37 protein-coding genes and 3 pseudogenes are annotated in these 56,763 nt (G+C 68.0%); 13 read left to right on the top strand and 27 right to left on the bottom strand.

Translation table 11 applies throughout. From position 1 onward, the window contains the following. Positions 1 to 1,702, top strand: a 1,702-nt coding sequence (locus C1I99_RS04240; protein WP_111132826.1) for a beta-galactosidase, incomplete at its 5' end; no start/stop codon positions are given. A 103-nt stretch (positions 1,703 to 1,805) separates the two neighbouring features. Here C1I99_RS04240 and C1I99_RS04235 read toward each other — a convergent pair. The 3 genes from C1I99_RS04235 to C1I99_RS04230 form a co-directional block, all read right to left on the bottom strand. Continuing rightward, positions 1,806 to 4,136, bottom strand: a complete 2,331-nt coding sequence (locus C1I99_RS04235; protein ID WP_199561939.1) for a family 43 glycosylhydrolase — start codon at positions 4,134 to 4,136, stop codon at positions 1,806 to 1,808. Between the two features lie 235 nt (positions 4,137 to 4,371). After that, entirely contained in the window at positions 4,372 to 4,605 is a 234-nt protein-coding gene (locus C1I99_RS32215; protein WP_146603885.1) for a hypothetical protein, read from the bottom strand. A gap of 444 nt (positions 4,606 to 5,049) precedes the next feature. Further along, the gene (locus C1I99_RS04230; protein ID WP_111132820.1) at positions 5,050 to 6,630 is read right to left on the bottom strand and encodes a glycosyl hydrolase 53 family protein; all 1,581 of its coding nucleotides are present in this window, start codon (positions 6,628 to 6,630) and stop codon (positions 5,050 to 5,052) included. A gap of 344 nt (positions 6,631 to 6,974) precedes the next feature. Here C1I99_RS04230 and C1I99_RS04225 point away from each other — a divergent pair, with 344 nt between their 5' ends. Then, complete coding sequence (locus tag C1I99_RS04225) at positions 6,975 to 7,952, top strand: LacI family DNA-binding transcriptional regulator (protein ID WP_233512318.1); 978 nt, start codon at positions 6,975 to 6,977, stop codon at positions 7,950 to 7,952. 448 nt (positions 7,953 to 8,400) lie between these two features. Beyond that, positions 8,401 to 9,798, top strand: coding sequence for a ricin-type beta-trefoil lectin domain protein (locus tag C1I99_RS04220; protein WP_233512317.1), 1,398 nt, complete (start codon positions 8,401 to 8,403; stop codon positions 9,796 to 9,798). A 37-nt stretch (positions 9,799 to 9,835) separates the two neighbouring features. On the opposite strand, the gene C1I99_RS04215 is transcribed toward C1I99_RS04220, so the two are convergent. The 8 genes from C1I99_RS04215 to C1I99_RS04180 all read right to left on the bottom strand — a co-directional run bounded on the left by C1I99_RS04215 (position 9,836) and on the right by C1I99_RS04180 (position 18,408). Beyond that, positions 9,836 to 10,591: a cupin domain-containing protein gene (locus tag C1I99_RS04215; RefSeq protein ID WP_111132817.1), complete on the bottom strand. Its 756-nt coding sequence runs from the start codon at positions 10,589 to 10,591 to the stop codon at positions 9,836 to 9,838. Next, positions 10,588 to 11,532 (bottom strand): DUF6807 domain-containing protein, encoded by a 945-nt coding sequence (locus C1I99_RS04210; RefSeq protein WP_199561938.1) that lies wholly within the window; start codon positions 11,530 to 11,532, stop codon positions 10,588 to 10,590. The genes C1I99_RS04215 and C1I99_RS04210 overlap by 4 nt, the downstream gene beginning before the upstream one ends. Continuing rightward, on the bottom strand, positions 11,529 to 12,629 hold the full coding sequence (locus C1I99_RS04205; protein ID WP_111132816.1) for a Gfo/Idh/MocA family protein: 1,101 nt from the start codon (positions 12,627 to 12,629) through the stop codon (positions 11,529 to 11,531). The genes C1I99_RS04210 and C1I99_RS04205 overlap by 4 nt, the downstream gene beginning before the upstream one ends. Positions 12,630 to 12,689: 60 nt before the next feature. Further along, positions 12,690 to 14,000: an ABC transporter substrate-binding protein gene (locus C1I99_RS04200; protein WP_111132815.1), complete on the bottom strand. Its 1,311-nt coding sequence runs from the start codon at positions 13,998 to 14,000 to the stop codon at positions 12,690 to 12,692. A 34-nt stretch (positions 14,001 to 14,034) separates the two neighbouring features. Further along, positions 14,035 to 14,961, bottom strand: coding sequence for a carbohydrate ABC transporter permease (locus C1I99_RS04195; protein WP_111132814.1), 927 nt, complete (start codon positions 14,959 to 14,961; stop codon positions 14,035 to 14,037). Continuing rightward, entirely contained in the window at positions 14,954 to 15,880 is a 927-nt protein-coding gene (locus C1I99_RS04190) for a carbohydrate ABC transporter permease (RefSeq protein WP_111132813.1), read from the bottom strand. Before C1I99_RS04190 ends, C1I99_RS04195 begins: the two co-directional genes overlap by 8 nt. A 362-nt stretch (positions 15,881 to 16,242) precedes the next feature. After that, the gene (locus C1I99_RS04185; protein ID WP_111132812.1) at positions 16,243 to 17,325 is read right to left on the bottom strand and encodes a LacI family DNA-binding transcriptional regulator; all 1,083 of its coding nucleotides are present in this window, start codon (positions 17,323 to 17,325) and stop codon (positions 16,243 to 16,245) included. Positions 17,326 to 17,358: 33 nt separating this feature from the next. Then, positions 17,359 to 18,408, bottom strand: a complete 1,050-nt coding sequence (locus tag C1I99_RS04180) for a LacI family DNA-binding transcriptional regulator (RefSeq protein ID WP_199561937.1) — start codon at positions 18,406 to 18,408, stop codon at positions 17,359 to 17,361. A 268-nt stretch (positions 18,409 to 18,676) separates the two neighbouring features. On the opposite strand from C1I99_RS04180, the gene C1I99_RS04175 reads away from it, so the two are divergent. The 3 genes from C1I99_RS04175 to C1I99_RS04160 all read left to right on the top strand — a co-directional run bounded on the left by C1I99_RS04175 (position 18,677) and on the right by C1I99_RS04160 (position 23,599). Further along, positions 18,677 to 19,948, top strand: a complete 1,272-nt coding sequence (locus C1I99_RS04175; RefSeq protein WP_158553960.1) for a family 16 glycosylhydrolase — start codon at positions 18,677 to 18,679, stop codon at positions 19,946 to 19,948. A 343-nt stretch (positions 19,949 to 20,291) separates the two neighbouring features. Further along, entirely contained in the window at positions 20,292 to 21,620 is a 1,329-nt protein-coding gene (locus C1I99_RS04170) for a helix-turn-helix domain-containing protein (protein ID WP_111132810.1), read from the top strand. A 578-nt stretch (positions 21,621 to 22,198) separates the two neighbouring features. Next, positions 22,199 to 23,599 (top strand): RICIN domain-containing protein, encoded by a 1,401-nt coding sequence (locus C1I99_RS04160; protein WP_233512315.1) that lies wholly within the window; start codon positions 22,199 to 22,201, stop codon positions 23,597 to 23,599. A gap of 246 nt (positions 23,600 to 23,845) precedes the next feature. Here the strand turns inward: C1I99_RS04160 and C1I99_RS32210 are convergent, their stop codons facing one another. Continuing rightward, positions 23,846 to 24,520: a helix-turn-helix domain-containing protein gene (locus C1I99_RS32210; protein ID WP_146603884.1), complete on the bottom strand. Its 675-nt coding sequence runs from the start codon at positions 24,518 to 24,520 to the stop codon at positions 23,846 to 23,848. Between the two features lie 17 nt (positions 24,521 to 24,537). After that, positions 24,538 to 25,008 (bottom strand): UPF0158 family protein, encoded by a 471-nt coding sequence (locus C1I99_RS04155; protein ID WP_111132808.1) that lies wholly within the window; start codon positions 25,006 to 25,008, stop codon positions 24,538 to 24,540. 143 nt (positions 25,009 to 25,151) lie between these two features. Here C1I99_RS04155 and C1I99_RS04150 point away from each other — a divergent pair, with 143 nt between their 5' ends. Then, entirely contained in the window at positions 25,152 to 25,892 is a 741-nt protein-coding gene (locus C1I99_RS04150) for a hypothetical protein (protein ID WP_111132807.1), read from the top strand. A gap of 78 nt (positions 25,893 to 25,970) precedes the next feature. Here the strand turns inward: C1I99_RS04150 and C1I99_RS04145 are convergent, their stop codons facing one another. Together C1I99_RS04145 and C1I99_RS04135 are read right to left on the bottom strand one after the other, a co-directional pair. Beyond that, a complete protein-coding gene (locus tag C1I99_RS04145) occupies positions 25,971 to 29,246 on the bottom strand; it encodes a hypothetical protein (protein ID WP_111132806.1) in 3,276 nt (1,091 codons plus the stop codon). Positions 29,247 to 30,211: 965 nt separating this feature from the next. Continuing rightward, positions 30,212 to 30,619 carry an ester cyclase gene (locus C1I99_RS04135; RefSeq protein ID WP_233512314.1) on the bottom strand — a complete coding sequence of 136 codons (408 nt, stop codon included), beginning with the start codon at positions 30,617 to 30,619 and terminating at the stop codon, positions 30,212 to 30,214. Between the two features lie 708 nt (positions 30,620 to 31,327). On the opposite strand from C1I99_RS04135, the gene C1I99_RS04120 reads away from it, so the two are divergent. Together C1I99_RS04120 and C1I99_RS35145 are read left to right on the top strand one after the other, a co-directional pair. Then, positions 31,328 to 31,924, top strand: coding sequence for a tetratricopeptide repeat protein (locus C1I99_RS04120; protein ID WP_158553957.1), 597 nt, complete (start codon positions 31,328 to 31,330; stop codon positions 31,922 to 31,924). Continuing rightward, positions 31,885 to 32,259: pseudogene (locus C1I99_RS35145) on the top strand (transposase); the annotation flags it as partial. The gene C1I99_RS04120 and the pseudogene C1I99_RS35145, both read left to right, overlap by 40 nt. Before the next feature lie 372 nt (positions 32,260 to 32,631). On the opposite strand, the gene C1I99_RS04110 reads toward C1I99_RS35145, so the two are convergent. The 6 genes from C1I99_RS04110 to C1I99_RS33135 are packed head-to-tail and all read right to left on the bottom strand — an operon-like array spanning position 32,632 to position 42,266. Next, positions 32,632 to 37,017, bottom strand: coding sequence for a glycoside hydrolase family 38 N-terminal domain-containing protein (locus C1I99_RS04110; RefSeq protein ID WP_111132803.1), 4,386 nt, complete (start codon positions 37,015 to 37,017; stop codon positions 32,632 to 32,634). 30 nt (positions 37,018 to 37,047) lie between these two features. Beyond that, positions 37,048 to 38,187 (bottom strand): Gfo/Idh/MocA family protein, encoded by a 1,140-nt coding sequence (locus tag C1I99_RS04105; protein WP_111132802.1) that lies wholly within the window; start codon positions 38,185 to 38,187, stop codon positions 37,048 to 37,050. Positions 38,188 to 38,211: 24 nt separating this feature from the next. Beyond that, complete coding sequence (locus C1I99_RS04100) at positions 38,212 to 40,104, bottom strand: phosphatase PAP2 family protein (protein ID WP_111132801.1); 1,893 nt, start codon at positions 40,102 to 40,104, stop codon at positions 38,212 to 38,214. Next, positions 40,104 to 40,892 carry a Gfo/Idh/MocA family protein gene (locus tag C1I99_RS04095; RefSeq protein ID WP_111132800.1) on the bottom strand — a complete coding sequence of 263 codons (789 nt, stop codon included), beginning with the start codon at positions 40,890 to 40,892 and terminating at the stop codon, positions 40,104 to 40,106. Before C1I99_RS04095 ends, C1I99_RS04100 begins: the two co-directional genes overlap by 1 nt. 46 nt (positions 40,893 to 40,938) lie before the next feature. Then, a complete protein-coding gene (locus C1I99_RS04090; RefSeq protein WP_111132799.1) occupies positions 40,939 to 41,838 on the bottom strand; it encodes a TIM barrel protein in 900 nt (299 codons plus the stop codon). Beyond that, positions 41,835 to 42,266, bottom strand: coding sequence for a Cgl0159 family (beta/alpha)8-fold protein (locus C1I99_RS33135; protein WP_199561936.1), 432 nt, complete (start codon positions 42,264 to 42,266; stop codon positions 41,835 to 41,837). Before C1I99_RS33135 ends, C1I99_RS04090 begins: the two co-directional genes overlap by 4 nt. A gap of 197 nt (positions 42,267 to 42,463) precedes the next feature. Here C1I99_RS33135 and C1I99_RS04080 point away from each other — a divergent pair, with 197 nt between their 5' ends. Further along, positions 42,464 to 43,201: a GntR family transcriptional regulator gene (locus tag C1I99_RS04080; protein WP_111132821.1), complete on the top strand. Its 738-nt coding sequence runs from the start codon at positions 42,464 to 42,466 to the stop codon at positions 43,199 to 43,201. 44 nt (positions 43,202 to 43,245) lie between these two features. Here C1I99_RS04080 and C1I99_RS04075 read toward each other — a convergent pair whose 3' ends face one another. The 5 genes from C1I99_RS04075 to C1I99_RS04055 all read right to left on the bottom strand — a co-directional run bounded on the left by C1I99_RS04075 (position 43,246) and on the right by C1I99_RS04055 (position 49,925). After that, entirely contained in the window at positions 43,246 to 44,121 is an 876-nt protein-coding gene (locus C1I99_RS04075; RefSeq protein WP_111132798.1) for a carbohydrate ABC transporter permease, read from the bottom strand. A gap of 1 nt (position 44,122) precedes the next feature. After that, positions 44,123 to 45,088, bottom strand: coding sequence for a carbohydrate ABC transporter permease (locus tag C1I99_RS04070; RefSeq protein ID WP_111132797.1), 966 nt, complete (start codon positions 45,086 to 45,088; stop codon positions 44,123 to 44,125). Positions 45,089 to 45,190: 102 nt separating this feature from the next. Continuing rightward, positions 45,191 to 46,420 carry an ABC transporter substrate-binding protein gene (locus C1I99_RS04065; RefSeq protein ID WP_199561935.1) on the bottom strand — a complete coding sequence of 410 codons (1,230 nt, stop codon included), beginning with the start codon at positions 46,418 to 46,420 and terminating at the stop codon, positions 45,191 to 45,193. A gap of 247 nt (positions 46,421 to 46,667) precedes the next feature. Beyond that, complete coding sequence (arfA, locus tag C1I99_RS04060; protein ID WP_111132795.1) at positions 46,668 to 48,173, bottom strand: arabinosylfuranosidase ArfA; 1,506 nt, start codon at positions 48,171 to 48,173, stop codon at positions 46,668 to 46,670. Between the two features lie 72 nt (positions 48,174 to 48,245). After that, entirely contained in the window at positions 48,246 to 49,925 is a 1,680-nt protein-coding gene (locus C1I99_RS04055; protein ID WP_111132794.1) for a hypothetical protein, read from the bottom strand. A gap of 158 nt (positions 49,926 to 50,083) precedes the next feature. Between C1I99_RS04055 and C1I99_RS04050 the strand changes: the two genes are divergently transcribed. Continuing rightward, positions 50,084 to 53,032 (top strand): glycoside hydrolase family 2 TIM barrel-domain containing protein, encoded by a 2,949-nt coding sequence (locus tag C1I99_RS04050; protein WP_111132793.1) that lies wholly within the window; start codon positions 50,084 to 50,086, stop codon positions 53,030 to 53,032. A gap of 202 nt (positions 53,033 to 53,234) precedes the next feature. On the opposite strand, the pseudogene C1I99_RS04045 reads toward C1I99_RS04050, so the two are convergent. After that, a pseudogene (locus tag C1I99_RS04045) lies at positions 53,235 to 54,026 on the bottom strand (IS5 family transposase). 681 nt (positions 54,027 to 54,707) lie between these two features. Here C1I99_RS04045 and C1I99_RS34495 point away from each other — a divergent pair. Both C1I99_RS34495 and C1I99_RS04035 read left to right on the top strand, forming a co-directional pair. Next, a pseudogene (locus tag C1I99_RS34495) lies at positions 54,708 to 54,800 on the top strand (hypothetical protein); the annotation flags it as partial. Between the two features lie 44 nt (positions 54,801 to 54,844). Further along, positions 54,845 to 56,488 (top strand): glycoside hydrolase family 27 protein, encoded by a 1,644-nt coding sequence (locus C1I99_RS04035; RefSeq protein ID WP_111132792.1) that lies wholly within the window; start codon positions 54,845 to 54,847, stop codon positions 56,486 to 56,488. Positions 56,489 to 56,763: the final 275 nt, after the last annotated feature.

Below are 56,763 nucleotides of genomic sequence, written 5' to 3'. Positions count from 1 at the left end.
GCACCCAGAAGCCCGCCCGCTCACCCGTGAGGGGAATGTGCTCGGCGGCGGCGCGCGGCACGCGTTCTGCCCCAGCTCGCCGGCGTACCGGGAGGCCGCTACCGGCATAGCTACCCAATTGGCTCGCCGCTACGCCGACCACCCGGCCCTTGCTCTGTGGCACGTGCACAACGAATACGGCTGGAGCAACCACGCCTGCTACTGCGACGCCTCGGCAGAGGCGTTTCGTCGCTGGCTGCAGCAGCGGTATGCCACGCTGTCCGCGCTCAACGAGGCATGGGGCACCACTTTCTGGGGCCAGCGGTACGGCGACTGGGCTGAGATCGACCCGCCCCGGCTCGCACCACCCGGCGTAAACCCCGCCTTGCAGCTGGACTATCTACGTTTCTCCTCCGACGAGTACCTGGACTGCTTCCGAATCGAGCGGGACATCCTGCACCGGCTCGCCCCCGGCGTGCCCGTGACGACGAACTTCATGGTGCCCAACTGCAAGTGGGTGGACTACTGGAAGTGGGCCGCCGAAGTCGATGTGGTCTCCAACGACCATTACCTGCAGGCTGAGCGGCCGGACAACCACATCGAACTGGCCATGGCGGCCGACCTCACCCGGTCAGTCGCGCGTGGCCGGCCCTGGCTACTTATGGAGCACTCCACCGGCGCGGTCAACTGGCAGCCTCGCAACATCGCCAAAGTTCCCGGCGAGATGCGCCGCAACAGCTTCGCACACATCGCCCGCGGCGCCGACTCCGCGATGTTCTTCCAGTGGCGCGCCTCCCGCTTCGGGTCGGAGAAGTTCCACTCCGCGATGGTGCCGCACGGCGGCACCAGCACCCAGATCTGGCGTGACGTCGTCCGGCTCGGCGCCGATCTGTCCAACCTGGACGAGCTAGTCGGCACCCGGGTGGTGTCGGACATCGGCATCGTGTGGGACTGGGAAACATGGTGGGCCCTCGAACTGGAGTGGCGCCCGTCCGTCGACCTGAGTTACCTCGACCGGCTATCGGCGTACTACGAACGCGCCTGGCGGGCGAACCGCACCGTCGACTTCGTCCAACCCGAGGGCGACCTGTCCGGGTACCCGATGGTGCTCATCCCGAGCCTGTACCTGATGTCCTCCTCCTGCGCCGCGAATCTCGCGGCATACGTCCGGGGCGGCGGGACGCTGGTGGTTTCCTACTTCTCCGGCATCGTGGACGAGATCGACACCGTGCACCCCGGCGGACACCCGGGTGCGCTGCGCGACCTGCTCGGCCTGTCGGTGGAGGAGTTCCTGCCGCTGCGTGCCGGAGACCGTGTCCGCCTGGAGCGGAGTCTGACCGCCGATGTCTGGGCCGAGCGCCTGGTCCTGGCCGGGGCCGAGCCGGTGCTGCGGTATCTGGACGGGCCGGCCGCCGGCGAACCCGCCGTCACCCGCCACCGCGTCGGCCAGGGCACCGTCTGGTACGTCTCCACCCGTCTCAACGGCCGTGACCTCGATTTAGTGCTGCGGGAGGCTGGCCTTACCGCCCGCGACGGTCTCCCGGACGGCGTGGAGCTGGTCAGGCGGGTCGGCGACTCAGCCAGCTATCTGATCGCGATCAACCACACCGACCGGGACGTTGAGGTGGCCGCTTCTGGCAAGGAACTGCTCACCGGCGCGCCCTGCCACGGCGTTCTACCGCTGCCAGCCGGCGACGTGCGGGTGCTGCGAGCCGCTTCCTGAGCACCTGGCCGCCCGCTGGACAGGGAAGTCACGGCGTAGCTTCAACACGGTCAGGAGGGTATCCGAGAACCGAAAACTCTCCTGACCGCCGCGGTGACAGTCGTTAAGTCACGGCGCCAACATCAAGACAGTCCACATTGGGTAGCCCTGCTGCCGTGGTCGGATCCAACCGGATGGTGTTGCTGCCCGCGTTCAGTGAGACCGTGAGGGTTTTGGTGGCCCACGTTGACCACGCGCCGGTGGACTCGAGCGAAACCGTTGCCACCGTGGAGCCATTGACCATCAGGTTCGCCGGCCGTGCGCTGCTGGCGCCGTTGGCGAACCGGACCGCGAGCGTCGCCGTACCTGCCGCCGACATATTCACTGCAAACTGGGCGTAGGCGCCGGTTGCGTTGTCACCGTTGCAGAAACCGCTGCCAGAATAGCCGGCATGATTGGAATCGATCGTCCCCTGACAAACCGCCGGCCCGGTCTCCGCCTCGTAACGTGTCGGTTGCGTGTCGACGGACGTCTTAACGAGTCCGAGGTCATCGACGAAGAGATATCCGTTGCCACTCGCCGCTCGGATGGTGACGATGGCGGTACCGGCGGATAGCGGGATGCCAGCGAGTTCTCGCCGGGACCAGCCGCTTGACGCCGGGACGTTGTACGTGCGCGAGTTACCGCTGGCGTCGGCGACCGTTACCTGGGCGGCGCTGAGCGAACCACTGGTCCTGGCGAACAGCGATAGCGCGTAGGTGCCGGCCGGCACGGTGATCTGTTGCCATACGCCACCCGCGTAAGACTGTGTGGCGCCGATCTGAAGCCCGAAGCGAGAGCCGTTCGCGCCGCCGTTGACGTTGGTCACGATGGAGCTAGGCCCCGACTCGCGAAAGTTGGCCCACCCCTGCACCTGGGGGACGATGATGCGGTCGGCCTGGAAGTTCGGGTTGAGAACATAGTTGTTCTGTGGCCCGACCCGCCACTCTCCGGTCGTGGCATTGAACTGCCACTGGCTCACCGAATGGAACTGCGGCCGCGCACCGGACTTGGTCACCGGCATCCACTGGTTGTACCCGATGCCGTTCCACGCGAAGTCGGCCCACCGGTCACCGGCGTAGATCACCGCATTCTGCACGGTTCCCTTGACCGTCACGAAGAATCCGGTCTGGGTCACGTGACTGTAGTCCATCTCGGTGCCCTGGAGCGTGTACTCGCTCGTGTAAGCGCCTTGGATGTTGCTGCTGGTCGATTCGATGACGTGCGTGACCGAGGTGTTCCAGCCGTGCAGGTCCGACGCCGCGTGGTAGTACTTGCCGTCGAGCTTGAACATGGCGTTGCCTTCACGGCCGGAAGCGTTGTAGCCGATCTGCACCCCAGGCTCCACCCGCAGCGAGTCAGACTCCCTGAGCTTGCCGACGAATGCGCGAGCACGCCCGGACCGGTTCGAGAAGATGAGGTAGTCCTTCCCGTCGTCGTCGGTAAAGACGGTCTGGTCCCCCGTGCCAGTCGTCGGCGAGTTGACGATCTGGGTCTGGAAGTAGCCGTAGCCGAAGTTGTCGGTAGGCGAGTCGCCCTGCAGGAACAGCACGCCGTCACCGCCCCTCGAGGGCAGGTAAGCCTGCACGACAAGCACGTACTTTCCGGTGTTCTCGTTGTACGAGACGCCAAGGCGTCCCACCCAGGCCGCCGAGCCGAGGGTGGTTCCGCTGCCCAGGCTCGTGGACCGGGTAGCGACGCGGTTCTCGAATTTCCAGTTCACCAGATCCTTTGACGAGTACACGGGGATCGAGACGAACGACACGTCCCCGTCGTACTTCCTCGTTGGATTGGCCCGGTAGAGCTCGGCGCCGGTGTAGTGCACGCCGTACCAGTAGTAGGTGTCGCCGAACCGGAAGACTCCACCACCCTGCGAATAGATGGGGTTGCCACTTGTGTCATTCCAGAACACGTCGTTCGTGATGGTCTGGAAGGTACCCGCATCGGCAGCGACCAGGTTGTCGGCGGCGGTCACCAGCGCCGTCTTCGCGGCGGCGACTTCCGGTGCTGTTGCCGACGCATCGGCAGCGACACTTGCCGCGCTGTCCAACGCCTTGGCGAAGGGCGCCCAGGAGTCGCCGGAGTACCCGCTCGCAGAGCGAGTCCGGTAGTCCGCGACCAGGCTCTTCAGGCCACGAACCATCACCAGCCCATCAGTGGCGCTCTGAAGTTTCGCGCGCGCCGTACGGCGCCCAGTGGGATCCTCCTTCCCCTGTTGGATCAGCGTCGCCGCCGCATTCCTGGCCGACGAGAAGGACTTCCAGGAGTTGGCGGTATAGTCCGCGGGCTCGTACTTCGCGACGTTGTCGTAGAGACCCACAAGTGTGTCGGCCGAGGCGGCCTCGCTGGTCGTGGTCGCCGCGGAGATGGGACCGGCTGTCGCCATCACCATGAACAGCAATGTCGCGGCGACCAACCCTCCTCGCTTCAGGTTCTTGCGTGACCTATGTTTCATGCTGCTGCCTTTCGCTCATATCGAACTGCGCGCTCTGTCCACCTTTCATTCCGAGGGGTCACGACGGTCCACATTGGGCTACCGTGCCGCTGCGGTCGGATCCGACTGCATGTTGCTGCCGGCGTTCGGCGAGGCGGACAGGACCTGTTGTCCAGTACGACTCGTCGCCCAGGGCTGCTCCGCTCTGCTGAGGGAATCAGGCCGCGATGAACCCGGAACGGCATGACTGCTCAAACTGACGCCATACCGCTGAGCCGGAACGACCTTCGGGTGTCCCTGCCATCCAGTCCTTCACGATCTCGGCTTCATCCGCTGTCGTGATCCGGTCTTCCCTGCGCCACTTGGGCGCACTCCGGCCGATCAAGCTGACGCTCTGGCGCTCATGCTTTCCAGTGCGGGCTTTCGCCGATCTTCGGAGCACCTGCTTCACCTGCGGAAGCAGGTCGAGCCTTCCTTGCCTCAACGCTTCACCGACGCCTACACACGACTCCGGCCACCGTGGGCCGGCCGTCAGCCCTTCGGGATAGTTCTCTGCATGGCCCCCTCCGGCGTCACGCTGGGTTTCGTGGCTGTGAGCGCTCCCAGTTTCCAACCAAAATCGAGTGCTGTCAATGGTTAGCTTCCCGGGTAGACCTTTGGTCGTCAGGTGGTGCGAACTCCGGGAGCGCTCACAGCCAGGGGCAAGATCCCGGTTATCGAGGCGACAAATCCCTGAGCGGGAAGACTGGTGGGGCGGCGCATGGTCCACTGGCCACACCGCAATGTCGACAAGCGCCCCGGCCGAGATGCGCGGCGGGGACACGGTTCGGCAGGCCCAGGACGAGGTCGCCTTGGGCCTGCCGACTAGAACTCGGAGAACCTAAATTCCGAGAACCTAGAACTCCGAGTAGACGGAGATGGCGGGCAGGGGCCGGCTCTGGTAGTCGAACAGGGCCTGGTTTTCCCACGCGTTGCCGGAGTTCGGGTCGTACGGGTCCCAGCCGGATCCGCGCACCGCGGTCCAGGTCGGCTCCCAATAGAAGACGCCGAGCCCGCGCCCGTTCGGGACGTTGGCTACCACGCGGAACACGTCCCGCAGCTGCTGCGCCTGACCCGCTGGAGTGGCCGGGTAGCCGCACCGCTGCTGATGCGTCGACTCGAAGATGTTGCCGGTGGAGTCGTTCTGCGCCAGCGTGAACCCGTAGGCGGTCTCCATGACCATCACAGGTTTGCCATACCGGGCGGAAACGTCGTTGAGATTGTTCTGCAGCTCCGCCAGTGACCCGTGCCAGTAGCAGTAGTAGGACGCCCCGATGATGTCGAACGGCACGCCACGGCTGGTCGCGTTGTCGAACCACCACCGGTACGTCGAATTGTTGCCACCCCGGTCGAGGTGCAGCATCACCCGGGTCGAGCTGGATACCGCCTTGGCTGCGTTCGCCCCGGCTGTAAGCAGCTGCGCCAGGTTGTTCCAGTTGTCGGTGTGCCCGTCCGGCCACAGCATGCCGTTGGTGGTTTCGTTGCCGATCTGGGCTATGTCCGCTGGCGTGCCTTGGGCGGCGAGTCCGCTGAGTACGTCGTAGGTGTGGTTGTACACCGCGGTCCGCAGCTGGCTGAAGCTCAGGTTCCGCCAAGCGGCCGGTTTGGTCTGCTGGCCCGGGTCGGCCCACGAGTCCGAGTAGTGGAAGTCGATGATCAGGCCCATGCCGAGCCCCTTGATGCGCCGCGCCATCTCCAGCACCCGGGACTTGTTGTTGAACCCGTCAGGGGGGTTGACCCAGACCTTGAGCCGGGCGTAGTTCATGCCGCTGTCGCGCAGCAGCACCAGCGGGTCGACCCGGTTGCCGTTGGCGTCATAGTAGACGCCACCGAACGCCTCGTTCTTGGCCAGCGTGGAGACGTCGCCGCCCTTGATCTGGACAAGCCCGGAACCCCCGCCGCCGCTGGAGACCAGCTCGACGTCGTCGAAGTTGATCCAGTTTCCGGCATTCGCGTTGGACACAAAGCTGATCGTGCACTGGCCGGCACTGACCGTGGCGGTCACCGAGATCTGCACCCACGTACTGCCGGAGGTCTGCGGGATGTTCGTGCGCGGCTCCGGGCTGGCGCCACAGTTACGTAGCGCGATATAGGCTGCGTTCTGGCCGCCGCTGGAACGCACCCACACCCGCAAGGTGTAGCTGCCGTTGGGCACGTTGCTGAAGTACTGGTAGGTCTCCACCTGGTAGGCGGACGACGCCCAGTGAGCCAGCCGGTAGCTGCCGCTGCGGCCGCCTGGTTCGGTGTACGAGGCGCTGGTCTGCCCGGCGCCGGACCACTCCTCCCAGGCGCTGGGGGTCTGGGTCCGTCCGTTCGCCTCGAAACCGGGATTTACCACGGTCGGGGCAGCCTGGGCGTGGGCGGGTGGTAAGACAGCCGCGGTCACCAGCGCGGCGGCGAGCACCGCGAACGTTCGTCGGAATAGTCGCCCTGTCATGGGCATTCGATCCTCCATTCGGCGTGATGTCTGATGGCAGCGCTCACAACCAGAAACCCAGACGCAACGCCGGACGGAAGCACTCCCGACACAACCAGTCGACCTGCCTCGCTGTCAAGAGCACAGCAAAGGTCGTCGAACGACGTCCTCATGCAGACGGTAGGCGACACGGCGTTCTACCGGTGCCGGCCGGCGACGTGCGGGAGCTGCGAGCCGCTTCCTGAGCTCATGGCCGCCTTGCGACCCGGCGGGCAAGGTGCCCGTATTACGCGTGGAGCAGCCCGGGAGAGAATGGAAGCATGACAGAATCCCGCGGCCGCGCGCCTCGACGACCCCGCCCAACCATGGATGATGTGGCGCAGGTGGCGGGCGTGTCCCGGGGCACGGTGTCGCGGGTGCTCAACGGTGGGCACTACGTGTCGGCTCCGGCCCTTGAAGCGGTGCAGCGGGCGATCCGCAAGACCGGATACGTGGTCAACCAGCACGCGCGCAGCCTCGTCACCCAACGCTCCGACTCGGCCGCCTTCATCCTCGCCGAGCCGCAGGACCGGCTGTTCGAAGACCCCAACTTCAACATCCTGCTGCGCGGCTGCACCCAGGCACTGGCCGAGCGCGACATCACCCTGCTGTTGACCATCGCCGGTACTCAAGAAGACCGCAAGCGCATCGGACGCTATGTGACCGCCGGACACGTCGACGGGGCGTTACTGGTCTCCGATCACGCAGGCAGCCCACTCATCGACGAACTGCACTCCCGCGGATTGCCCGTCGTCGCCTGCGGACGACCCCTCGGGCATGAACGCGACGTCTCATACGTCGCCGCCGACGACCGCGACGGCGCCCGGCAAATGGCCACCTACCTGCGGTCACGCGGCCACCGCACTATCGCCATCATCACCGGCCCTCTGGACACCTCTGGCGGCGTGGATCGGCTGGCCGGATACCGCGACGCGCTCGGCGAACCCGACCCCATGCTGGTGGTAGCCGGCGACTACACCCGCGCCTCCGGCGAGGCCGCGATGGAACAGCTGTTGCGCCAGGCCCCAGACCTCGATGCCGTGTTCGTCTCCTCCGACCTCATGGCCGCTGGAGCGATCACCACGCTCCATCGGGCTGGCAAGCGGGTTCCCGCGGACGTGGCCGTGGGCGGGTTTGACGACTCGGCCGTGGCCACCGCCTCCGTACCCCGGCTAACCACGGTCCGCCAGCCGCTGTCACGGATCAGTACTGAAATGGTCCGCCTCCTGTTGACCAGCATTGCAGGCGAGCAGCCGTCAGCGGTCATCCTGCAGACCGAGCTCGTGGTGCGCGAGTCCGCGTAGCCGCAACGAAGTTACCCTGATGCCCTTCGGCGCCGCCCTGCGTTCAGCGGTGAGCGCTCCCAGCACGAAGCGCCCAACAGAGTAAGCAGAGCAGCGTAGTTGCGGCCTATCGACGGTCCTGCTTAATGAACCGTCGGCCTCGGCGTCGGAAGCGCTGGCCGCATGACCGCTCGGCGACCCGGCGACTCATCCTTGACCGTTGTTGACAAATATTTAAAAGTGTCCACTCTTGAGTGCTTATCCGGGCAACCATCTCGCTCATGTCCCGCACCACCCACCCGGAGGGAGATGCTGAAATATGAAGCGAAGAGTGGCCGCCGTAGCGGCGTCGATTCTGGCCGCCGCAGGTCTGAGCGCCGCCGGCGAGGCTAGCGCAGCGCCTCGAGCCGATGTCGCAAGCCCAGCCGCGAGCTCGGTAGCCGGCGTCTCACCACAGATAATCGCGGCGTTGCAGCGTGACCTGCGCCTGTCCGCAGAACAGGTACGCGCCCGGCTGGCACGCGAAGATGTGGCGGCTCACACCGAAATGCTGTTGCGTCAGCGGATAGGCGCGAGTTTCGCCGGAGCGTGGCTAATCGGTAACGCCGAGACACTGGTCGTGGGCATCACCGATGCCGCCCAGGCAGACGCCGTGCGCTCCGCCGGCGCCAAGCCATTGCTGGTGACCCACAGTGAACAGCGCCTCAACGCGATCAAGGCCGTTCTGGACGGTGCCAGCTCGAAAGCGACACGCCAGGTGGCCGGCTGGTACGTCGACGGCGCCAGCAACAGCGTTGTGGTCATCGCCCACACCCTGGCCGCCGGTGAGGAGTTTGCGGCGGCTTCGGGCGCCGAGCCCGAGGCCATCCGCGTCGTCGTGTCCAACGAGTCTCCCGAACCGCTCTACGACGTACGCGGTGGGGACGCCTACTACATCAACAACCGGATCCGGTGCTCGATCGGCTTTTCCGTAGTCGGCGGGTTCGTCACAGCTGGACACTGCGGTTCGGCCGGATCTACCACGGCGGGCCATAACAACGTCTCACAGGGCACGGTGCAAGGTTCGTCGTTCCCGGGCAACGACTACGGCTGGGTGCGAGTCAACTCCAGCTGGACGCCGAGGGGCGTGGTAAACAACTACGCTGGCGGAACCGTCGCGGTAGCGGGCTCGCAGGAGGCGTCCATCGGCGCGTCAGTCTGCCGCTCGGGTTCGACCACCGGCTGGCGGTGCGGCACCATCCAGGCCAAGAACCAGACCGTCAACTACGCTGCCGGCCCGGTGTACGGGATGACGCGCACCAGCGCTTGCGCCGAAGGCGGCGACTCGGGCGGGTCGTTCATATCGGGTAACCACGCCCAGGGAGTCACATCAGGCGGATCGGGCAACTGCACAAGTGGCGGCACCACATTCTTCCAACCGGTCAACGAGATCCTGTCGGTGTACAGGCTGACGCTGGTCACCTCCGGCGGTGGTGGAGGATCCACCTTCAGCCTGGTTGGCGCCGGCTCAAGCAAATGTATCGACGCGGCGAGCGCCTCCCAAGCCGACGGCACCATGTTGATCATCTACACCTGTCACGGCGGGACCAACCAGCGCTGGACGCAGACCGCTGCCGACGAACTGCGGATCTACAACAACACCAAGTGCATGGATGCGGGTGCCAGCCAGCAGGGCACCCAAGTGACGATCAACTCCTGCAATGGCAGCAACAGCCAGAAGTGGACGTTGAACGCCAACGGCACCATCAGCAACGTCCAATCCGCTCGGTGCCTCGACGTCAACGGCGGGAGCACCGCTAACAACGCTGCTGTCATCGTGTGGAGCTGCCACGGCGGCTCGAACCAGGTTTGGAGCCGTCAGCCCTAAGGAGAGTTGCGGGTGGGGCCATCGCTCCACCCGCAGCTCAACCATCATCAGACAGCTTCCGGCGCACGTCTTGGACTGGGTTTCGCACGTCGTAGGTGCGTAGGCGGCCGCACATGCCAAAGCGCTGGGTGGGGCTCGGCGGCGCTTGCAGCCGCGCGGCCGCACTGAGGTGGTTCCCGTCGCCGCGAGCGAGTGCGTCGAGGATGGCGGCGGTGTGGCGGGCTTGGCTGGCGACGGTTTCTTCCCATATCTGGCGCCATTGAGCGGCCAAGGGTTGGACCAAGGCGGTCGCGTCGCAGTAAAAGCGCTCGAGCGGCCCGCGGTCGCCCGATGAGGTGGCCTTGACCAGCCGCTGGAAGCCTTCGACGGCGAGATTGCGTCGTTTCTGCGCGGCGTTGTCGAGTACCGGTTCCGGCTCGCCGTATGGCAGGGTCGCGGCGTGCCGATAGCGGTCCGGGTCGGTGACGATCTCTGGTGGAAAGGTCATCACGGCGTCTCCGGCCTCGGGCAGGCCCCCGTTTGACATGATCACAATCAGTCGGAGGCCGCCACGGTTGACGGCACGGTGGATGGTGCCGGGGGTGAACCAGACCACGGTCCCCGGTTGCAGCGGTGTCTCGTGGAACCCGGACAGGTCGAGGGTGTGGAGAGCGCCGCTGCCTTCAACCACGACGTATGCCTCGGTGGAGGCGGTGTGCAGGTGCGGTGTGCCGCCGATGAGCCCGTCGGGGCAGGTGCTGTTGTAGACCGCAAGGTGGCTGACAGAGGTGCCACCAGGAAAGGCGTGACTCACGACGGCACTCCCTGGGGAGGGGCAAAGTTCCGGCTCAGGATGGAACGACCAAGGTCGGCGAGGTGGGCGGTTCCCTCGTCACCGTGATCCCCGGTGGCGATGACGACCGCGTAGCGGAAGCGGACCGTGTCGTGGTCCGGCACGGCGAGCTCCTCGCTGAAGAACGGCGCTGGACACAAGCATGCGAACTCTTGGCTGCGCACGAACCACTGCGGCGGGTGTTGCGGGTTCGCGGTGTCGTCCACCATGACGATGGTGGACCGCCGGCCGCTCTCGTCGTGGCGACCGCGGAAGGCGAACCATTCGGCCCGTACGCCGCGCAGGTCGTCGCCCGATCCGGTGCCCTGCGGCGCCTGGACGGTGCCACCGGTGAACGACCGTGGCCCGCGCCAGAACAGCCCGCCGTAGCCTGCGTTGGGTCGGCCCTTGGTGGTGGGCGATCCGATGTAAAGCGTGTCGCCTGACACGTTGGTCATCGCAGACTCGAAGGTGAGTACCCAGGAAGTGTCGTCGATGAGCACGGCGGTCAGAGCCCGTTGCTCGTCGATGACAGGTGCGCCAGCTTGGGATGTCCAGTCAAGACGGTGGGCGATACGGAGGGAGCTGCCCTGGGAGGAAAGAGCGATCAGCTCGCGATGGGTGGCGCTGCCGTTGTTATCCAACTGAACGTAGCTGCCATCCACGTAAGTAGGGCCACCCCAGAAGTTGTGCTCCCCGACGTGCGGCAGCGACCAGGCGATCCCTTTGTGCCAGACGTGGTCGTGCGGTCGGAACAGGCTCACCTCGTCGCCGGCAAGGGTGCGGATCGGATGCAGGTACGGCTTGGGCGACTCCAGAACCGGCGTGTCCGGGTGGTACACGTAGGTGAACAGCTCCACGCCGGCCGCAGTGCCGGTAATCGAGCTGCCCACGGCATGTATCGCTTGCATGGTGTGCGTCACGGGCTAGCTGCTTCCTTCCAGGGTGCGCCGGCGCCGTCCATTCGCGTCGTGAACGGGCTGTCCGGTCCGATCTGCCCACTGCGGACACGCTTGCCGGTGAACGCCGACGCGTAGAGCGCCGCGACGAACTCCATCGTGCGCCGGGCGTCAGCGAGCCTGACCGGTGGCGGCTCGCCGCGATCGAGGGCGTCGAACACCGCTTCGATCTGTGCGGCATGGCCGCTGGGTACGTTCTGGCCGTCTGCGGTCCACTCGGCAAGGAGGGTGTCATGGCCCGGTGCCGGGGTGAAGGTCCAGTCCTTGTCGTCGTACCCGTAGAGGTGCTCGACCTCGACGGTGGCGTGCTCGTAGTCGAATCGCAGCGCGGAGGTCTGTCGTGGCGAGATGACCGAGTTGACCACGGAGGCGACCGCGCCGTTGTCGAAGCTGACCAGGGCCATCGACACGTCTTCGGTATCGGTGGGCCGTGCCTGGCGGACGGCCAGGGCGGTGACTTCGATCCATGGCCCGAGGACCGACAGCAGCAGGTCGAACTGGTGGATGCCGTGGCCCATGGTGGGTCCTCCACCCTCGGACTCCCACGTGCCGCGCCACGGGGCAGAGAAGTAGGCGTCGTCGCGATACCACTGAGTGGCGCAGGTGGCCAGCAACGGCCGGCCGAGATCGCCGGCCGCGGCCAATCGTCGCAACCGGTTCGCGGCCGAGCCGAAGCGGTGCTGGAACACGGTGGCCACATGGCCGGTGGATAGGCGTTCGGCTTCGACCATCTCGTCGAATTCGGCCAGGGAAAGGGTGGGAGGCTTCTCCACCAGGACAGTGACCCCGGCGCGCAGGCATTGCACGGCAAGCGGGGCGTGCTGCTCCGGCGGAGTGCAAAGGTGGACGAGGTCCACCTGCTGCGCGTCCAGAAGTTCGGCCAGACCGTCGTAGGCGTGCGGCACGTCCCACCGATCGGCGAACGCCTTGGCTCGGGTCGGGTCGACGTCGGCAACAGCGACGAGGTCGGCGCGGTGCCACAAGTCCTTCAACGCCCGTCCATGGGCGACGGCGATCCCTCCGGTGCCGACGATCGCGGTCCGGTACCTGCGATCGGACATCTGCGTCCCTTCACTTTCCCTCAGGCGCGCCAGCCCCTCGGGGCTGGCGCGCCGGTTGCGTTATGCGCGGTCGATCTCAACCTGTAGTTCCTTGATGAACGCGGCCGCCGCCTCATCCGGTGTTGACCGTCCAAACAGGACCGCCTCGGTGTGGCGCTTGAGAATGGCCTCGATGCTGCTGGCGCCATTCGGGGTGACCCGCGGCGCTGGACCCACCTTGATGCTGTCCAGGTAGGCGACGGCCGCCTTGTCGGTCTCGGTCAGCTGCGAGGCGATCATGGCTCGGATCTTGTTGTTGGCCGGCACGCCGCGGTCGGTGAGCAGCACGTTTGCCGCCGCCTCGCTATTGGCCAGGAAATCGACGAACAAGGCGGCTTCGGCGGGGTATTTGGAACGCGACGAGACCGACCAGAACATCGACGGCTTGTAGTAGGCACCCGGTGACTTGGCCTGGGCCTCGCCAGGAAGCTTGAGCAGCTTCAGATTCTGGCCGCTGGCCTTCGTCAGCGAGGTGAGCTGGGTGTTCCACCAGGTGCCGAAGACCGAGCTGTTGGTCGCGGTGCCCGACTGGTCCAGCCCGGCGCTGGCCCGCTCGATCGTCACCGACGGTTGGGGCGCGATGCCCGTCTTCGCCAGATCTGCCAGGTAGGACCAATAGCCGGCCAGGACATCCTGCGGGATTACGACGTTGCCCGTGTCGTCGTAGAGCGACGCGCCAGCCTGGCGAGCCCAGATGTTCACACCGCCGGCGTCGAAGCCCCAGGACTGCACGCCGGTCACTTTTCCGCCGCTGGCCTTGGAGATCTGGTCGCCGATGGTCTTGAGGTCGTCCCAGGTCCAGGAGCTGTCATCGGGTAGTTGTGCGCCGTACTGGGCAAGGAGATCGGTGTTGACCACCATCGAATAGACGGTCAAACCGACCGGCACCGCGTACTGCTTGCCGTCCACCTGACCGGTGGCCAGGGCGTTGGGGTCGAAGTCCGCGGTCTTCAGGTGCTTGCTTGCCGTAGCGAGGTCGAACAGCGCGCCGCGTTCGGCGTAGGAGGCCAGGTACAGTTCGTCCATCTGGATGACATCAGGGGCGTCGTTCGCAGCGACCGTGGTGGCCAGGCTCTCCCAGTAGCCGTTCCAGTCTTTGAACTCACCTTTGACGGTGATGTTCTGATGTTCCTTCTGGAAAAGATCGATCACTTGCTGGGTACGCTCATGGCGGGCGTCCGAACCCCACCAGGTGAAGCGCAGGGTGACCGGCTTGTCCGACAGCTCAAGGTCGGAGTTCGAGCCGCCGCTGCCACACGCGGGCAGGACCAGTGCGCTGGCCAACGCCAGCGCCACCGCACCTGACGCACGACGCGTTCGGAAAATACGCATGATCGTGTCTCCTTCACAGTGGTGCGAGGAGGTGCTACTTGCCTCCAGTGGTGGCGATGCCCTTGACCAGGTAGCGCTGGCCGAGCAGGAATGCCAGGAAGACCGGCATGAGTGACACGACGCTCATCGCGAACATGGAGCCCCAGGATGTGGCGACGGTCGAGTCGACAAATGAACGTAGGGCGACCGGCACTGTGTACAGGTCCGGATCGGTCAGGTAGATGAGCTGGCTGAAGAAGTCGTTCCAGGTCCAGATGAAGGTGAAGATCACCGTGGTGGCCAGGGCCGGCTTCATCAGCGGCAAGATGATCTGCAGGAAGATCCGCCAATGACCACAGCCGTCGATGCGTGCCGCCTCATCCAGTTCTCGTGGCAGGCCACGGATGAACTGCACCATGAGGAAGACGAAGAACGCGTCGGTAGCCAGTAGCTTCGGCACGATCAGGGGCAGGAAGGTGTTGATCCAGTCCAGCTGTGAGAAGAAGATGTACTGCGGCACGATGATCACGTGGATCGGCAGCATGATCGTGCCGAGCATGATGGCGAACCACATCCGCTTGCCCGTGAATTCCAGGCGAGCAAACGCGTAGGCCGCCATCGAACAGGACACCAGGTTGCCGATGATGCAACCCAGCACCACGATCGCCGAATTGAACAGGTAATGCCCGAACGGCGAGGCGAGCGCCTCCCAGCCGTCGGCGTAGTTCTGGGTTTGCAGGCTTTCCAGAACCAGGCCGGGCCGACGGAAGATCTCGTTGTTGGGGCGTAGCGAGCTGACCACCATCCACAACACCGGGTAGAGCATGACCAGCGCTAGCAGGCACAGGCTCAGGTGTTTGACAGCGGATCGCGTCCAGCCGACGGACCACCTGCGCCGGCGCGACGCCTGTGGCGGCGGCGCCGTCCCACTCGGCCGGTCGGTTAAGGCGGATCCCCGGAGGCGGTTGGTGAGGTCAGTCATCGTAGAAGACCCAATACTTGGCGGCCCAGAAGTTGACCGCGGTGAGTGCAGCGATGATCATCAGTAACAGCCACGCCAGCGCCGACGCATAACCCATGTCGAAGCTGTTGAAGCCGCGGTGGTACAGGTAGAGCGTGTAGAACAGCGTGGAGTCCGACGGTCCCCCGCTGCCGCCAGAGACCACGAACGCCTGCGTGAACGACTGGAATGCGTGAATGATCTGCAGGACCAGGTTGAAGAAGATGATGGGCGACAGCAGCGGCAGCGTGACGCGCCAGAACATGATCCATTTGCTGGCGCCGTCGACGGCGGCGGCTTCGTAGTACATGATCGGGATCTGGCGCAACCCAGCGAGAAAAATGATCATCGGGGCGCCGAACGTCCACACATTGAGCACGATCAGTGTGGACAGTGCCGTGCTCGGATCGGAGATCCAGCCCCGGCCCTCGATCCCCACCAGCGCGAGTAGTTGGTTGACCAGACCCTCGGCGCCGAAGATCTGCCGCCACAGCACCGCGATAGCCACACTGGACCCCAGCAGGGACGGCAGGTAGAACGCGGACCGGTAGAACGCCAGCCCGCGCAGGCCACGGTCCAGCAACATCGCCAGCGCCAACGCGCAGGCCAGCTGTAGTGGCACCGACACCATCACGTAGGTGAACGTCACGCCGAGCGCTTGGTGCAACCGCTCGTCGGACAACATCCGCGTGAAGTTGTCGACGCCGTTGAACTTTGGCGGCTGGATCAGGTTGTAATCGGTGAAGCCGAGCACCAGCGACGCCACGATCGGGCCGATCGTGATCAGCCCCAGCCCGGCAAACCATGGCAGCAGGAACGCAAGGGCGGTCCGGTTGTCCCGTTTCTGGGGTGAGCCGCGCGTGCTCCCCTTTATGCGCCGCAGGTCGCCGAGCGCACTCATCCGCCGTCCCTCCGCAAGTGACTCATCGCCCGGGCAGGTGGTCCTACTTGGACTGGGAAAACGTTTTCCACACTTTGCACCTCCGGCTGCGGGCAGTCAAGAGTTTCCGGCGGATTACGAGACCTGCCTCGCCCGGAAGGCAGCGGAAACAGCCGGGCGGATGAGGGTGGTCGGCCTGCGGTCGATGCAGACCGTCTGTCTACCTACGCCATCCGGGAGCTGGCGCGAACGGCCGGGCGTATGGGGTGGGCGCGCGTGCCGGTCTGGCCCGCCCACGTTTGCGCTGGGCTACGCCCGCCCGGCATCACCATCCCCGCGGTGCCACTGGAGGTCACATGTCAACCCGCAGGGCTTTGCCCGGGTCAGGTCCCTGGGCGGGTGCTGTCGCGGACCACCAGCTCGCCGCGTTCGGTCGTGCGCCGAGGTTCGCCGGGGCCGCCGAGGGCGAGGCGGATGGCGTCCCGCCCGATGCGGGCGAGCGGGACGGCGACGGTGGTCAGCCGGGGTGTGACGTCGGTGGCCAGCGGGATGTCGTCGAACCCGGTGACCGAAACATCCAGCGGCACACGAATACCGGCCGCACGTAGGGCGGACATCGCGCCGATGGCGATCACGTCGTTGGCGCAGACCAACGCGTCGGCCCGCAGCGGCCCGCCGGCCAGCAGCCGTCCGATGGTCTCGAAGCCGCCTCGTCGGCTGACCTCGCAGTTGACGACCTGGATGTCGTCCGGGTCTAGACCGCCCTGGACGAGGCCGTCGGTGAAGCCGGCGGCTCGGGCGCTTACGTTGGCCCTCTCGGCGGCACCGGCCAGGATCGTGGCCCGCCGATGCCCCGTCCCGGCCAGGTAGGTGCCGATAGCCGCCGCGCTTGCCCGGTTTTCCACGCTGATCGTGTCGAACGGCATGTCGGTGTCGCCGAAGATGACCACCCGGCCGCCGTCACGCTGGTAGGCGAGCAATTCCCGCAGCAGCCGGCCATCCAGCACGTCGGCGTTGATACGGCTGGAGGTCAGCACCAGTGCCCGCGGTCTCAAGGCGCACATCAGGCGGACGGTCTCCAACTGCCGTTCGGGCGTTCCGGCTGTCGACGCGACGGTTACGAACGCGTCGACCGTTCGGGCCTCCCGCTCCATCGCGGCGACGACGAGCCCGATCGACGCCGTGGTGAGGTCGTCGGCGACGAGCGCGATCGCATCACTGCCCCGGCGCATAGCGCGAGCCGAGGCATCGGCCGTGTAGCGCAGTGTGGCCGCCGCAGCGAGCACCCGCTCCATGTATTCGGGGGCGACCGTGCGAGAACTGCCTCCAAGCACCCGGGACGCGGTCGACACCGACACACCGGCGGCAGCCGCGACGTCATGCAGCGTGACTGTGGGCCTGGCTGGGTGGGGCACGTCGTTCCTCCCGGGACAACCGATCCTTCGGCCGCCATTGCCGGTGACCACGACGATACCCGACCGCGGCGCGGCGGCCCCGGTTCACCGCGACGGGGTGCTATCCCGCAGGATCACGCTCGTCGGCACGCGTATCACGGGCTGCTGGGGGTCGTCGCCAAGCGCCAGTTCCATCGCCATCACGCCGACCTGGTGTAGCGGGATAGCCACCGTGGTCAAGGCCGGATCCAGGTCGGCGCACCAGCTGATGTCGTCGAAGCCGGCGACCCCGACATCCCTTCCCGGTGTGAATCCCGCGTCGCGGATCGCTGTCATGGCGCCGATTGCCATCACATCGTTCACCGTGACGATGGCATCGACCGTGGGCGGCCCGCCGTCTAGCAGCCGCCGCGTCGCCTCGTAGCCGCCGTCGCGAGTGAACCGGGTCTCCACCACGAGCGGCTCCGGCATACCCGCTTCGCGCAGCCCGGCCAGGAATCCGTCACACCGGTCCCGTGACGTGCGGATCTTACGTGCGGCGGACAATACTGCGAACCGCCTGTATCCCCGCGAGACCAAAGCCGACGCGAGTTGCCGCCCACCGCCGGCATTGTCGATGGCGACTGTGGGAAACCTCAGGCTCTCCTGGCTGACCATGACGACCCGGCCACCCACCGCCTGGTACGCCTGCAACTCATCATCAAGGGTGGTATCGGTGCCCGCCCCGTCGATCCGGCTGCCGGCGACGATGATGACACGTGGCCGTTGCCCACGCAGCGTCCGCACGATCTGCAGTTCGCGAGCCGGCGAACGATCGGCGACGGCGACGGTCGGAATAAGCGCGTGAGCCTGCGCCGCCACGATCACCCCACTTGCTATCGAGGAGAAATACGGATCATCGATGTCGCTGACCACCAGCGCCGCCGTCGGGGTTGAGCCCAGGGCGATGGCCTGCGCGGACAGGTGCGGCTGGTAGCCCAGACGCTCGGCTGCGGCCACGACGCGTGAGATGTATTCCGGCCTTACCGTGCGAGTGCTGCTGCCGTTCAGCGCCCGCGATGCGGTCGCGACAGATACACCCGCCTGACGTGCGACATCGTGCAACGTCGGCGCGGCCTTCTGCTTACCGCGCCGCCCCGCCTCCATAACCAGCATTGTGCCACCGGGCGGCACACAGGAGCCCACTCGCCACTGATCGAGGCTTGACTATCGATATGGGTCGTGTTGGAATACGTTTTCCAGGTGCGTACGGATGCTCACACGCCAAGAGCGGCGGCCTCTTGGCGGTCCCGCGCTCCTAGCCCCGGCCCGACGGCACCGGGTGGACTTGTCGACGAGACGCGTCGTGCCGATCACTCCCATGGACGGCTCTGCCACCGTACGAGCGCTTCCAAACACGACAGAAGTTCCCGGAGGTGCAACGATGAACAACGCCTGGCAAAAAATCCAACGACTTACCAGGCTGGGTGCAGTATGCGTGCTCTTGGCCACGACTCTCGTCGCCATCCAAACCACTCAACCCGCCCAAGCGGCCGACGTTCCGCCGAATCCGCTCGACAAGCCCGGTTGGATCCTCGACAGGAACGACGAATTCAACGGCAGTCTCGACAACAACCTGTGGATCACGAACTACCTTGAATCGCGAACCCCGGAATCGCGGTCCAGGGCACGCTACGGATTCAGGAACAACGCTCTCGTCCTGCGGATCGACGGCGATCAGCCCACGTACTATTCCAACAATCCGATGAAGGTCTCCAGCATCCAGACAGGGCAAAGGACTGACCTACACAAGAATGATCGCTACGATCACTCGATCCCCACCATCATGAAGTACACGCCCCAGCACGGCTACTTCGAGATCCGCGCGAAGAGTAACGGCAGAAGTGGAATACACACCGCGTTCTGGATGATAGGCAAGCAAGACACGTGGGAGCAGCGCGGGGAACTCGACATCATGGAACACGCGGGCATCCATGGGCGCAGCCGGTTCAACTACAACCTGTTCAGGTGGTCAGATCCGAACCTCTCAGATTCCACCCAGAGCGTCAGCGTCGGTTTCGACATGACCACGGAGATGCACATCTATGCGGTCGAGTGGACCCCGACTCAGCTCAAGCTGTATGTCGACAATGTGCTGACGAGGACCATCAACCAGTCTCTGAAGTATCCGGCGGTGTTCCTCCTGGGTATCTATGAGAGCGCGGGATGGACCGGATCCGTGGATCCCAACGACGCTAGGCCGAAAGAGTTCGTCGTCGACTACTTCCGCGCCTACAAGAAGGACAGCGGAGGCGACGGCGACCTCGTCAACGGCGCCACTTACAAGATCAAGAATGCGGCTACCGGCCGGTACCTAGATTCAGAGACGAACGGCGTAGTGATCGCCACCGACCCCCACCAGTGGAACGACCAGGACTGGATCGCCACCCAGCAGTCCAACGGCACCTGGACGTTCCTTAACGCGGTGACCGGACGCTACTATCTGGACAGCGACGCCACGAATAACCGCGTCATCTGGAACAACGGGGAGATCTTAGGCGACTCGCGATGGCGAGTTGAGCCAGCCTCCGGAGGCTTCCGCCTCAACAACGACCGCTCCGATCGCTCCTACATGTATGCCACCTCGGCCGGTGAAGTGAAGTGGAACACCGGCTCGACCGACGGCAGCACGGTTTGGATCTTCGAGCGCAAGTAGCCGGATCGGAGTAAGCGTCCGTCAACCAGGCGCTTGCACGATAGCGAGGAGTCACATCAAAGGGATCCGGGGCCGGCGGCCATCGTGCTGGTCCCGGAGCCGTAAGCCGGGCAACAAAGGCCCCTCCCTGGCGACAGGCATCAATCCGTCGCACATCAATGGAGGACCCCCGTGAAGCGAATACCACCTGCGAGCCTCGCCCACCGACGTAACGATGCCCTCCGGGCGGAGAAAGCACACGCTCCAGAGAACACCCAAGTCCCTGTCGGCCTCGGTCGATATTCCAAGCTCACTCTGCCACGCAGCTCGGCGGTACCGCTGCTCGTGCGGTTAGAGGTGGAGCATGGTGCAAGCTAGCGAGCCAGCGAGCACTAGGGGCAGGTGGGGCCGGGAGTTGAGGCGCTGGCGTGCGCGTGCCGGCCTTACTCAGCTACAGCTTGCCGTGCGCCTCGGCTACGATCACACCTACATTTCGAAAATCGAAAGTGGCCACCGCCTGCCGCGCATCGAATTTGCCAGTCGAGCCGATGGCCTGCTCGATGCCGGCGGTAGCCTGATCGCCGCCGCTACTAGCGTGCTGACTGACAACCGTCCGGGAACTGTCCTATCTGGAGCCGCTTTCGCACCGTTACGCCGAATGGCGGAGGCGGCATACCTGCGGGAGTTGTCGACACTGCTTCGGCGTGGCCGTTTGCCGACGCTCGGGGTGACCTGCCCGCTGCATGACAATAACCTGTGTGAAGCTGATTCTCCGATCGCCACCCTGGCGGAACTCCTCGCCGGCGCCGTCCATACGACGATCGGCGTCGACGCGGTGCACGGTCTAATCACCCTGTTGCGCGGCTTCATCGATGCCGACCGGCGCCGGAGCACCACCGATGTCATCCCGGTGGAGCATACGCTGGGCGTTGTCATCGGTCTGATGCCCCGGGCGCGCGGGCGCATGGCCGTCGGCCTGATGCAGGTGGCGGCCCGCTACGCGGATCTGGCCGGATGGCTGCGGGTGGAGCAGGGTCAGTACGGGATCGGCATGATCTTGCTTCAGCGCGCTGTCGAGTGGGGACAGTCGTCTGGCAACGTCGCGACCGTCTGCGAGGCGTTGAGCCGGATGAGTATCGTCGCGCGTCTGGAGGGCGATGGGCTGACTGCGCTGGCCTACGCTGAGGCTATTGCGGCAGTGGAGCCGGCGCGCAGGTGGACGACCGTGCTCGCGGAGCTAGACGCCGCACGCTGTTACGCCCATGTTGGCGACCAACGCGAGTTCGAGGCACATATCAGCCAGGCGCAGCGGGCGGCCGGGCGGTTGGGGGATCACGACCTTCTGGAAGCTCCGTGGCTGTTCGGAGCGGAAGGCAACGCGTTCATCGCCTCACACGTGTCCGGCGGTCTACGTGATCTGACCGATGTGACCGGTGACGGTGCGATCGCGTCCCGGGCGACCAGGTCCGCGCAGGCATCGCTGGCCAGCATCCCGGCTTCGATGCATCCCAGCCGGATCCTGCTGACCTTGCGGGTGGCGGACACCTACGCGTGCCGCGGTGAACTGGAAGCCGCCCTTGAGGTGGCCCGCCCGGTCGTGGCGGAGGCAATATCCATTAAGACCGCTTTGATCCGTCAGGAGCTCGGCCGGCTGCGGATCAGGGTTGGCGCGCGGCTGGATGAGATGTGTTGACAGTTCCAGTCGGCGGGATCGCCGTGATCAGCCCTTCGTCGAGCCGAGGGTCAGGCCGGAGATTAACTGGCGCAGGAGGATGAAGAAGACGAGCAACGTGGGCAGGCGACAAGTACCGAACCGGCCGCGAGCAGGTTGTAGTCGGCGAAGTACTCGGCCCGCAGGTTGTCAGCGTGCTGGTGACCGGAAACTCCGTCGCGGTCATACCGCCGTTGCCGACCTTTAGCACGTCGGGTCGTTGTAAGCGCCCTGCTGGGCGAACGACTCCAACCCGACCAACTCCCATCGCATCGATATGGCTCGTTTGACACTACGATGCGCGCGAGTGACAATATGTGACACTCCGGTTCTGCGGGAGCCGGACAGGGCATTAGCAGCGAACTTGACGGCCTGTGCCTGCCTCGGTCGCTCGACGTGGAGCGCACTTCGTCGCACGGCGGCCTTCGGTGTTCCCCATCAGCACAACGCTCACGAGATCGGTCAATCCAATGCCAGCAACCTGTGCCACCAGTCCCTCACCACCTCACACCCGTTCCGTTGTCCGCCTTGTGGTCAGCCTTGTCAGCACGCTTGTCCTGGTGCCGGTCGTCGCACTTGCTGGCGCATCGTCGGCCAGCGCGGACACCAGCCAGTTCAGGGGCGTGAACTGGGCGGTACCGGGCGACAATTTTGTCCGAGGTTTGCTCGTCCTCGACGGGCTGAGCCAATCGGACAGCTACGCGACCGTCCGGGCAAAGGCAGACGCGATCTACAACGGGTTCACAAGCCAACTCGGCGTCAACACCGTGCGTTTGCCGATCAACACCCATACCGTCGGCTCATCGTGGTGGAGCGCCTATCGCGGCACGATCGACGCAGCCACCGCCAGAGGCTTCAAAGTCATCCTCGCCTACTGGGAGGACGGGGCGGCCTCAGGCGGCCGGATCACCAACACGTCGGCCTTCAACTCGATGTGGAACACCGTGACCTCACAGTACGGCTCCAACAGCCTGGTCCACTTCGAGCCAATGAACGAACCCCACGGCTACAGTTCCTCCGAGTGGATGAACCTCGCCGCCTCGTGGATCAACGCTCGCCCGTCGATTCCGAAGGGCCGCATCCTCATCGGCGGCACCGGCTACAGCCAGGATGTCAGGCCGATCTGCGCCGACAGCCGCTTCAACGGGACGCTTCTGTCCTATCACCACTACACTTTCTTCTATGGTGAGAAGGATTATGCCGGCTGGGTCTCCAGTTTCCGGGAGCGCCTGGGCAACTGCGCCTCACGCGCGGTCACGACCGAGTTCGGTGCTCAGATGGACTTCGGACTGAACTACCACGACGCCGGCAGCACCAACAACTTCGTCCGGTATTTCCGCGCGGTCACCGACTCCATGCGCGACCTGCGGATGGGCTCGGTCTACTGGCCGGCGATCGGCGGGAAGATCAGCGAGTACGGCTACGACAGGTACTCCATGTTCCAGCTCCAAGGAAGCGGCACCAACCTGACCTTGAGCATCCGCAACTCCACCGGCGCCGACCGCCTCAAGCACGGCTGGGGCGACGGCGGAGGCGATCCCGCGACGGTCACCCTCACAGCGCGGCACTCAAGCAAATGCGTCGACGTGGTCAGCGCCTCCACAGCCAACGGGGCGGAGATCGCCCAGTACAGCTGCAACGGCGGCAGCAACCAGCGCTGGGAATTCCAGAGCCTCGGCAACGGCTACTACCGAATCGCCGCCCAGCATTCCGGAAAATGCCTCGACGTGGACGCCGCCTCGACCGCCAACAGCGCCAGGATCCTCCAGTGGACCTGCGGTAACGGACAAAACCAGCAATGGCAGGTCCAGGACGCCGGCAGTGGCTATGTGCGCCTGGTCGCACGCCATTCCGGCAAGTGTCTTGACATCCCGAGCAGCTCCACCGCCGACGGCACCCGCCTAATCCAGTACACCTGCAACAGCGGGCAGAACCAGCAGTTCATGCGAGCCGCGGCATGAGCCCCTTTAGCTGACATCTACCAGACAATCCGACAAGGGGCCGCGGCATCGCCTGAGATGTCGCGGCCCAGTGCGGACTTGTGACTGCCGGTACGCTGCGCGCGCCACAGGACATCGAATCCGCAGGGTTGCGGCCGTCGTGCACCGGCGTGTCGTCGAGATTGCGTTCATACAAGGGATGCGGTGGTGGCGATCGAGGCCGAATGGTGCACTGAGGCCGGCGGGCGAGGAGCGTTCTCCTCCCTGTCACGACGGCGGAACTCGCGCGGGTTCGTACCGTTTGACGGCGGTGAAGTGACGGGAGAAGTAAAACGGATCGGGATAGCCCACTGCAGCGGCGATCTCGGCCACGCTGTGGTCGCTCGTGATGAGCAGTTGGCGCGCCCGGGCATCCGCAACCGCTTCACGTATTCGGTCACGGAGAAGCCGGTCAGGGTGCGGAACCGGGCCGAGAAGTGCGAGGTGCTGTACCCGGCCAGGGCGGCGAGCGCGGGCAGGTTGACGGGTGCTGCGAGATGCGCGCGGAGGTGGCCCTGTACGCGGGCGATGGGCTCTCGGGCCACCCACCGTCGGTCCCGTTCGGCAGCCAGCTGAGCGAGTAGGTTCCACGCTGCGCCGGCTGCTGCAGTAAGCCTCCAGGAGTGCCTCGTCGATGGTGTCCTGGGCCAGGGTGCCGGCGAGGTCTCCGGTGGTGGCCGCCGTGTGGGCCAGATACTCGTCGAGGATCGTGTTGCGGAATCCCTCGCGCAGCAACCACGCCTTGATCTGCGGGTCGCCAGTATCGGCCAGGCGGTTGACCGCGTGGATACGGTCCCAGCCGTCCACCCGCCGAGCCAGGTCGAACACCGCGTCGACCCGGTCCGGCTGTGAACGCCTCAGCGCCACGACGGCGTACAGGGTGAGGTCCTCAAGCGCACCCAACAGGAGCAGTCGCCAGTTCAGGGAAGGTCGGGATCTCGGTGCTCGGCCACGAAGCGCTCGCCCGTTTCGTCGTCGACCAGCGAGTTGTCGACCAGCCATTCAATAGCCCGCCGCTTTGCGCGCACGTCGCGGAAGGCGTACCAGGCTGGCAGTAGGTGCGGATACTCCTCATGCAACTTGTTCTTGAACCGCCGGAAGGCCCCCTTGCCCTGGATCGCTCGCGCGAGTCTGCGGCCGGCCGCCGCGTCACTGATCCTCTCGGCGAAGTCGGCCATGTCCTGGTACCAGACGTAGGAAGGCAAGGGATCAATACCGACCAGGTCGAGGTCGTCAAGGTCGATGGGCGTGTGTCCGTCGATGCCGCCGTCCGTCGTCCAGAACACGATCTCGCCGGTCTGCGGGTTGATCAGCCATCGGTGCTCGTAGTCGGTCTGGTCCTCGAGCGCAGTGGCGATCTCCTCTAGGTCTAGCCTGCCCAGGTCAAGCATCCGGCCACCATAAACCCGCTCCTGTCCGCGCTTCGACCCGTGACCAGCGGCTAGAAGAGTGAACGTCGACGCGAGCAGTCCGCTGCCGTACCGACCTGTGCTCTGGAGCGGGCCGTCGGGGATCGACGTTTACCATTCGGGGCGTGGCGACTTACGAGGAACTGACGGAGCTGAGTCGTCTGCCGGACCCGTCTACCCTGCTGTTCAGCGCACGGTCGGGCGCGCCAGTGGAGGGCGAGCCGGGCCGCCGCGAAGCGGTCGAGCACAGGTCGTTCCTCGCGGGCCGTGACGGCTACACCGTCACGCCGTTGGACACGCGTTCCGGGCATGGGCAGTGTGCAACGTACTGCGGTGACGTGGATATCGACGGGCTGGTCTACCAGATGCACCGAGGGCCACGCCGGCGGATCGCGCAGGCGTGGATGGACAGTGAGGGCGCTTGGCAGGGCAGGTTCGTGCTCGACGACGCGATCTGGGCGGTACCCGTACCGCCGGAGCCGGAACCGATCGACTGGCCGTGGTGCGCGGGCGGCCCGCCGGACACGCTCCGTCTGGCTGGTTCGGGGCCGGTCGACGGCACCTTCTCGGTCTGGATGGCCGAGCACGCTGATGGCACCGGGCGCGGGATCGTCATCCAGCACGACCCCCATGAGGATGAGCCCCACACCGTGTGCTTCGAGCCCGCCCACAGCGTGGTGGAGGCTGGCCTCCGCGGGTGGGCGCTGCCCGACGACGAGCTGGCCCTGCAGTTCACCCAGGATGCTGCCACCGAGTTGGAGATCCCCGACGTCGATGGTTGGCTGCGGTTCCGGCTTGCGGTGAAGCCGGCGGCGCGGCGTAAGCTGCGGGCCGGGCTGGAGAAGATACTCCAGCTGTCCATTTGACGGCCCGCGCGCCTATGGGTGCGTCCTTCGATCAGTACACTTGATCTTGGCTCACTCGGAGCCGCGTGCAGAGCAGGTTCACGTCATGTCGATAATGTACGCCTCCTCGCGCACGTCGGGATCGGGGTGGTGGCGTAGGTGGAGTAGGAGGTCCCGCCAGGGTGTGGACCATCCGAAGGTTGCGCCGGGCCGGGTGAGCTCGATGGCGAACAGTCCACCGCTGAGGTCGCCTCGGTCGGCTAGCCGCAGGATGGTCGGCTGGAGGACGGTGGCGTCGATGGAACTCGGAAGTTCCCGCAGGCGGGCAGCTACCCGTGCGGCCATGCGGACGGCCAGCGCGGGTCGCCCGGCGCACAGATCCGCGATCTCGTCGAGGTTGTCGAGGCGCCCCAGACCGACCAGCATCGCCGTCGCCGGCCCGGTGAAAACGGGTTGTGCGGCGAGCTGTTGGGCCGCTGTGACCACCGCCGACCGATTGGTATCCAGCGGTGTGCTGCGCGCCCAGATCACCGCTCCTTGCGCCAGGGCTTCGATGCGCCGGCGGGCCGGCCAGTCGGCGCCGGGCCCGGCCGGCTGGGAGTCCGCGGCGTCGCGCTGCGCGAGGCGGTCGAAGGCGACGTCGAGGCCGGCACCACGCAACGCGCGCAGCAGCTGGGCGATCTCGATCGTGGCGGGGTGCTCGTCGAGGTCGGTGAGCCGTTCCAGGACCAGCTCGCTGATGTCGCCGGCCCAGTGGGACCAGTACGGTAGCTGCTGGAACGCGGCTCTGCGGACTTCCCGGTCCGCGGAGTAGCACGCCTCGGTGATGAGTGCCGCATAGTGTGTCCGGTACCGATCGGCGACATCGCTCACGGAGGCCGCCAGCACGGCGCGGCATTCCTCCCTGCTTCCGCGCAGCGCCGTCTTGAGGATCGTCCAGCTTGCCTCGGTGTCGAGCCGTTGACGGGCGGCGGAGACGATGGCGGCGCCGACGTCGCGGTGCGTCTGCGGGTTCGTATACGTGTCGAGCAGCGCCCTCATCACCTCCGGCGGGCCGTATCGGACCAGCAGGCGCGCGGCCTCCTTCCGGCTGGTCACCTTGGTGCCGGGGTCGAGCAGCACCGGATGCAGCGCGGCGGGCAGCCGTGACGGCGCCACGAACCGCACGGCGCGCGCGGCCGCGTAGAGCGCCACCCGGGCCCGGTCGTCGCCGGAACGGCCGAGCAGCAGGGGCAGCGACTCGGCGGGCCGGTCGGTCCACACCAGGGCGCCGAGCGCCGCCTCGGCGAGCACCACGGTGGGCGAGTCGACGTAGCGCAACACCAGCACCTGCCCAAGCGCGGGGATCGGGGCGGCGGCCCTGATTGCCGCGGCCTGCTGCCGTACGCCGGCCGCGGTGTCGGCCACGACGCGCTCCTGCAGTCTGATGTACGCAGCGTGCTGGCGGGGCAGCCACCGCTCGGGGTGCACCGGCCAGCCCGGCACCCAGCGTTGGTGATCGGAGACGAACCGGCCCCGCGGCGGATGGTCGAGCACCCGGTCGAGCAGGTCGGTACGGGAGGTGCAGATCGCCTGCCACACGACCGGGATCGTCACCGTGGTCGGGTCGGCGGTGAGGACCTGCTCGAGGCGGTCGCTACGTCCTCGCGGGTTGTCTAGCCACAGCTCGACGGCTCGGACGGCCACCGACTCCGGGCTGTGCCGGCCGGTCGCCCGGTGCAGCAGCTCCTGCAGCGCGGGCACCCGCCAGGCGCGCTTGCCGAGCGCTCCGGTGAGCGCGAACAGCGGCCCGTAGCGGCCACGCTCCATGGCGGCTTTGACCCAGCTGGACAACCGGTCGGCGACCATGGCCTCCTGCCCGCGGCGCAGCACCACGTCGAACCGGCGCAGCACGGGCGCCTGCGCGGTGGAGCCGACCAGGTCGATGGTCAGTAGCGCCCACTCGCGCAGCTCGGGCACGTCGACGTGGTGTTGCAGGGTGTCCGCGGCGAGAGCGCTCAGCGCGGACGTCGTCACGGCCGACCCGTCCCGCGCCTCGACGGCGTCAGTGGTCAGCCGGGTCAGCCCGGCCGCCGCGGCGGCGGTCAGCAGTCGGGCGACCGAGGCGAGCGCGGTCAGCGCGGCAGAGCGGACCGGGTCCTGCTCGTTGCGGAGCCGGCCGAGCCGGTCCACCAGCTCGGCGACGACCTGCGGGTTGCGCGAACGGCGGGCGGCGTCCACCAGCAGTACGTAAGCCTGAGCCCGCTCGCCGGCGTCGCCCGAGCGCAACGCGTCCGCCAGCGCGGCCGACGCATCCGGCCAGGCCAGGAATGAACTCCAATGGCGCACCAAGTCTTCCCGCTCACGGATGTTCGGCAGCCCCAGCACGCGGGTCGCCTCCCGGATCCGGACCGCCGCCGGCAGCGCCTCCATGACCTCCGTCGGCGGTACTCGCGTGGCAGTGTTCACCTCGGCCAGCGCGCCGTCGTACAGCGCGCCGCGCCGCGCCGGCGGGACCTCATTGAGCAGCGCCGCGAACGTCGTGGCGTTGTCCCGGACCCGGCGGGCCAGCGGGACGAGCCGGTCAGTGGGTAGCACAGCCAGGCGACGCAGCAGCGTCGGCGGCAACGCGGCACGCCCGATCCAGACGGCACGGTCCGGCGCGGTGAGCAGGGCGGCGACGCGGTCGGGGTCATGCGCGGCGAGGAGACCGTACGCAGTCAGGCCGCCGGGCAGGCGAGCCGGCGGCGCGTACCGCTCCAAGAGGTCGAGGACCGTGGCGGGGTTGCCGTCGAGCACCGCATGACCCACCTCGTCCCAGATCCGGTCTCGGACTTCGGGCGTGGCTGCGGCCAGTCGCGCCTCCGCCCGCTCCAGAACCAGGCCGGGGTGCCGACGCATAAGCGCAGCGTTGTCGGCTGCGTGCTCCAACTCGGGCAGCAGTGACCGCACCACCGGCGCGCTGCACGCAGGCAGCACGGCCGCCGCCTCGTCGTCGCCGTATTCAGCACGGACCCCCGCGATCAGGGCATCCGCGGTCGTCGGCGCCTTCATCCGGCGCAGCAGGCGATAGATGAGCCGCCGCTCCATCGCCGACAGGTCCAGATCCACCTCGCCGAGCAGGCCAGCACGCGCGGCCGCGCCGAGCGCGGCGGCCTTGATCGACGGCTGCGGATCCCGCAACGCGATCTCAACACCGTGGGTGTCGCCCACCACCATCGACGCGACGAGGGCCAAGTGACGTTCGTACGCACCCAGGCGCCGCAGGTCGGCACACACCTCCACGCGATCGGCGGACACGCGGGCCCACCCGGCCACATGGCGTAGCCGCTGCCGATAGGGCAGCGAATCCAACGACGTCAGCAGTTCCCGGGTGGTTGCGAGCACGCCGCACATTCTGCCCGCTCACCCTCGGCCACGAGATCCAATATCGCCCGACGACGGGCTCGCCGGCCGATCTCCAAGGCTACGAACACCGCCCGGCATCCGCTCATCGGCATCAAGCACGACCGAGCGTCGCAGCACCCGGTAGCCGGTCACGGTCCGTAGCGCCCGATCGGCGGTGAACTATGCCAGGACGAGTACCGCCCGGACGTGGGGCATCGGATCTCGGGCAACAGCCCTTCATCTGCAGGTGGGCACGTGACGGCAGAGATTGCCCGGCGCCGTCGGTGGACCCGTCTCTTACGGGGATATGTAAGGTGCCTCGACAAGCCGGACACCTGGCCGACGCCGCAACACACCACGACCACCGAGACCACCCGCTACGGCACAGCCCGGGCCGCCAGTTGGGACCGGCTGCACCCAGGTTGACCCGCCGCACCTGCTGGCTCGACCACGATGGCGACCGCGACCCCCGAACCGGTTGTGGCTGTGCTCCTCGGCCACCGGCGCCACCGCCGCCGACGTCGACCGCTGCTGGCAGTCGTTCCTGCGCCGTTTCGATCTTGAACACACCTTCCGGCTGTTCAAACAGACCCTGGGCTGGACCCGTCCGAAGATCCGTACCCCCGAGGCCGCTGACCGGTGGACCTGGCTGATCATCGCCGCCCACACCCAACTGCGCCTGGCCCGACCCTTGGCCCGCGACCTTCGCCGACCCTGGGAGAAACCGACCGCACCAGGCCGACTCACTCTCGCCCGCGTCCGCCGCGGGTTTCGAAACATCCGCCCGAAACAGCCCTGCCCGCCGGTGCACCGAAACCCGGCAAGCCCGGCCCCGGACGGCCGCCCGGCTCACCAGAACCGCAGACCAGCAACCCGCCACGACGTCGGGAAAACAATCAAACGCGACCTGAGCATCACCGCCCGGAAACAGCGCACAGGTTAAAGAACAAGCTGAGCTGGCCGGCAGCCGTGGCTCAGCTCTCGGGGCCGAGGCCGAGCTGCCCGAGGAACTCCATCTGGTCGAAGTACAGATGGTGCTCTTTGATCTTGCCGTTCTCCACGGTCGCCACGTCACAGCTGCGTACCTTGATGGGCCGGCCCGTCGCCGGCACGGTCTCACCCGTCGGCAGCGACAGCGGAGCCGTGTTCGTGCCTTCGAGCCAGCCCTCGTCGATCGCCGCATTGCCGGCCTCGTGCTTGCTGATCGGCTCGTAGTGGCTGTCCGGGAATGCGTCGATGAGGTGCCGCCAGTAGTCGGCGATCCCCTCCCGGCCCCGGACCTCTCCCGCGTCCGGGGTAACGATGACGGCATCGTCGGCATAGAACCCCATCGCCGACTGGACGTTCCGCTCCTCGACCATTGCCGTGGTGAGCTGGTCCATGACCTTCCGCGCCTGTCCCACCATTCCCCCGAATGCACTCGTAGCACGGCCAATACGGTCAGTATCAGTCGAAGCCATCTTGATCACCACAGCTTTCGCAAACCGGGTTCAAGGGCGTTTCTCCCGCCAACTCTGACACTGCCCCGTGCAGCTGCGCGAAGGTGGTCCGGCCGCGCTCCCAGACGATCAGCTCACCGTCGAGCACCACCCCGGGCGGGACGGCCGCCCGGGTCGCCCGCGTGACGTCCGGGGAATACACGTCAGTTCCGGCCGGCCCGCGACTGCAGGTACACCCCGTCGGTCTCCCAGAAGGCGATCGCCCGCCACCCGTCCTTCTCCAGACTTCGTATGTCTCACGAGACGGTCTCGTTCCGCGCGCAGGCCAGCAGCGAAACAATTCCCAGTCGGTGGCTGCGTTTACGACTAAGTCGTGTCTTCGTCACTTCGGGCGCCGCTCAGCGCCGGACACTGTTGATCTTCGATCTGTGGCATTGCCCTGGCCCTGGTGGCGATGACCACTCCCGGGTCGCCTACGCCGAGATCCGCGGCGACGAAACCGCGACCACCGCCATCGACGTGCTTCGCAAATGCTCATGACGATTCAGGACGATTCTCCGAAGAGGAGCTGGCTCAGCTCTGGGCTTCCGGAGATCAACCGGCGTCGCGGGCACCACGCCTACGATGAGTCGGTCGTCGAAGGAGGTCCCGGTGGGTTCGTTCTCGCGCAAGAGCAGAGACAATCGCTCCGACGTCGAGCAGTCGCGAGCGACGTACCAGCGCGCTCTGGCGCTGTTCGACCAGAAGCGCTGGTCGGAGGCAGCCGACGGGTTCGCCGAGGCAGCCGGCGCCGATCCGGGCTCGTCGAGCTGCCGACTATTCCTCGGGGTCTCGCTAACCAACGCCGGTCGGTGGGAGGAGGCACTCGAGCCGCTGCGCGCGTGCCTCGACCTGCGACCGGAGTACTCCGAGGCGCACAACGCGCTCGGCATGGCCCTCGGCAAGCTCGGCCGCTTCGCGGACGCCGACGAGCACATCGTGCACGCCGCGCGCCTCGGCCACCCGCAAGCGGCGACCACCATGCGGCGGCGGGGTATCGACTACTGCCGCGAGTGCCACCGGCCCGTGCACCGGACGGAGCCGGGGACCTTCGACGTCAACGTGATCTCGCCCAAGGTCGGCGTGCAGTGCACGGCCTGCGACGAGGTGTTCTGCGTTCCCTGCCTGCTCGGCGACGCCGACTCGGCGTTCAACGTGCCGTGCCTCCGATGCGGCGGCGAACTCACTGTGATGGAGCTGGACCGCTGAACCTAGCGGGCGTAGCCGCAGCAGTCACTGTCGCTCGGCGTGTCGAGAACGTCGACGTGGTCGACGCGATCCGCCACCTCGACCGCACCGGCTGCCAGTGGGACGCGCTCCCGGCCGACTTCCCCCACCACAAGCTCGTCTACCACTACTTCAAGACCTGGACCGCCGACGGAACCCTCAACCGAATGCACAACAGCCTGCGCGAACAGGTCCGTGAGCAGGTCGAGGACCGCAACCCGCAACCGACCGCGGCGGTGATCGACTCCCAGTCGGTGCGAGGCGCGGAAACCGTCGGCCGAGCCACCCGCGGCTACGACGCGGGCAAGAAAACCAACGGCCGCAAACGACACATCGTCGTGGACACCTGCGGCCTGCCCCTCGCGATCCTTGGTCACCGGCGGCAACACGCAGGACCGCACCAGCGCCCGACCCCTACTCTGAGCGCTACACGCCTGCTTCCCCGGCATCCGCCTCGTGTGGGCCGACACCGGCTACACCGGCACACTCGCCGACTGCGCCGCCACGCGCCTTGCCCTGACCCATGGTCATCGTCATGGCCCGCCGCCTCGCCCGCCACCAAAGCACCTGAAACCCTTATTTGCCAGGCTCTTAGGTATAGCGCCGTCCAGTGTGGTAGGCCCCGTCAGGATCCGGCGACAAATCCGCGGTTTGCGCCGGGATCTCGGCACGGAGGCCGTCCTGGTCGATCAAGGACTTCTTCGGGTGGATCTGTCGACTGTGCTGGGCTGTGTGGCTGGCGGGACGGTCAAGGAGACGGCCTCGGTGTACCCGACCTGCCCGAAGCTGGTGATCCTGGCCAGGGCCCACCACCGCCCCTCGGAGCGGGCGCAGGCCGGTGCGCTCACCGTGAAGTCGAGCGTGCCGGTGCTCCCCGCGGGCAGCACGAACCCCTGGGTCCACGGGACTATCGACAGATCGTCGTCCGGTTCGCCCCAGGTGCCGTACGGGCTGAGTAGCTGGGCTTCGCCGCGGACCGGACACGCGGCACGGTTGTGCAGCCGCAGGGTAAGCTTGGTGCTGGCACCGGGTGCCACCGTTACCTCGGATGGTTCGAGCACCGCGTCAATGTCGGTTGGCTGCTCCCCCGCTGCCTGAGGGGTCTGCGCCTCGGCGTCAGTCGGGTGCGTGCCCACGGTGACGGTCATGACATCCTCGAGATTCTGGTCCAGCCCGTCACGGATCTGCGCGGCCAGGAAGTACCGCCCGGGCTTGGCGTCGACCGCGGTGACGCGGAAATCGAAGTGCTGGTACTGCCCGGGTTCGAGGGTGTAGCGGTGCGGGCCGGCCGGGGTGACCTCAAGGCCTGCGGGCACGTCGAGGTCGACCGACCCGGCCGCAGCCACGGTCGCGGAGCCCACGGTGACCCGTAGCGCGGCCGTCGTCCCGGAACTCGGCAGCAGGGCCGTCGTGGGGTGCACGTGCACACTGACGGGGAGATTGCCCATCGGCGCGGGCCCCTTGTTGTGCAACCAGTAGCGAGTGAACACCGGCTGCACCACCTCCGTGAGCGGCTGGCTGTGCGCAGCCGCATCCAACCGGCCCGGCCCGGGCCGTGCCGGTAGTGCCGCCACGGTGACCACGTCGGTCGGGCTCAGCTCGATGGTCAGGTCGTCGCCGTCGGTGGCGATCACTGGCTGCTCCGCCGACACAGCAGGGTCCCGTTCGACCACGTTGGTGACGGCCGAGTCGCGCAGCCCGCCGTACAGCCGGATCCGGGCCGGTACCCGTGTTCCGGCCGACTCGTAGAGGCGCAGGGTGATCCCGTTCGCAGGCTCGACGGTGCCGGGCTCGCCGGCGGCGATCGGGTTGCCGCGTGGCTTGAGCGCGGAGAGGATGACGTTGTCGGGTTCGACCGATCCCAGGCTTGCCGTCCGGGGCAGCGTGCCAGGTTTCGCCGGGACGGTCACCGCCCGCAGCCGATGGTTCAGTTCCTGTGCAGCACGCACGAAGCCGGCCCGCCGCCAGTCACCGGGGCCGGCGAGAAGGCTGTACCGGAAGGTGTGGCTCCAGTGCTGCAGGGCGAAACCGGCCCCGTCGGGTGTGCCACGGCGGGGTCCGTCGATCCAGACTCCACTCGGCCAGCCGGTGCAGGAACGCATCAGTGTCAGGTAGAGCGTGCCGTCGTGGTGGGCCACGTAGCTGGGCGTACCGTGATTGACCAGAGCCACGGAGTAGTCGGTGAGCGGATCGTCGATACCGGCCAGTTGTGCCGGTTGACGCACCTCGATCGTCGCGTCTTCGAGGTCCTCGGCGAGGGAGTCGACGGCGTAGCCGAGGTCGGCCGCGGCGACGATGAGCACCGGCAGGTCGCGCGGGGCGCGCAGGTCCGCCCCCGGTACCCAGACCTGCGAGCGCGGCCGGGCGGCCGGGACGAACACCCGCCCGGTCGCGGCCAGCACGGCGCGGTAGGCGTCGCCGGCCGAGGTGAGGACGGCGTCGGCGAACGGGTTGTGCGCGCCGAGCACGATGCGCACGTCGGGCAGGTTCGAGTCGGCGTCGAGGGCGCCGTAGCGTGGTCCGCCCGGGTAGGTACGGCTGGCGGTGACTCCCTGCCGGGCCAGCGCGGTGAGCAGTCCGCGTACCCGGCCGCTCTGCTCGGGGTCGTCGTCGGCGACGAGTTCGGCGACGCCGATGGCGTGCTGATGAACGCTGCCGTCGACACCGTGCAGCCGGATCCGGGCGGTCGACGACAGGCCGGCCCAGGTGTGTGCGGGGTTGTCCAGGGTCCAGAGGTGCTCCGCGGTGTCGGCCGCGGGGAAGCCGAACGGGCGGCCGACGGCCGCGAACCCCACCTCCGCGACGGGCAGGGCGCCCGGCAGGACGAGGTCGAAGCGGACGCGGAGCAGACGGTCCCGGCCGATGGACCCGTCGACGTGGGTGCGGAAGTCGATCCGGTTGGCGTCGTGCCAGAGGATGACCTCACGAGTGACCCGCAGGTCGTCGAGGGCGGAGCTGGTGACCAGGCGGCTGCCTGCCGCGCTGTACTCGACCCGTACCTCAGCGGTGCCGCCGCCGAAGCCGCGGCCCGGCCCGGTCGGCAGCAGATGCCAGGGGCCTTCCCCGTATCGGGGGTGCTCGGGGTACTCGTCCTGGACGACCAGCTCGCCGCCGAGCCCGTCCGGGCGCAGCAGCTCCCGACCGGTGCGGCGGTCGAGGATGCGGCTGAGGGCGCCGCCTCGGCGCGGGTCGGCGTCGACCTGGAAGGCGGCGTTGCTGATCGAACGGAACCCGCTCGTGGCGGTCCATCCGGTGACCGGCCGTGAGGTCCCGGCGTCGGCCACCCGTAGCACCCGGTAGCCGAGCGCCGGAACGTCGCGGGCCGGGACCGACAGATCGATCTCCGCGATGCTGCCGTCGTCGTGGCAGGTCACCCCCTCGGCCACCGCGGGCAGCGCCGCGCCGTCGTCGTCGAGCACGACGACGCCGGGTGGGCCGGGCGCGGGATAGCGCAGCCGAACCCGGGTGATCCCGTCCCGGGCCCAGGACAGCGAGTTGACCACCAGCAGCGCGCGGCCGTCACCGGCGGTGTCCGCGTGGTCCGCGAGCGCGACGGCGGCACCGCGCCAGGCGGCGTCGACCAGCTCGTGTGCCTCCCGCCAGCCGGCCAGCAGATCGAGGTAGACCTGGTCGGACTCGGTGCCCGTGATGGCGTCGTGGTGGGCGCCGTAGGCGAGCAGCCGCCAGGCCTTGTCCAGTCCCTCGCTCGGGTAGCGGTCGCCGAGCAGCATGGCCAGGGTGGCGAGGCGTTCGGCGTCCAGCAGCAGCGTCTCGATGGAGCGTTGCGCCTGCTTGGTGTCGATGTATGAGACGTCCTTGCCGGTGTAGACCGGGTTCATGTCACGGGTCTGCGACGAGATCCGGACGCCGGGGCGGGGGCCACCGGCCAGCTCGGCGCGGACGGCGGCGAAGAAGTCGCGAGGCAGACCCATCTGGAAACGGGGCCACTGGTAGCGCCGTGGCCAGGCGCGGTGGATCTCGGTGCACCACCGGGACGGGATGTTGTGGTCATGGCCGACCGGGAGCAGCACGTTGCGGGTGGCAGCGACCTTGCGCAGTTCGCGGTACTGCGCGTATGCCTCGGCCATCGCCTCGTCGAGGGTCTCCTTGCGTTCCATGTCCCAGCCGGCCACGTAGTGGTTGGCCAGGTAGGCGGTGAGCAGGCCGCGGCCGCTGGGCGATACCCATTCGAACTCGCTGGGGAACTGCATCCGGGTGATATCGCCGGTGTGCCGCTTGGCGCCGACCTGGTGGAACGGGCCGCGCGCCCACGCGCTCGACGTGAGGCCGGCATCGGCCATCAGGCCGGGGAAGGACGGGTCGTGGCCGAACACGTCGAGCATCCACGCGGTACGCGGGTCGCCCCCGAGGACATCGCGCTGGTAGCCGAGGCCGTAGACGGCGTTGCGGATGGTCGACTCGGGGTGCGTCAGGTTGGTGTTGGGCTCGTTGTACATGCCGCCGACCAGTTCGATCCGGCCCTCGCGCAGCATCCGGCGCAGGTCCGCGCGGTCGTCGACGAAGACGTTCCAGTAGGGCTGGAGATAGTCGATCTCGGCGAGGACGAACCGGTAATCGTCGTCGTGGCGGGCGGCGTCGAGGTGGGCACGGACCAGGTCGAAGGCGGTTCGGACGAACGGCGGTCGCAGCCGGTCTGCGCCGGGCACGTCGGGCAGCCGCTGCCAGAGCTCGGTGAATCCACGCTGGGTGTTCCACCAGACCGGGTCGTAGTGGAAATGCGAAACCATCCATACGGTCCAGCCGGTGGCGGCGGCGCGGAGCTCGCCGTCGGCGGTGACCCGCTCGGTCGTGGTCTCCGCCACTGCCGTGATCCGGTGCCGTGAGCCCTCCGAGGCCGGTGCGGCGACCTGCACGCCGACCTCGACCGTCACCGGTTCCCCGGGGGCGAGCGGCGGTGTGACGGCCGGCTCCGGGGTGCGGACGGTGGGCCCCTCGACGCGTACCCGGACCGGTGGGCTCGGGCTGCCGGCGGTAAGGGTGACCCGGACCACCTGCCGTGGCGCGTCTTGCGGCCCGAGGAACAGGTCGGTGGCCTCGATCTGGCTGATTCGCATGTGCTGTCCTTCGTGGTCGCCCATCGCCGGTCACCCGGTCGGTGGGTGCGGCGGCGGGGTCCACCGGAATCCCGCGGCGCGGGCCCACCCCGCGCCGAGTTCCCGGTACAGCCGGCCGGTCCTGGCGGCCTGGCGGGTCAGCGCGGGCAGGTCGGCCAGCGACCGCTGCGCGACCTCCACCGGTGCCGGGCTGCGGTGGACCGCCTCGGCGACCTGGGTGAAGGCCAGCGTGTGCGGCAGCGGGACCAGGAGCGGAACGCCCGGGTCGGCGAGATGGTCGAGCAGGTTCTCCAGCAGATCGGTCCGGGGGTGCACGCTCTCGCCGGCGGGGGTACGCAACCGGTCCTCGGTGTAGTGCAGCACCGCGGTGCCGGCGCTGCCGAACACCTCGATGACCGGCTCGACAGGTTGCTCGGCGCAGAGCGTGACGGCGATGGTGACTGGGGTGCCGCGGGCGGTGCGCACCCGGGCGCTGGCGGTGTCGTGGGCCTCCACCGCGCGGGTCCGGTAGGTGTCCAGTTCGATCTGACCGATCGGCTGGTCGCCGCCGGAGCCGTCGAGGCGCAGGGCCAGGGCGACCGCGTGCGCGAACGGGTTGGTCAGGGCACCGTCGTTGACCGGACGGCCGTGCAACCACCGCCGTCCCGCCCACGCCGACCGTGACCAGTACCCGTCGTCCCGCCACCAGAGCCCGGTCACCCCGATGCGGTGCACGCGGCCGAGTACGCCGGTGCGAATCTGCCGGGTCAGCTCGCCGACGGCACCGGAGCCGAACGCCTGGAAACCGACCTGGCACTCCCGGCCGGTGTCGCGCTCGGCCGCGAGCAACCGGGTGAGGCCGTCCAGGGTGGGCGTCGGCGGCTTTTCCAGCAGGACGTGCGCGCCGGCGCGCAGCGCCAGCAGCGCCAGGTCCACGTGGGTGTGCACCGGGGTGGCCAGGACGACCAGGTCCGGCTCGACAGCGGCGATGAGCGCGGCGGCGTCGCGGTGGTGGACGGCGGCACCGGCCAGCGAGCGTTGCCCGGCGTCGAGCGGCTGCGGGTCGGCCACCCCCACCAGGCGCAGCCGCCCGGCCGCGTGCAGGCGCGCCAGGCGGTCCAGGTGACCGCGGCCGTAGCCGTGCGCGCCGACCAGCACGACGCTGGGCTGGTCGGCGCGTCCGGGTGTCATCGCCACGTCCGAAGGCCGCTGCGGTCAGCCGCGCCGCACGCGGACGAGAACGGCGTTCGGGGTGTAGACCGGCTCGGCGCGGTATCCGGGGGTGCGCACCGTGATGGTGTCGAAGCGACTTACCACCCGGCGGGCACGCAGGACCGGAACGAGGTGCGAACCGGCCTCGACGGTCAGCTCCAGGCTGCTGCCCCGGCCGATCTCGGCCGTTCCGGCGACGGTCAGCGCGGCCTGCGCACCCTGGCGCGCCGGGGTGGCGAGGACCCCACCGCGCTGGCGGTAGTCGCCGTGCAGCACGGTGGCCTGGGCCAGCCGCAGCGTGGCCGCGCGGACCTCGACGTCGCCGACGCCGAGGGCGCGCGGCGAGCCGGCGGCCAGCGTGCCGCCGAGCACCCGGACGCCGCCGCGGAACCGGTTCACGCCGGTCAGGCCGAGGGTTCCGGTGCCGCGCAGGGTGAGCCCACCCGGGCCGTCGATGTCGTTGCGCCAGGTGTCGGCCGCGTGGAAGCCGCCGCCGGCCGCGTCGAGGGTGACCTCGACATCGTCCTCGAACGCGCCGTAGCCGTCGGCAGCGGCGAACAGGTTGATCCGGCCCCACTGCTCGGGCCCGTCCAGCAGGGCGTATCCGGCCGGCAGCGCGGTGGTTCGCAGCACCGCCCGCCGCTGCGCGGCGGTCAGGTAGGGCTGGCGGGTCTCGAGCAGCACCTCGGCGCCCTTGGGAACCGTCAACGGCTCGTCGCGGCCCTCCCGGGGCAGGACGTAGGTCAGCTTCGGGGTCACCAGCCGCTCGTTCGCCGTCCGGTCGGCGTACGGGTCGACGGTGCTGTCGGCGCTGTGCGCGTACTCGAAGAGGGTGTCGGCGGTGGTGCCGGTCCGCGCCTGCAGGTACGCGGCGGCCTGTTCCCGCGCGGCCGCCTTGAGTTCGGCGTTGGCCGGGTCGTTGAGGGTCGCGGCGGCCAGCGCGGTGGCCAGGACACGGCCGCCCACGACGTCCAGGGGCGAGTGCATCCCGGCAATGATCCGGTCGTCGGACAGGTCGAACGCGCAGGTGACAAGCTCCTGGAAGCGTTCGGGTACGGCGTAGGCGAACGCGAGGGCGGCCAGGTGCAGGGCGTTGGTGTGCCCGCTGGGGAAGCCGCCGTCGCTGGCCGGGGTGTTGCTGCGCTGGCGCAGCAGCTGCGCCGGGACCGTGACGTCGGTGCGGTAGACCGGGTAGCCGAGGTCGTCGACCTCGCCGGTCTCGATGACCTCGCTCTCCTCGGTCATCCGCCAGGGACGCGGGTACTGCACGGCGAACTTGCTGGGATTGCTCGAGGCGAACGGACCGCGCACGGTGTTCACCAGCGTGACGACCGCGCCCAGTGCCGAGGTGGGCGAGCCGGCGCCGATCGCGGAGCCGGCCGGCGCGCCCGGCGGTATCGCGTCGTTGATGGTGGTCGCCGGGGTGCCGGTCGGCGCCTCGGTGATGCTGGTGACCGCGAGCGCCCCGGCCTTGTACACGTCGGCGAGCGCACCGAGACCGGCGATCACGGCGTAGCTCTGGTGCTGGCGGTCGGAGATGAACGCCCGGGCGGCCTGCGCCTCGGTGCGTGCGGCGGTCACGGCCGCGCAGTACCGCAAGTTGGCCCGCAGCACCTCGGGTGCCAGCGGCACGCCGGTGTCCCAGGTTGGGCCGGTCTGCCACAGTCGCTGGACGCCGGAGAGGATGCGCACGGCGGCGTTGGTGTCGGCGGTGAGGTTTGCGGTGGTGTTGGTCTGGTAGTCGTCGACGAACGCCTTCGCGGCGGCGGCCACCGCGGAATGGGCGAGCCAGGACAGGACCGCCGGCCCGCCGAGCAGTCCGGCGGAGAGGGCTGCGGTGTTGCGGAGCAGGCTTCGGCGGCTCAGTTGGTGGGGTGCGACGGCGGGATCGGGCATCAGTGGTCACTCCAGCGGAATCGGGGATCGCACACATGTGAGGGGGTACAGCTGCTGGGCGAGACGGTCACGGCGGCGACCGCCGCGACCCGTGGTTCCTGGTGCACGTCGACCGGGGACCGGTCGGCGACCCGGCCCAACGGCTGGGGATCGGCGGTACCGGCTGCCGCCGCAGCCGGCCGAGGTGTGTGCACGGTCGCCTCGACGATCTCGTCCCCCAGCAACCACCGGCTGACGTCCAGCTCGTGCACCGCCGAGTTGGTGATCACCGCGGCGCTCGGCTGGCCGGGCGTGTTGGCCGGGTTGCGGTGCACGCAGTGGAGCACCAGTGGCGCGCCGACCACAGCGTCGTCCAGAGCTCGCTTCAGCTCGAGATACCCGGGGTCGTAGCGCCGCATGAAGCCCACGGTCACCAGCCGGCTTCCGTACGCCGTCTCGGCGTCGACGATCCGCTGGCAGCCCTCCACCGACGGGGCGAGCGGCTTCTCGCAGAGCACCGGCTTCCCGGCGGCAATGGCGGCCAGCACGTACTCCTCATGGGTGGCGTCCGACGAGGCGACCAGCACGGCGTCGATGTCCTCGTCCGCGATCAGCCTGAACGGATCGGACAGCGCTCGGGCACCGGTCGCCGCCACGACCCAGCGGGCCCGTGCCTCGTCGACGTCGCAGACCCCGCCGACCCTTGCGCCGGCAACCGACCCGCTGAGCAGGCGGGCGTGGTCGGCACCCATGACACCGGCGCCGATCAACCCGACCGTGACCGGCCGGGTGCCGTTGACATGCACCATCACGACGCCGCTCCGGCCGGCGCGAGCCCGGCCCGGCCAGCCCGGCTCACCGCGCCACCCGGGGCAACTCGCTGCTCACCGTGGCCAGGAAGTCCAGGCTGCGCCGTACGTCGTGCACCGGGCCGGCGCCTGGCTCCGGCGCCTCGGGCAGGGCGGCGTCCTGCTCCAGCACGTACCACCCGCCGTACCCGGCTGCCTCCAGGTCGCCGACGATGGCCGCGATGTCGAGGTCCCCGTCCCCCAGTGGCGTGTAGAGACCGGATCGCACGGCCGCGAGATAGGTCGTCCCACCCGTCGCCACGGCTGCGGCTACCCCCGCGTTCACGTCCTTGAGGTGGACATGGGCGATCCGGTCGGCGGCCAGCCCGATCAGCTCGGCGGGCTGCATGCCGCCGATCAGCAGGTGCCCGGTGTCCAGGCACAGCAGGATGTCGCTGCGCTCGACCAGCCGTAGTACCGAGGCGCGGTCCTCCACCGCCGTACCCACGTGCGGGTGCAGCGTCGGGGTCAGACCGCGTTCGCGGGCCATCGCCTGCAGCCGGTTGAGCGTGGCGAACAGCGCGTCCCATTCCGGGTCGGTGAGGCGGACCTTACGGTCGTAGCTGCCGTCGGTCGACCGCGCGGCGAGCACGACGACCGCGGAGCCCGCCGCTGCCAGGGTGTCCATCGCCGCGGCTGCCTCCTGAAGGTCGGCGTCGCTCGCGACGTGCATCGGAACGGGCAGGAATCCACCGATCAAGCGCAGGCCGTTAGCTCGCAGTGCCGCCCGCACGTCGGCGGGTGAGGTGCCGAGGTAACCGGTCGGCCCGAGTTCGGTGGCCCGGAAGCCGAGTTGGGCCATCTCGGCGAGCACCCGCTCGGCGGGCAGTTCGACGCCCCAGTCCGGGGCCTCGCACACGCCCCACGAGATGGGCGCACCGCCGATCTGGTCGGCGAAGTTCGTCATACGGTCGTCTCCTTGAGGGTCCGCATTCCAGAGGGGTGGCCGCCGGGGGCGTCATCCATCGGGTCGCCACCGAGCAGCAGGGCCGGCAGCGTGGTCGCCGCCATCACCGCTGCCATGTCCTCCACGACCGGCAGTTTCAGCCAGGTGTACGCGCTGGTGCCGCCGAGGCCGCTGGCGATCGCGACCGACCGGGCCACCGCTGCGGGGCTCAGGTCGTTGACCACGCGGCCGTCCACGCCCCACCTGGACAGGAAGGGCTCAACCATGGCGATGAGCTGGTGCGCGGCCAGCTCGGAGATCGCGCTGGCGCTGGCCTGCAAGGTACTCACTGTCGCGAACTTGCCGAACGTCGATACGTTCGGCAGGCTGACGCCCACCTGGAGGTCCACCCCTACCCGGCCCATCGAGATGACGTCAAAGCGTTCCATCGGACTCCCCAGGAGGTTCTTTCACAGGTCACGCAGGTTGCGCCGGGTTGTGGCAGCGGTATCGGCCGAGCGCCACGGCGCGTGCGAGCAGCTTCAGTCCTGGCGACGAGCCAAGTCAATGGATTGTCTTGACATTCTTCCCAAGTAGGTGACAAAGTGCTGCGATTGTCAGCCCGGTCGGGAAGGTGACGGCCATCATGCCCATCCCCCGCATCCCCATCAACAGGCACAGTCCCGTCCCGCTGTACTTCCAGATCTCCCGCCGCCTCGCGGAGGCCGTGGAAGCCGGCGACCTGGTGCCCGGCGAACTACTGCCCAACGAGATCGAACTGGCCGCGTCGCTGGATGTGTCCCGGCCGACCATGCGCCGGGCCATCGAGGAACTGGTCGTCAACGGGATGCTCACCCGCAAGCGGGGGGTCGGCACCCGGGTCAACGACACTCTGGTGCGCCGACGGGTGGCCCTGACCAGCCTGCACGAGGACTTGACCGCCGCCGGGCGGCAGCCGCAGACCCAGGTGCTGCGCTTCGACCCCGCCTGCGTCGATCGGCATGCCGCCAGGGAACTCGGCGTACCGGCCGGTGACCGGCTGTTGTACTGCGAGCGGCTGCGGCTGGCCGATGCCGTACCGCTGGCCATCCTGCGCAACTGGCTGCCCGCCCGGTTCGACGACATCACCGCCGCCGAGCTGGCCGAACAGGGCCTCTACCGACTGCTCGGGGAGCGCAATGGTCGCCCGGCGGTAGCCCGGCAGAGGATCACCGCGCGGTCGGCGAGCGCGGCCCAGGCCCGGCTGCTGGACACCGGGCACAACGCGCCCCTGATCAGCATGCAGCGGACCGCGTTCGACGCCGAGGGGCGCGCGGTCGAGTACGCCGACCACCTGTACCGGGCCGATCACTATGCGATCGAGGTCACCGTCTTCAACCGCTGACCGGGCGGCGCCGCCGCGAGACCGAAGCCGACCGCTGCGGGGCATCAGTCCTTCAACCCGGCGTTGATGTCGGCGTTCATCACGTACCTCTGGAAGATCAGGTAGATGGCGACGAGCGGGATCATCGACAGGACCGAGGCGCCCAGCAGGACCGACCAGTTGACGTTCTCCGCACCTACGATGGTCGCGACGCCGATCTGGAGGGTGAACTTGTTGGGGTCGTTGAGGACGATGAGCGGCCAGATGTAGTCGTTCCAGCGCCACTGGAACGAGAAGATCGCCAGCGTCAGCATGATGGGTCGGGACAGCGGCAGCATGATCCTGACGAACGTCGACAGTTCGCCCGACCCGTCGATGCGGGCCGCCTCCAGCAGGTCGTTCGGCACGGTGAGGAAGAACTGCCGGAACATGAACGTGCCGGTCGCGGTGATCACGGCCGGCACCACGACGGCGGCGAGGTTGTTGTACAGGCCCAGGTCGCGCACGACGAGGAACAGCGGCGAGAGGATGACCTCCGCCGGCAGCATCGTGGTCGCCAGGACGCAGATCGTGAATGCCCTCAGCCACCAGCTGTTGTACTTCGCCAGGGCGTACCCGCAGGCGGCGCTGGCCACGATGGTGAGGACCGTGGCCGAGACCGCGACGATCAGCGTGTTGAGGAAGTACTGGGCGACGTCGAAGCTCGTCCAGGCCTGGGTGAAACCCTTGATCGTCGGGTTCTTCGGAAAGAGCGTCAGCGGGTACGAGAACAGATCGCCGGCGGGCTTGAACGAGCTCAGTAGGAACCACAGGACGGGGAAGCCGTACACGACGACCAGGAGCCACATGACGGCGGTCGCCCAGACCTTCTTGGACAGTTCGCCGGGCGCGCTGGGCCGCTTGGGGCGCAGGGCCGGCGGCCGGGGTGTGGTGACCGCCATGTCAGGACTCCTTCCGCCGGTTCATGCTGAGCTGCACGACCGCGACGATCATGAGAATCAGCATGAGCACGAACGACGCCGCGCTCGCGTAACCGATCTGGGCCCGCTCGAAGCCCGTCTTGTAGATGTACTGGACGAGCAGGTTGTTCGCGGTGCCGGGGCCACCCTCGTTGAGGGCCCGGATCAGCGCGTACTCCTTCATGGAGTGCAGGACGCTCAGCAGCACCACGATGAAGGTGGTGGGCGCGATCGCGGGCAGCGTGATGTTGCGGAACTTGGCCCACGAGCCCGCGCCGTCCAAGGACGCGGCCTCGTAGTAAACGGTCGGCACGTTCTTCAGCGCCGCGACGAACAGCAGCATGTTGAACGCCGTGTTGACCCACGCCGCGGCGATGATGACGACGAACAGCGACAGGTTCGCGTTGGACTGCCACGGCACCTCCTCGCCGCCCAGCGAGACGATGAGGTAGTTGACGAGTCCGAAGTTCTCGCCGAACATCCAGCGCCAGATGACACCGGCGATGATCGGCGAGATCAGCCAGGGCAGGAAGAAGACCACCCGCGCCAGCGACTTGCCCTTGGTGTACGGGGTGACGAGCAGGACGGCGGTGCCCAGCGACAGGAGGATCGTCAGCGGCACCACGGCCGCCGTGAAGATCAGCGTACGGATCAGCGCGGCGTAGAACGCCTCGTCCTCCAGCAGCCGCTGGTAGTTGTCCAGCCCCACGTAGGGCGCCGGGCCGACGCCGGTGTAGCTGGTGAACGAGTAGACGAGCCCGGTGACGGCCGGCCAGACGAAGAACGTGACGAACAGGAGAAGATTGATCGAGATGAGCACCAGGGGTGCCGCGATGTACCTGTTCCGGCGTCGCAGCCGCCATCGCCGCTGTCGCGGCCTCACCGGCTCCGGCCCTCGCCGCACGTCGATGCTCGGCGCCTCGGCCGGCGGGTGGATGCTGTCCACCATGGTGCTCTCCTTTGACTGAGCGCTCGCGCGAAGTCCGACCAGCTCTTCCGACGTGCGGTGACGCCGGCACCGAACGATGCCGGCGGGTCCCGCGATCAGGCGTCAGCCCAGTTGTTCGTTGAGGCCGTTCACGATGTTGTCGACGGTCTTCTGCACGTCCTGCTCGCCGTTGATGAACTTCGCCATCTCATCCTTGGTCGGGTCCTTCTGGATCGCCTTGCCGTCAAGGATGAGCGTGGTGCCGGCCGCCTGGCCCGAGGAGGAAATCGGGTCGGCGAGCTCGATCTCCTTGTTGTAGAGCGCGAACGCGTCCTGCGCGGCCTGCTGCTTGAACGGGTAGGTCACGGTGAGGCCGGACTCGACGGGCAGGTAGCCGTTGGCCGCCGCCAGCTTGGCGTAGTTGTCCCGCTGGAAGATGAAGTCGACCCACTTCCTGGCCGGCTCCGCGGCGTCGCCGTTGTTGAACGCGACCATCTTGCCGCCGAGGTTGATGTCGGTCGCGTGCACCGGCTGGGCCGGGGTCGGCGCGCTGGCCCACTCGAAGCTGGTGATGCCCTCGGCGAAGTCGGCGACCTGCCACACGCCGGAGAAGTAGGCGACGACCTGGCCGCTCTTGAACAGGGCGTTCGGGTCGGCGCCGGAGGTCCAGACCGCCTTCGGCATGACCTTGTCGTCGTTGAGCGACTTGAACTTGGTCAGCGCCTGCACGGTCGCGGCGTCCGGGGTGGCGTACCTGCCGTCCGGGCCGAGCTGGAAGCCCTTGCCGCCATGGTTGTAGATGAACGCCCGGATGCGGGCCGGGGAGTTGTCGTAGACCAGGTCGTACTTGGCGCTCGTCGCGGTGCGGACCTTCGTCGCCGCCGCGAGGAACTCGTCCCAGGTCCAGGTCTGGGCGGGATCGGTCGGGTAGGTGACCTTGGCCTTGTCGAAGAGGCTCTTGTTGATGAACAGGCCGGCCGCCGTGAGGTCCGACGGGATGGCGAGGGCCTTGCCGTCCTGCTCCGTGACCAGGTCCTTGCGGATCTTGTTGGTCTCGTTGTTCGCGGTGGCGCTCAGGTCCTGGAGCTGGTTGATCCAGATCGTGTCCAGCGAGGGCACGCTGGCGACGTCGGGCAGGGAGTTGGCCTGCGCGGACTGCCGCAGCTTCTCCTGGTACCCGTCGTAGGGGACGTTCACGATCTCGACGGCGACGCCTTCCTTGGCCTCGAACTCCTTGGCGAGGTCGTTGTAGCCCTGTAGCTGCGCCGAGGTCGACAGCCAGAAGGTGATCTTTTTCGCGCCCGAACCGCCGCTGTCCGAGTCCGAGCCGCAGGCCGTGAGGGCGACAGCCATGGCAACGCCCAGCGACAGCCACCGCCAGCGCCGTAGTCCTCGACCGGCCGATGTAGAAATGTTCATATTCATCTCCCTGATGATCAGCCCCCGGTGGCGACGGACGTTAACGGGCAAGCGCTTACCGGTCAATGGCAGGACATACAGCTCTCAGCGGTTGCACTATTGTCCTGACATACGATCGACGTCATGTGGGAGTAACAAGAGCGGGTGGCACCTCAGCTCGGCCGGGTGCGACAGGTCGGTGTCACGCGATCGTCACCGCGGTCCACGACACCGGGGGCAGCCCGATCGTGAGCACGCCGTCGGAGAGCGTCGCGGTGTCATTCGTCCGTAGACCCACTCGCTCGGTGTCGCGCAGGTCGTTCACGGCGTAGACGTCCTCGTCCCAGATCCCCCGGGCCGAGACCGTGCTGAGCGGCCCGAACGCGCTCATGTCGATCGTCACTGAGGTCGCCTCGGTCGTGTGTCGGTTCTGCAGGAACACCGACACCGACGAACCGTCGAAAGTCGCGGCTGCGGCCACGACGGGCACGTCACCGAACTTCGCGGTGGTCGTCGCGTCGGCGTCGAGCGCGACCTTGAGCGCGGACCCCTGCGCCGTACGGGAGGTCAACGAGAACGGGAAGAACGTCGTCTGCCGCCAGGCCGGCCCGCCGGGCTCGGTCATGATCGGCGCGATGACGTTGACGAGCTGCGCGAGGCTCGCCGACGCGACCCGGTCCGCGTGGTTGAGGAGCGAGATGAGCAGGCCGCCGAGGGTCACGGCGTCCGCGACCGAGTACACGTCCTCGAGCAGGCGCGGCGCCACCGGCCAGTCGTCGATCGTGAAGGTGCGGGCCTGCTCCTCCCAGTTGGGCAGGTACCAGATGTTCCACTCGTCGAACGAGATGTCGATGCGCTTGTCCGAGCGCTTGAGCGCCCGCACATGGTCGGCGGTCGCCACGACCGCCTCGATGAACGCGTCCATGTCGACGCCCGACGCGAGGAAACTCGCGAGATCACCTTCCCGCTCCTGGTAGTACGCGTGGCACGAGATGTAGTCGACATCCTCGTACGTGTGCTCCAGGACGACGCGCTCCCACTCGCCGAACGTCGGCATGTCCCGCCCCGACGACCCGCACACCACCAGCTCCAGGCCCGGGTCCAGCTGCCGCATCGCCTTCGCCGTCATCGACGCGAGCTTGCCGTAGTCCTCGGCGTTGCGGTGCCCGAGCTGCCAGGGGCCGTCCATCTCGTTGCCGAGGCACCACATCCTGATTCCGAACGGCTCCGCCCTGCCGTTGGCCCGGCGCTGCTCGGTACGCGCGGTACCGGACGGGACGTTCGCGTACTCGAGGAGCTCGATGGCCTCCTTCGGCCCGCGGGTGCCGAGGTTCACCGCCAGCATGAGCTCGCTGCCCACCTGGTCGAGCCACCCCTGGAACTCGTGCAGACCGATTTCGTTCGTCTCGGTGGAGTGCCACGCGAGGTCGAGCCGGCGGGGGCGCCCGGCGACCGGGCCCACGCCGTCCTCCCAGTTGTAGCCGGACACGAAGTTGCCGCCCGGGTACCGAACCGTCGTCACGCCGAGTTCCTTGACCAGCTCGATGACGTCCCGCCGGAAGCCGTCGGGGCCGGCGCTCGGGTGCCCGGGCTCGTAGATGCCGTCGTACACGTGACGGCCGAGGTGTTCGACGAACCCGCCGAACAGCCGCCGGCGGACCGGCCCGATCGTGAAGGCCGGATCGAGGGTGAGGTGCGCACGGGCCATGGCGGGCTCCTTGGGGACTGGGCTTTCGTCATGTGGTTCGAACTGACTTACATGTGCGTCGTGGCGGCGCTCTCATGCCCCGTCCTGCGCGCGCACAAGAAGGCGCACGGGGCGGTCGCTCCAGGCAGCGAGCAGGACGCGTTGTCCAGGCACCCGGTCCTCGCCGTGCACGTAGGCGAAGAACTCCCCGTCGTCGAACGACGGCGCCAGCTCCTCGTCGTGCCCGTCAACCTGCACCTCGATCGCTTGGGAACCCGTGCGCAGCAGCACCGAGGGTCCGCGCAGCCACTGCGTTCCGGCCAGCGACGGGTGCGGCACGGCACCGGTCAGCGTCCCCCCGCCGAAGACCAGCTCGACGGCGACGCGGGTGCGCGGGCCGGTAAACCGGAGTTCGAGCACGGCACCGTCGTCCGTCAGCGTGACCTGCAGGCACGTGGTGAGACGAAGCGGCGAGAGCATCCGTGCGGGGAAGTCCATCCGAGCGAAGAACCGGCCCTCGTCGGTCAGCGGGTACGCGCCGTCCGACCGCCTGTGGTCGGACGGCAGCGGCTGGTAGTAGCCACTGACCCGCTCCTCGGTGAGCCGCACCCGATCGTCGGCGACGTCCATGACCGTGGGCCGGAAAGCGCCGGTGGCGAAGAACTGCGGGGAGATGCGCAGCGCGCACAGTCGGGCCGCACCGTGGCGGACCTGCAGCACCGTGGCGCTGTTGGCCAGACCGGAGGCCACCCGTCCGGTCGCGCGGGTGTCCGCACCGCCGAACACGGTGGTCGTGGTCACGCCGGCACGTCGCCGCAACAGTCCAACCGTGGGCCAGAAGGTCCCTCCCTCGCGGGCCGGTACGGGCGCTGGCAGCAGCTCGGTCAGCACCGGGTCCACCAGCGCCTCCGCCAGGTGCCGGGAAGGCTCCGGCGGCCCGCTCGCCGCACCCAGCATTGCCAGTCGCGCCAACTGCCCGTCGCCGTCGGTGACCGCGAACCGACGCAACTGGCTGAGGTAGGCGTGCACGTGGAACGTCTCGCGCTGGTCCTGGCGTCGCGAATGCACGGTCACCACCTCCCCGTCGTCGTCGACCAGACTCGGCAGGGTGCGCAGGTTCGCCCGTACCGGGTCGAGCAGTTCGGGCCGGGCCAGCAGCCGGGCCAGCGTCACGAGCGACGGGTTGGTGACGACGGCCGAGTAGATGGCGCTCCGCTCGGAGTAGAACCCGTCGGCGTCCACGTCGATGCCCTCGGCCAGCCACTCGTCGATGCGGGGAACGAGGCGGTCGTCGCCGGTCACGTGGTGCAGCCCGGCCAGCGCGCTGGCCAGTTCCCAACGGTGGTTGGGGGTGTGCACCCCGCCGGTGACGAGCGCGTCGACGGAGCGCGCCGCGATCGTCCGCAGCCGCTCCACGGCGCCCGTCCAGCGGGTGTCGGCCCCGACCCGGTCGAGCACCTCCAGCACGAGGCAGACGTCGTTGATGGTGAAGGCGCTGTCCGGAGGGGAGACGAGGTTGTCGCCGTCGAACAGGCCGGTCGGGCCCTGCAGGCCAGCCAGGTGCGCCAGCAGCGCATCGACCGCCGGCCGCCCGCCGGCCGAGGCCGGCGTCCCGGGGGCCGCCGTGGCGTCCGCCAGGATCAGGGCCTTCACCGCTCGCATCGTCTCCCGATGCGGCAGCCCGGCGGGGATCCCGCCGGCGAGGCCGTCAATGAGCGCCATGGCCTCGGCCCGCGCGCCACGCACCAGGCGAGAGAAGTACTCGTGGTCCACCCGTCAGTCCTTGCGCCGGAGTTCAGGTTGGAGCTGATAGTTCAGGTCGGAGCCCATGATGTCGCACTCGCCGGCAGGACTCCACGTCCGCTACGGTCGCCTGCGTCAGGGCCGCGCACAGCGAAACCCGCCCTGAGGACGCAAGGAGGCTGCTGACCGTGACCACCCGGACGACCCCCTCGTCGATCCCGCTGATCGCCGACCTCGCGTCCCCGCTGCCCGGCCGCGGGGCGCTACCGCCTCGCGCGCACCTGAAGTCCGACGCTCCTCGGCAGGTTCTCGACGGCGTGTGGCAGGTGCGGCTGCGCCCGTCACCGCGCCACGTCTCCAACGACGGCTGGCAGCAGGTCGGGGCCCGGCTGGATCCCGCGGGCTGGTCCCCGCTGACAGTGCCCGGGCACCTTCCCCTGCAGGGACACGGCTCCCCCATCTACGCGAACGTCGCCTACCCGTTTCCCCTGGATCCGCCATTCCCACCGGACGACAACCCCGTCGCCGACCACCGGCTGGAACTGGTCGCCTCGCCCGAGGTGCTCGCCCACCCCTCGGTGCTGCGATTCGAGGGCGTCGACGGCGCGGCGACGGTGTGGCTGAACGGCGTGGAACTGGGCACGCTGCGCGGCAGCCGCCTCACCACAGAGTTGCCGTGCACCGGTGTGCTCCGACCGGGAACGAACGTGCTGTCGGTTCGCCTGGCGCAGTGGTCCGCGCACAGCTACCTCGAGGACCAGGACATGTGGTGGATGCCCGGCATCTTTCGCAGCGTCACGCTCCTGGCCCGTCCGCGCGGCGGGGTGCGAGACGTCTTCGTACACGCGGGTTACGACCACCGCGACGGCTCGGGCACGCTACGCGTGGACGTTGATCTCGAGGACGGCGCGGAGGCGCCGGCGACGATCAGCGTGCCGGCGCTCGATCTGCACGAGGTCGCCGCCGGCGTGGACCACCAGGTGCCGTCGGTCGCGCCGTGGACCGCCGAGACGCCCGTGCTGTACGACGCGCAGGTACGCACACCCACCGAGACGGTGGACCTCCGCATCGGCTTCCGCACCGTCAGCATCGAGGACGCCACGCTCCTGCTGAACGGCACCCCGCTGCTGCTGAAGGGAGTGAACCGGCACGAGCACGACCCCCGCCGGGGCCGCGTCGTGGACCTGGCAGCGGCCCGTGCCGAGCTGCTGCTCATGAAGCAGCACAACATCAACGCCGTGCGGACGTCGCACTACCCACCGCAAGCCGACTTCCTCGACCTGGCCGACGAACTCGGACTCTACGTCGTCCTCGAGAACGACCTGGAGACCCACGGCTTCGAGCTGATGGACTGGCGGGGCAACCCGAGCGACGACTCTCAATGGCTGCCGGCCTACCAGGACCGGATGCGGCGAACAGTGGAACGGGACAAGAACCACCCCAGCATCCTGGTGTGGTCGCTGGGCAACGAGTCCGGCACCGGCTCGAACCTCGATGCGATCGCCCTCTGGACCCGGGACCGCGACCCCGACCGCCTGGTGCACTACGAGGGCGATCGGCGCTCCCGCCACGTCGACCTGTACTCGCGGATGTACGCGTCCGTCCACCAGGTGGAAGCGATTGCCACCGAGCCACCGGCCGAGACCTTCGCCGACCCCGACGAGCAGCACCGGCGTCGACTGCCGTTCCTGCTGTGCGAGTACGCGCACGCCATGGGTAACGGTCCGGGCGGCCTCAGCGAGTACCAGGACCTGTTCCACAGGTATCCGCGTGTGGCTGGCGGATTCGTCTGGGAATGGGTGGAGCACGCCCTCGACGGTGGGACCAACGACGACGGGCGGCCCGTGCAGCTCTACGGGGGCGACTTCGGCGAGCGGGTGCACGACGGCAGCTTCGTGGTGGACGGGCTGGTACACGCCGACCGGACTTCAGGACCCGCCCTGGCAGATCTGGCGCGCGTGTTCTCTCCCGTGGGCTTGGAGCTGGCGCCGGACCTGTCGACGCTCACGGTGACCAACCGCTACCACAGCCTGGACCTGTCGCACCTGGAGGCGGTCTGGACGATCGACGGCGACGAGCGCGGGGCGGGCACTCCGATCATGCTGCCCGACGTGCCCGCGGGCACCGGCGCCGTCGTCCCGCTGCAGCTGCCGCCGTCGGCCATGGCGACCACGGTGACCGTGCTGCTCCGCAGGCGCACGTCCGGCGACGGGTGCCCCGCGGGCCACGAGGTCGCCTGGACCCAGCGCATACCGGAACGCCCGGTCGCCGCGCTCGAGGCCCGCCGTGTTCCGCCGCGACGGGCTGGCGACGGCATCGTCCACCTCGGGCCCGCCTCCTTCGACGAGCGCACCGGCATGCCCGTACGGCTCGGCGCCCTCGCGCTGCACGACGTTGCGGTGAGCCTGTGGCGGGCGCCGACCGAGAACGATCGCGGCGTGGGCTGGGACGAGCCGGAGCTGCCGCCCGTCGCCGATCGTTGGGCCGCGGCCCGGCTGGACGATCTGCGCAGCCGCCTGATCGAGGTGTCCGAGGAGGGGCCTGCGTTCGTCGTGCGGACGAGGACGGGCCCCCCCGTGCTCGACGCCGGTGTCGACGTGACCTGGCGCTGGACGAGTGACGGCATCTCCCTGGCGCTCGACCTCAGCCTCGCGCCCTATGGTCCGTGGCCGTGCGATTGGGGCCGGGCAGGGATCGACCTACGCCTGACCGAGCCGACGACGCAGGTGCGCTGGACCGGCTGGGGACCCGGTCCCCAGTACCCGGACACCGGTCAGGGCGCCCGCTACGGCTCGTTCGTCGCCGACCGCGACGACTACGCCGTGCGGACGGTCCGTCCTCAGGAGCACGGTGCGCGCCGGGTGGATGACGCGACGGTGGACCTGGGCGGGCTGGCCCTGCGCGTACGAGGGAATGGTCTGCCGCTGACCGTCCGCCCCTGGTCCCGGACCGTGGTCGCCGCCACCAGGCACGACCACGAGTTGCCTAGGGCGACCGAGACCTGGATCTCGTTGGACGCGGCCTCCAGCGGAGTCGGCACCGCCTCGTGCGGGCCGGGTGTCCTGCCGGGGTACCGGCTGGCACCCTCGGTGCAGAAGCTGCGCGTGATCCTTCAGCAGGTCGGTCACGCCCAATGAGTGCCTGCCGTCGCTGCCGACGAACCCGTCCAGCCGCTTCTTGTCCGGGGCTATGCATCAGAATTGCTCAATCTTGACCGGGGTCGAGACGGGCGACCATTCGGCACCTGACCTCGGAGATCACGCTCGTCACAGTGGCAGGGGCGACCAGGCCTGCTGTTAGAGGGCGTCTGATTCACGAATTTTGCAAGTGATGCGATCTTCAGTCGTCTCGCCAGGTTGGGGTGGTTTCGTTGGTGACGTTTGGTGAGGTTGTCGATCATCGCGATGTGGATCATGCTGGCGGAGTTGTCGGGTAGGGCTTCGTAGTCACGGGCCAGGCGCCGGTGCAGCATGATCCAGCCGAGGGTGCGTTCGATGACCCATCGGCGTTTGACCACGGAGAACCCTTTGATGTGCGGGTCTTTGGTGACGACTTCGACGTCGATGCCCGAGGATGGCGCCGTGTTCGATGACCTTGTTTTGAAGCCGGCGTCGACCCAGGTCTTGGCCAGGGCGGGGTGGGTGGTCTTGGCCTGGTTGAGGAGGTTGATGCCGATGGTGTTGTCGCTGGCGCTGGCGGCGGTGACGATGACGGCGAGAAGCAGGCCGAGGTGTCGGTGACGATGCCGCGTTTGCGTCCGACGATCTTCTTGCCCGCGTCGATGCCCTGGCTGGCCAGTGGTGCGTTGGTGGAGGTCTTCACGCTCTGGGTGTCGATGACGCAGGCCGACGGCTGCGGGGCGCGTCCGGCCTTGGCGCGGGCCAGGCCGGTGAGGTCGTAGTTGAGCTGGGTGAAGATGTCGTCGCCTGTCCAGGCGGTGAAGTAGCCGTAGACGGTCTGCCAGGGCGGGAAGTCGTGGGGCAGGTAGCGCCAGGCGATGCCGGTACGGTTGACGCAGAGGATCGCGTTGAAGATCTCGTCTACTGTGGACCACGGGGTGGATTGCGGTTGGGCCCGACGATTCCCGAACTTTCGTGAACCAGACACGATCTGCGGATCAAAGCAGGGCATCTTGCATCGGCATCAATCGGGCGAACCTGGCCGCAGTGGTGATCATTCGACCCTGCCGACGCCTCGCCGACCAGACCCACGAAAGCAGCAATAAGTAGCGGGAACGATCCCAGTTAGAGCTGGCCCAGCTGGCCGAGCTCGCACTCATCGCCGGTCCCTCGTGGACACTTGGCCGGTCCCGGCTCGGCCAGATCGCGACGGCCGCGCTCGTCGGCGCGGCGGCGGTGTCGTAGCCCTCTGGGGTGGAGATTGCTGGTTCCGCCGCGCAACCCGGCACTAGCTGTGCGGACGTGTTCGAACAGGTGCGGATAAGCGCGAGTGGCGGGGATCGCCTCTTGACGACGCCGCGGTGACCGTCAACACTGTTCGGCGACACGGCGGCAACATGGCTGACATGTTTACGCCTGTCAACGGGGGGACCGGCCATCTGGGACATGACTGCGCTCGTCAACCTCCACCAGCATCCGCGGCGCCGATGGGCACGGCTCCGCGGCAGAAAGGCGACCCGTATGGTCAACAATGTTAGATTCTGTTGATTCTTCCCGCCCGATGGCCCATCAGCCACGACACCGCGTAGCGCCTTCGCCGTACAGGCGCTGGCGCTGACCGCGGCGCTCGGCGCGGTTGTCGTCACCAACCCCGCCACTCCCGCCGCACCGGCCGACCTAAAGCACCAAGTGCCTCGACGCCGAGAAGGCCGGCACCACCAACGGCACCAGGGTCATCATCTGGGCCTGCATCGGCCAGACCAACCAGCAGTGGACCCGTAACTAACCATTCAAGCTGATCCGTCCTCACCCCCGAAAAGGCAGGTATTTGTGAAAGCAGTTCTGCGGCCCCTGACGGCCACCTTCGCCGCTCTTGCCACCGCCCTGGCAGGTGCGGCCACGCTCGCCTGCGCATCGCCCGCCGCGGCGGCGCCCGGCAGCCCCGCCCTCCGGCCGCCGCTGGGTTGGAACAGCTGGAACACCTTCGGATGCGACATCAACGAAACCAAGATCCGCGCGGCCGCAGACGCCATGGTCAACTCCGGCATGCGGGAGGCCGGCTACGAGTACGTCGTCGTCGACGACTGCTGGCAGGCGACGACCCGCGACGCCTCCGGCAACCTCCGCTCCGACCCGACCCGCTTCCCGTCGGGGATGAAGGCGCTGGGTGACTACATCCACAGCAAGGGACTGAAGTTCGGCATCTATCAGGCGCCGCGTGAGGAGACCTGCGCCCAGTACTTCAACGCCATCGGCGGCGCCACCGGCGCACTCGGCCACGAGCAGCAGGACGCGAACACGTTCGCGTCCTGGGGTGTCGACTTCCTCAAGTACGACTGGTGCTCGCCCTGGGGCACCCTCAACGACCAGATCGCCAGCTTCTCGCTGATGCGCGACGCGCTTCGTGCCACGGGACGGCCGATCGTCTACTCGATCAACTCCAACAGTGCCCACTCCAACACCGGGCCCTCCTATGACTGGAGCCCGGTGGCGGACATGTGGCGAACCACCGAGGACATCACCGACAAGTGGCGCAGCGGCTGCACCGGCGACTGCTTCATGGGCGTCACGGAAATCCTCGACGTGCAGGCCCCGCTCCACGCCTGGAACGGCCCGGGGCACTGGAACGACCCCGACATGCTCGAAGTGGGCGTACGCGGCACGTTCACCCCGACCGAGAACCGGGCGCATTTCAGCATGTGGGCCATCATGGCCTCCCCGCTGATCGCCGGTAACGACATCACCACCATGTCCGCCGACGTACGCACCGTGCTGACGGACCCCGATGTGCTGGCCATCAACCAGGACTCGCTGGGTCGGCAGGCCCAGCGGGTCCGTGACTTCGGCGAGACCGAGGTGTGGGCCAAGACGCTCAGCGACGGTTCGGTTGCAGTCGCCCTGCTGAACCGGTCAGGCAGCACCGCGACGATCTCCACCACCGCCGCCGAGGTCGGTATGCCTGCGGCAAGCGGCTACAACCTGTTCGAGGTCTGGACGCACGCGGCCAGCAACACCTCCGGCGCGATCAGCGCCACCGTCCCGGCGCACGGGGTGGCCATGTACCGGGTGCGGACCGGCTCCACGACCCCGACCGACACCTTCAGCCTGCGTGGTGTCGGATCCAACCGCTGCCTGGACATCCTCGGCGGCGCCCCGAACGACGGCTCCCAGGCGGTCATCTGGGACTGCAACGGTGGCCTCACCCAGGTCGTGACCGCTGACTCCGGCCAGCTGCGCATCGTCGGCAAGTGCCTCGACGCCGAGGGGAGGGGAACCGCGAACGGCACCAAGGTGATCCTCTGGCCATGCAACTCGGGCACCAACCAGCAGTGGACGATGCAGGCCGACGGCACCATCCGCGGAGTCCAGTCCGGCAAGTGCATCGACGTCAACCAGGCCGCCACCGCCAACAACTCACCCATCATCCTGTGGACCTGCTCCGGTGCCGCGAACCAGCGATGGACCCGCATCTGAGCGCTACCCACAGTGCCCGGCGGACACGAAATTGCCGGCGTCTATTTAGTGGGAGCCTGCTGCCGTCGGCAGCAGGCTCCCACTAACGACCTCGTGCGCAATTGCGTAGAGCCGTGAGCTGCGGTGATTCGGGGTCTGTACAACGAACGGTGTGTCTCCTGATCATGGAGTAGGCACCGATGACCGACATGACGACCGCCGTGGATACTGCCGCGGTGGCGAAGAAGGACCCGGCGCGCCCGCCGGCGAATGGAGTCGACGACGAGCTGGTGGGC

The organism is Micromonospora deserti, from assembly GCF_003236335.1.
Taxonomy (GTDB): Bacteria; Actinomycetota; Actinomycetes; order Mycobacteriales; family Micromonosporaceae; genus Micromonospora; species Micromonospora deserti.
This window is presented reverse-complemented; position numbering and strand designations above follow the sequence as displayed.

Coding starts and splice junctions, on each gene's coding strand:
- C1I99_RS04230 (WP_111132820.1), bottom strand. CDS start 6,630: ATGACAGGGCGACTATTCCGACGAACGTTCGCGGTGCTCGCCGCCGCG.
- C1I99_RS04225 (WP_233512318.1), top strand. CDS start 6,975: ATGGATGATGTGGCGCAGGTGGCGGGCGTGTCCCGGGGCACGGTGTCG.
- C1I99_RS04205 (WP_111132816.1), bottom strand. CDS start 12,629: ATGTCCGATCGCAGGTACCGGACCGCGATCGTCGGCACCGGAGGGATC.
- C1I99_RS04200 (WP_111132815.1), bottom strand. CDS start 14,000: ATGCGTATTTTCCGAACGCGTCGTGCGTCAGGTGCGGTGGCGCTGGCG.
- C1I99_RS04195 (WP_111132814.1), bottom strand. CDS start 14,961: ATGACTGACCTCACCAACCGCCTCCGGGGATCCGCCTTAACCGACCGG.
- C1I99_RS04190 (WP_111132813.1), bottom strand. CDS start 15,880: ATGAGTGCGCTCGGCGACCTGCGGCGCATAAAGGGGAGCACGCGCGGC.
- C1I99_RS04180 (WP_199561937.1), bottom strand. CDS start 18,408: ATGCTGGTTATGGAGGCGGGGCGGCGCGGTAAGCAGAAGGCCGCGCCG.
- C1I99_RS04175 (WP_158553960.1), top strand. CDS start 18,677: ATGAACAACGCCTGGCAAAAAATCCAACGACTTACCAGGCTGGGTGCA.
- C1I99_RS04170 (WP_111132810.1), top strand. CDS start 20,292: ATGGTGCAAGCTAGCGAGCCAGCGAGCACTAGGGGCAGGTGGGGCCGG.
- C1I99_RS04155 (WP_111132808.1), bottom strand. CDS start 25,008: ATGCTTGACCTGGGCAGGCTAGACCTAGAGGAGATCGCCACTGCGCTC.
- C1I99_RS04145 (WP_111132806.1), bottom strand. CDS start 29,246: ATGTGCGGCGTGCTCGCAACCACCCGGGAACTGCTGACGTCGTTGGAT.
- C1I99_RS04135 (WP_233512314.1), bottom strand. CDS start 30,619: ATGGACCAGCTCACCACGGCAATGGTCGAGGAGCGGAACGTCCAGTCG.
- C1I99_RS04110 (WP_111132803.1), bottom strand. CDS start 37,017: ATGCGAATCAGCCAGATCGAGGCCACCGACCTGTTCCTCGGGCCGCAA.
- C1I99_RS04105 (WP_111132802.1), bottom strand. CDS start 38,187: ATGACACCCGGACGCGCCGACCAGCCCAGCGTCGTGCTGGTCGGCGCG.
- C1I99_RS04100 (WP_111132801.1), bottom strand. CDS start 40,104: ATGCCCGATCCCGCCGTCGCACCCCACCAACTGAGCCGCCGAAGCCTG.
- C1I99_RS04095 (WP_111132800.1), bottom strand. CDS start 40,892: ATGGTGCATGTCAACGGCACCCGGCCGGTCACGGTCGGGTTGATCGGC.
- C1I99_RS04090 (WP_111132799.1), bottom strand. CDS start 41,838: ATGACGAACTTCGCCGACCAGATCGGCGGTGCGCCCATCTCGTGGGGC.
- C1I99_RS33135 (WP_199561936.1), bottom strand. CDS start 42,266: ATGGAACGCTTTGACGTCATCTCGATGGGCCGGGTAGGGGTGGACCTC.
- C1I99_RS04080 (WP_111132821.1), top strand. CDS start 42,464: ATGCCCATCCCCCGCATCCCCATCAACAGGCACAGTCCCGTCCCGCTG.
- C1I99_RS04075 (WP_111132798.1), bottom strand. CDS start 44,121: ATGGCGGTCACCACACCCCGGCCGCCGGCCCTGCGCCCCAAGCGGCCC.
- C1I99_RS04070 (WP_111132797.1), bottom strand. CDS start 45,088: ATGGTGGACAGCATCCACCCGCCGGCCGAGGCGCCGAGCATCGACGTG.
- C1I99_RS04065 (WP_199561935.1), bottom strand. CDS start 46,420: ATGGCTGTCGCCCTCACGGCCTGCGGCTCGGACTCGGACAGCGGCGGT.
- arfA (WP_111132795.1), bottom strand. CDS start 48,173: ATGGCCCGTGCGCACCTCACCCTCGATCCGGCCTTCACGATCGGGCCG.